38 protein-coding genes and 1 pseudogene (1 of these 39 running past the window's edge) are annotated in these 57671 nt (G+C 71.4%); 18 read left to right on the forward strand and 21 right to left on the reverse strand.

The features are described 5' to 3' along the window. Positions 1 to 147: 147 nt before the first annotated feature. From ACIP6U_RS15535 to ACIP6U_RS15545, 3 genes and pseudogenes are all read right to left on the reverse strand, one after another. Positions 148 to 500, reverse strand: a pseudogene (locus ACIP6U_RS15535) (PRC-barrel domain containing protein). Positions 501 to 617: 117 nt separating this feature from the next. Next, positions 618 to 788 (reverse strand): hydrophobic protein, encoded by a 171-nt coding sequence (locus ACIP6U_RS15540; RefSeq protein WP_401717047.1) that lies wholly within the window; start codon positions 786 to 788, stop codon positions 618 to 620. A gap of 491 nt (positions 789 to 1279) precedes the next feature. After that, complete coding sequence (locus ACIP6U_RS15545; protein WP_401717050.1) at positions 1280 to 3298, reverse strand: RICIN domain-containing protein; 2019 nt, start codon at positions 3296 to 3298, stop codon at positions 1280 to 1282. A 412-nt stretch (positions 3299 to 3710) separates the two neighbouring features. On the opposite strand from ACIP6U_RS15545, the gene ACIP6U_RS15550 reads away from it, so the two are divergent. The 4 genes from ACIP6U_RS15550 (at position 3711) to ACIP6U_RS15565 (ending at position 15981) form a co-directional block, all read left to right on the forward strand. Then, positions 3711 to 4364 (forward strand): SLATT domain-containing protein, encoded by a 654-nt coding sequence (locus tag ACIP6U_RS15550; protein WP_401717053.1) that lies wholly within the window; start codon positions 3711 to 3713, stop codon positions 4362 to 4364. An 89-nt stretch (positions 4365 to 4453) separates the two neighbouring features. Then, positions 4454 to 9619 carry an FtsK/SpoIIIE domain-containing protein gene (locus ACIP6U_RS15555; RefSeq protein ID WP_401717056.1) on the forward strand — a complete coding sequence of 1722 codons (5166 nt, stop codon included), beginning with the start codon at positions 4454 to 4456 and terminating at the stop codon, positions 9617 to 9619. After that, the gene (locus tag ACIP6U_RS15560; protein WP_401717059.1) at positions 9616 to 11613 is read left to right on the forward strand and encodes a metallophosphoesterase family protein; all 1998 of its coding nucleotides are present in this window, start codon (positions 9616 to 9618) and stop codon (positions 11611 to 11613) included. Before ACIP6U_RS15555 ends, ACIP6U_RS15560 begins: the two co-directional genes overlap by 4 nt. Positions 11614 to 11628: 15 nt before the next feature. Continuing rightward, positions 11629 to 15981 (forward strand): FtsK/SpoIIIE domain-containing protein, encoded by a 4353-nt coding sequence (locus ACIP6U_RS15565; protein WP_401717062.1) that lies wholly within the window; start codon positions 11629 to 11631, stop codon positions 15979 to 15981. A gap of 21 nt (positions 15982 to 16002) precedes the next feature. Here ACIP6U_RS15565 and ACIP6U_RS15570 read toward each other — a convergent pair whose 3' ends face one another. From ACIP6U_RS15570 to ACIP6U_RS15580, 3 genes are all read right to left on the reverse strand, one after another. Continuing rightward, positions 16003 to 17022, reverse strand: a complete 1020-nt coding sequence (locus tag ACIP6U_RS15570; RefSeq protein ID WP_401717064.1) for a VOC family protein — start codon at positions 17020 to 17022, stop codon at positions 16003 to 16005. Continuing rightward, on the reverse strand, positions 17019 to 17891 hold the full coding sequence (locus tag ACIP6U_RS15575) for an alpha/beta fold hydrolase (protein ID WP_401717067.1): 873 nt from the start codon (positions 17889 to 17891) through the stop codon (positions 17019 to 17021). Before ACIP6U_RS15575 ends, ACIP6U_RS15570 begins: the two co-directional genes overlap by 4 nt. 433 nt (positions 17892 to 18324) lie before the next feature. Beyond that, positions 18325 to 18954 carry a TetR/AcrR family transcriptional regulator gene (locus tag ACIP6U_RS15580; RefSeq protein WP_401717070.1) on the reverse strand — a complete coding sequence of 210 codons (630 nt, stop codon included), beginning with the start codon at positions 18952 to 18954 and terminating at the stop codon, positions 18325 to 18327. 285 nt (positions 18955 to 19239) lie between these two features. Here ACIP6U_RS15580 and ACIP6U_RS15585 point away from each other — a divergent pair, with 285 nt between their 5' ends. From ACIP6U_RS15585 to ACIP6U_RS15595, 3 genes are all read left to right on the forward strand, one after another. Beyond that, the gene (locus ACIP6U_RS15585; RefSeq protein ID WP_401717073.1) at positions 19240 to 21063 is read left to right on the forward strand and encodes an AMP-dependent synthetase/ligase; all 1824 of its coding nucleotides are present in this window, start codon (positions 19240 to 19242) and stop codon (positions 21061 to 21063) included. Positions 21064 to 21304: 241 nt separating this feature from the next. Continuing rightward, positions 21305 to 21595, forward strand: a complete 291-nt coding sequence (locus ACIP6U_RS15590; protein WP_401717076.1) for a sigma factor-like helix-turn-helix DNA-binding protein — start codon at positions 21305 to 21307, stop codon at positions 21593 to 21595. Then, complete coding sequence (locus ACIP6U_RS15595; protein ID WP_401717079.1) at positions 21592 to 22215, forward strand: hypothetical protein; 624 nt, start codon at positions 21592 to 21594, stop codon at positions 22213 to 22215. Before ACIP6U_RS15590 ends, ACIP6U_RS15595 begins: the two co-directional genes overlap by 4 nt. A 77-nt stretch (positions 22216 to 22292) precedes the next feature. Here ACIP6U_RS15595 and ACIP6U_RS15600 read toward each other — a convergent pair whose 3' ends face one another. Further along, on the reverse strand, positions 22293 to 22910 hold the full coding sequence (locus ACIP6U_RS15600; RefSeq protein WP_401717082.1) for a TetR/AcrR family transcriptional regulator: 618 nt from the start codon (positions 22908 to 22910) through the stop codon (positions 22293 to 22295). 99 nt (positions 22911 to 23009) lie between these two features. On the opposite strand from ACIP6U_RS15600, the gene ACIP6U_RS15605 reads away from it, so the two are divergent. Continuing rightward, positions 23010 to 24353: a carboxylesterase/lipase family protein gene (locus tag ACIP6U_RS15605; RefSeq protein ID WP_401717085.1), complete on the forward strand. Its 1344-nt coding sequence runs from the start codon at positions 23010 to 23012 to the stop codon at positions 24351 to 24353. 173 nt (positions 24354 to 24526) lie between these two features. Next, a complete protein-coding gene (locus ACIP6U_RS15610; RefSeq protein WP_401717087.1) occupies positions 24527 to 25516 on the forward strand; it encodes an Ig-like domain-containing protein in 990 nt (329 codons plus the stop codon). A gap of 22 nt (positions 25517 to 25538) precedes the next feature. Here ACIP6U_RS15610 and ACIP6U_RS15615 read toward each other — a convergent pair whose 3' ends face one another. Further along, complete coding sequence (locus tag ACIP6U_RS15615; RefSeq protein ID WP_401717090.1) at positions 25539 to 26567, reverse strand: thaumatin family protein; 1029 nt, start codon at positions 26565 to 26567, stop codon at positions 25539 to 25541. A 249-nt stretch (positions 26568 to 26816) separates the two neighbouring features. Between ACIP6U_RS15615 and ACIP6U_RS15620 the strand changes: the two genes are divergently transcribed. Further along, entirely contained in the window at positions 26817 to 28772 is a 1956-nt protein-coding gene (locus ACIP6U_RS15620; protein ID WP_401717093.1) for a sigma-70 family RNA polymerase sigma factor, read from the forward strand. A gap of 94 nt (positions 28773 to 28866) precedes the next feature. On the opposite strand, the gene ACIP6U_RS15625 is transcribed toward ACIP6U_RS15620, so the two are convergent. After that, entirely contained in the window at positions 28867 to 29952 is a 1086-nt protein-coding gene (locus tag ACIP6U_RS15625; RefSeq protein WP_401717094.1) for a thaumatin family protein, read from the reverse strand. 240 nt (positions 29953 to 30192) lie between these two features. Between ACIP6U_RS15625 and ACIP6U_RS15630 the strand changes: the two genes are divergently transcribed. The 4 genes from ACIP6U_RS15630 (at position 30193) to fxsT (ending at position 38494) form a co-directional block, all read left to right on the forward strand. After that, positions 30193 to 31221: a trypsin-like peptidase domain-containing protein gene (locus ACIP6U_RS15630; RefSeq protein WP_401717097.1), complete on the forward strand. Its 1029-nt coding sequence runs from the start codon at positions 30193 to 30195 to the stop codon at positions 31219 to 31221. A gap of 52 nt (positions 31222 to 31273) precedes the next feature. Next, positions 31274 to 32704, forward strand: a complete 1431-nt coding sequence (locus tag ACIP6U_RS15635) for a hypothetical protein (RefSeq protein WP_401717100.1) — start codon at positions 31274 to 31276, stop codon at positions 32702 to 32704. A gap of 166 nt (positions 32705 to 32870) precedes the next feature. Then, positions 32871 to 34019 carry an AAA family ATPase gene (locus tag ACIP6U_RS15640; protein ID WP_401717103.1) on the forward strand — a complete coding sequence of 383 codons (1149 nt, stop codon included), beginning with the start codon at positions 32871 to 32873 and terminating at the stop codon, positions 34017 to 34019. Further along, entirely contained in the window at positions 34016 to 38494 is a 4479-nt protein-coding gene (fxsT, locus tag ACIP6U_RS15645) for an FxSxx-COOH system tetratricopeptide repeat protein (protein WP_401717106.1), read from the forward strand. The genes ACIP6U_RS15640 and fxsT overlap by 4 nt, the downstream gene beginning before the upstream one ends. Positions 38495 to 38528: 34 nt before the next feature. Here the strand turns inward: fxsT and ACIP6U_RS15650 are convergent, their stop codons facing one another. Beyond that, a complete protein-coding gene (locus tag ACIP6U_RS15650) occupies positions 38529 to 40463 on the reverse strand; it encodes an aKG-HExxH-type peptide beta-hydroxylase (RefSeq protein ID WP_401717109.1) in 1935 nt (644 codons plus the stop codon). A 6-nt stretch (positions 40464 to 40469) separates the two neighbouring features. Next, the gene (locus ACIP6U_RS15655; protein WP_401717111.1) at positions 40470 to 40679 is read right to left on the reverse strand and encodes a hypothetical protein; all 210 of its coding nucleotides are present in this window, start codon (positions 40677 to 40679) and stop codon (positions 40470 to 40472) included. A gap of 250 nt (positions 40680 to 40929) precedes the next feature. On the opposite strand from ACIP6U_RS15655, the gene ACIP6U_RS15660 reads away from it, so the two are divergent. Next, entirely contained in the window at positions 40930 to 41268 is a 339-nt protein-coding gene (locus tag ACIP6U_RS15660) for a CU044_2847 family protein (RefSeq protein WP_401717114.1), read from the forward strand. 238 nt (positions 41269 to 41506) lie between these two features. On the opposite strand, the gene ACIP6U_RS15665 is transcribed toward ACIP6U_RS15660, so the two are convergent. The 3 genes from ACIP6U_RS15665 to ACIP6U_RS15675 form a co-directional block, all read right to left on the reverse strand. Beyond that, positions 41507 to 43417: a M64 family metallopeptidase gene (locus ACIP6U_RS15665; protein ID WP_401717117.1), complete on the reverse strand. Its 1911-nt coding sequence runs from the start codon at positions 43415 to 43417 to the stop codon at positions 41507 to 41509. 9 nt (positions 43418 to 43426) lie between these two features. Next, positions 43427 to 43864, reverse strand: coding sequence for a hypothetical protein (locus ACIP6U_RS15670; RefSeq protein ID WP_401717120.1), 438 nt, complete (start codon positions 43862 to 43864; stop codon positions 43427 to 43429). 195 nt (positions 43865 to 44059) lie between these two features. Then, positions 44060 to 45199, reverse strand: a complete 1140-nt coding sequence (locus ACIP6U_RS15675) for a YbhN family protein (protein WP_401717123.1) — start codon at positions 45197 to 45199, stop codon at positions 44060 to 44062. A 383-nt stretch (positions 45200 to 45582) separates the two neighbouring features. Between ACIP6U_RS15675 and nagZ the strand changes: the two genes are divergently transcribed. Further along, entirely contained in the window at positions 45583 to 47070 is a 1488-nt protein-coding gene (gene nagZ, locus ACIP6U_RS15680) for a beta-N-acetylhexosaminidase (RefSeq protein WP_401718504.1), read from the forward strand. Between the two features lie 76 nt (positions 47071 to 47146). Beyond that, entirely contained in the window at positions 47147 to 48301 is a 1155-nt protein-coding gene (locus ACIP6U_RS15685; RefSeq protein ID WP_401717125.1) for an N-acetylglucosamine kinase, read from the forward strand. A gap of 52 nt (positions 48302 to 48353) precedes the next feature. On the opposite strand, the gene ACIP6U_RS15690 is transcribed toward ACIP6U_RS15685, so the two are convergent. Together ACIP6U_RS15690 and ACIP6U_RS15695 are read right to left on the reverse strand one after the other, a co-directional pair. Continuing rightward, complete coding sequence (locus ACIP6U_RS15690) at positions 48354 to 49370, reverse strand: NEW3 domain-containing protein (protein ID WP_401717128.1); 1017 nt, start codon at positions 49368 to 49370, stop codon at positions 48354 to 48356. A gap of 110 nt (positions 49371 to 49480) precedes the next feature. After that, positions 49481 to 50365, reverse strand: coding sequence for a MurR/RpiR family transcriptional regulator (locus tag ACIP6U_RS15695; RefSeq protein WP_401717131.1), 885 nt, complete (start codon positions 50363 to 50365; stop codon positions 49481 to 49483). Between the two features lie 161 nt (positions 50366 to 50526). On the opposite strand from ACIP6U_RS15695, the gene ACIP6U_RS15700 reads away from it, so the two are divergent. Next, positions 50527 to 51291 carry a sugar isomerase domain-containing protein gene (locus ACIP6U_RS15700; protein ID WP_401717134.1) on the forward strand — a complete coding sequence of 255 codons (765 nt, stop codon included), beginning with the start codon at positions 50527 to 50529 and terminating at the stop codon, positions 51289 to 51291. Between the two features lie 22 nt (positions 51292 to 51313). Here the strand turns inward: ACIP6U_RS15700 and ACIP6U_RS15705 are convergent, their stop codons facing one another. The 5 genes in view from ACIP6U_RS15705 to ACIP6U_RS15725 are tightly spaced (at most 3 nt apart) and all read right to left on the reverse strand, a layout consistent with a single transcriptional unit that may run on beyond the window. Beyond that, complete coding sequence (locus ACIP6U_RS15705) at positions 51314 to 52411, reverse strand: class I SAM-dependent methyltransferase (protein ID WP_401717137.1); 1098 nt, start codon at positions 52409 to 52411, stop codon at positions 51314 to 51316. Further along, entirely contained in the window at positions 52408 to 53661 is a 1254-nt protein-coding gene (locus tag ACIP6U_RS15710; RefSeq protein WP_401717140.1) for a glycosyltransferase, read from the reverse strand. The genes ACIP6U_RS15705 and ACIP6U_RS15710 overlap by 4 nt, the downstream gene beginning before the upstream one ends. Beyond that, the gene (locus ACIP6U_RS15715; protein ID WP_401717143.1) at positions 53658 to 54485 is read right to left on the reverse strand and encodes an alpha/beta fold hydrolase; all 828 of its coding nucleotides are present in this window, start codon (positions 54483 to 54485) and stop codon (positions 53658 to 53660) included. Before ACIP6U_RS15715 ends, ACIP6U_RS15710 begins: the two co-directional genes overlap by 4 nt. Before the next feature lie 3 nt (positions 54486 to 54488). Beyond that, on the reverse strand, positions 54489 to 54830 hold the full coding sequence (locus ACIP6U_RS15720; protein WP_401717146.1) for an acyl carrier protein: 342 nt from the start codon (positions 54828 to 54830) through the stop codon (positions 54489 to 54491). Next, positions 54827 to 57671 carry the 3' portion of a beta-ketoacyl synthase N-terminal-like domain-containing protein gene (locus ACIP6U_RS15725; RefSeq protein WP_401717149.1) on the reverse strand. The gene runs 1724 nt beyond the window's last position, so 2845 of the gene's 4569 nt are visible here — the last part of the coding sequence; the start codon falls outside the window, past its right edge; it ends in the stop codon at positions 54827 to 54829. The genes ACIP6U_RS15720 and ACIP6U_RS15725 overlap by 4 nt, the downstream gene beginning before the upstream one ends.

Genomic DNA, 57671 nt, shown 5'->3' on the forward strand with positions numbered 1-57671 from the left:
GGGGGGGGGGGGGGGGGGGGGGGGGGGGGGGGGGGGGGGGGGGGGGGGGGGGGGGGGGGGGGGGGGGGGGGGGGGGGGGGGTTTACCCCGGGTGGGGGGGGGGGGGGGTGGGCCCCCCCCCCCCCCCACTTCCGGGCTGGTGCGAGGTCAGATGACTCGCTGGGTCTCGTAGTACTCGGCTACCTGCCGTGGTAGCCGGCGTCGCCGATGTGCTTGTCCTTGTCGAACTCGGGGGACTCCCGGATCTGGTCCTTCGTGAGGCCGACGTAGATCTTGCGCTCAGCCGGGTCGACCGACTTCACGGTTCCGGCGGGCAGCAGGACGTGCATGCCGAAGATCCACACGCCGGTGTCGACGACAAGGTAGGAGGAGGCGACGTCGTCCGAGTACTTGTCGACCTTGCCGATGCTGCCGTCGGTCGCCTCGACCGTGTATCCGATCAGGTCGGTGCCCGTGGTGTGGCCGGTGATCGGCTGGTAGCCCCAGATGTTGTCACTCATAAGGAACCGCTCCCTCATCGAGATTCTTTGTTGCTCCCGCACGTGAACTGTCAAGTCGGGCAGACACCTTCAAATTCGGTGACGCCACTTCAGACCTTCGGAATTCCGGGTGTTCGCCTACCAGCGGTACCAGCGGCCTCGCTTGCCACCGCTCGCCGCAGGGCGGATCACAAAGCCCAGGAGCCACACGACCAGCACGATGACGGCGATCCACCACAGGGCCTTGAGTGCGAAACCGGCACCGAAGAGGATCAGAGCAAGCAGAAGAACAAGAAGAATAGGAACCATTGTTATCAACCTCCGATCCTTCGGTTGCCCCGTCGATCGATCTTCACTCCTACGGGATTTCATGTGTTCCTTGGGTGGCCCGGAGCCGCCAAGGGTATGTGCGACAACTGTCCGATGTGGAGGTGGGGCATGCGGTGAGACGGGTGGCGAACCCATTTCGAGAGAGGCAGGGGTGAGTGGTTGTGGTTGTGGCTGCGGATGAGAAGGCGAAGGCCAAGGGTGCGCTCGCCCGATCGGCGGGCTGTTTGAGTTCGGCGCGGCCGAACAGCAGCGCGTATCCGGACGGGAGCTGGGCCAATACCAGGCAGGACAGGCGTACGCGTCCTTCGAGGGCACCTGGGACAAGCTGCCCGACAGCACCATCCCGATGCTGATCATCAACGGCTCCCTCGACGAGATCACCCCGCCCGGAAACGCGAGCATCGGACGACGACGGCCGCGGCTCGATCGTCGAGCCGCGGCCGTCATGTGTCGTCCGGATACGATCCGGCCTACTGAGGCGTGAGGGTGAAGGACTGGGCGGTACCGCCGGAGCAGGTCCACTGCTGGAGCCGGGCGCCGTCGGCGGTGGAGGCGTCGGTGACGTCCAGGCACTGGGCGGGATTGCTGCGTGGCGTCAGGGTGTACGTGCCGCCTGTTCCAGGAACCGGCTTCCACTGCTGATTGGTACCGCCGCCGTAGGCCCAGAGCTGGATCTTCGCTCCGCTGCCGACGCCCGTCCCGCCGGTGACGTCCCAGACTGCGTTGGCCGCGTTGCGGCTGACGACCTTGTAGTAGCCGCTGTCGGTGGGCTGGAACTGCCACTGCTGGTTGGTGCTGCCGGACACGCAGGCCCACTGCTGCACGGCGGCGCCGTTGGCGGTCGAACCGGCCGCGTCGTCAACGCACTTGCCGCTGCCGGAGTTGGTGACCGTGTACCACTTCGTCGAGTCCACAGGTCCGCTGGTGCCCCCGCCCACGTCGGGCCAGATGTACGTGCCGACCGTCTTGGCGGGCAGCGTGCTGCTGACCTGCTGGCCGGCGGCGCGCAGGGTGAAGGGCTGGTTGGAAGCAGTCTGGTTGACCACGACGGTCACCAGGCTGCCGTCGGGGTTGAGGAAGGCGACGTTGGTGACGTTGCCGCTGTTGCCGTTGTTCGTCTGGACCCGGGTGGCGCCGCGTGCGATGAACTTCGAGAACTGGCCGACGATGTAGTACTCGGGCAGTGCCCAGTACGTGTCCGGGTTGCTCGGCGACTGGATGAACATGGTCGGGTCGGGTGCGCCGGACCACTGCTCGGGGCTGCGGTTCTGGTCGAGCATGGTGACCCAGTCCTGGTACATGATCGACTGGTTGCGGAAGTACTGGACGATCCGGTCCGCGCCGGCGGTGCCCCACACCGCGCGCTCGGTCATGGCCACGTCCTTGGTCGGGTAGCTCGACTTGACCTGTCCCATGGAGGTCGGGTCCCCGCCGTAGTCGTGGAAGGCGACGCCGTCGACCGAGTTGAACGCGCTGCTGGGTGAGCCGGGGTTGCCGAGGACTCCGGCGGTGTAGGACGGGCCGTCGCCGAAGTTGTGGTCGAAGGCCCAGATCTTGGTCGCCGAGGCGCCGTTGCCGTTCAGTTCGGTGCGCAGCGCGGTGGCGACCCTGCGTTCCTGGTCGGCGGTGAGCGTCATGCCCGGGTAGTCCGGGGGCGAGAACAGCGGTTCGTTCTGCATCGTGACGGCGTACAACGGCAGTCCCTGGCCCGCGTAGGCGGTGACGGCCTTGCGCAGGTAGGTGGCGAGCACGGGGATGTTCGCGTCGGGAAGCGTGCCGCCGATCAGGCTGTTGTTGTTCTTCATCCAGGCCGGGGGGCTCCACACACTGCCGAACAACAGCAGGTTGGGGTTGATCGCCTTCGCTTCCTTGAGGACCGAGATGATCTTGTAGTCGATGTCCTTCTGGATGGAGAACCGCGACAGGCTCGGGTCGGCCGCGCCGTCGTCGTAGGTGTAGAACTGCCGCGAGGTGAAGTCGCTCGAACCCAGCGGGATCCGGGCGATGTTGAAGCCGGCGCCGTTGACCGGGTCGACGAGCTTGCGCAGCGCCGCGGTACGCGCGGAGGCACTCATCCGGGACAGGTTGTAGATCGTGGACTCCTCCAGCGAGGAGCCGACGCCCAGGACGGACTGGTAACGGGTGGCCGTGTCAGCGGTGATGGTGGCCGTGCCCGAGGCGGTGACCGCGGTGAGGTCGGACTGCCGCGACAACTGGTACGGGGTGGAGGCGAGTCCCGTCGCCGGGTTGGTGAACCAGTTCGCGTTGGCCGGGCCGAATCCCGAGGCCGTCGACTCCGAGCTGAAGTACACCTGAACGGGAGCGCCGGCCGCTTGGGCCGACGGTGCGTTCACTGTGGTCAGAGCGACGGGTGCGAGCAGCGCGCCGACCGCCGTCGCTGTCAGCGCGAGCGTGGCCCGACGGCTGCGCACGACGGGACCGGTGGTCCGGGAGCGCGGTCGCCACCAGTGGGGGTGTCTCAGAGGCACGGAAACTCCTGATCGGGTGGGGGATGTCGCCTGCCGCTCGGTGTGAGCCGGTGAGACTCGCTCGTCCGACGCCGGGAGGCTGAAGCGACTGGGCTGGGCGATCAGTTGGGGGGTGACACGGGGGTTCACGGCTTTTTACAAGTCGTGAACTTAGAGGGGGCGCTGAAGCACCGTCAACCCTCGCGTCGCAACGGGCGTATCAGGTGTGGTGCCTCGGTATCGCCCGGGTGTCCCCGCCCCGCGGTGAGTCACGCAGGCGCTGGGTCAGCAACCTCTTCGGATGCTCGGCTTCACCACCATCACCTCGGGCAACGAGGCGTACACCACTCAGTGGAGCGGGGTGAACCATCAGGTCGTGGTCGGGGGTCCTTCGGCTACCCTCCTACGCAAAGACCCTGCTGGGGAGGGTGAGTTGACGGGGAGTGCAGCGGCTGTCGAGAGCGGTGGTGGGCGGGCGCGCAGGAGAGATCTGCGGGGCCGGGCCTTTCCTACGCTGACCACGGGTACGTCGGCCGAGCGGATGAAGTCGGTCGAGTCCCTGCGGGCCTGGGTCGAGCAGGAGGCCGAGGACGCCATGGACTGGTACCTGGAGGACAAGCGGCTCAAGCGGCTCGGCTCCCGTGTCATCCGCGGCGTGATGATCGTGCTCGCGACGACCGGCACCGTGATCCCGCTGGTCGGCGCGGCCGCGGACGCGGACATCCAGAGCTGGGGCTATGTCTTTCTGGCCGCGGCGGCGGGGTGCAAGGGGTTCGACTACTTCTTCGGACTCTCCACGGCCTGGATGCGTGACATCACCGCCGCGCAGGCGCTGCGCGGCGAGTTGAACGAGTTCCGGCTGGCCTGGTCGGCCGAGTTGTTGAGGGACTCGACGGGCGAGCCGGAGCAAGCGGTGATCGAGCGCAGACTGATCCTGATCGGCGGGTTGGTCGGAAAGGTCCGTGGGCATCTCGAATCCGAGACCGCCGACTGGAGCACCGAGTTCCGGGCCGGACTCCAGCAGTTCCAGGACCAGTCCGCGGCATTGCCGGCGCCACGGGAGGCCGGTGCCCCGGCCGAACGCTGACCGGTCGACCCCGCCGTCCATTTCCCGGCCGACAGCGCACGGCCGAATCCATGTCGCGGATCCGTCGGCCCCCCGAGGATGTACAAGTCATGCCACGATCCACTCGTTCAGCAGTCCGGACACGCCACGTCTACGGCCCACGGCCCGGTACGAGCCCGGTCGAGGGGCTGTTGGTGCGCTCCGACCCGGTGGGAGCGCGGCTGCTGGGACGGGCCCTGCGCGCTCTCGCCGAGCCCGCGTCCCTGCTGCCGAGGATCAGCGCCGTCTGGCTCTGGGGCGACGAGATCGTCGTAGAAGTGGCCGATCCGCCGGACCGGTTGTTTCCCGAGCGGTGGCAGGCGCGGCGCGATGAGCGGCTGTGGTTCCTCAGTCGGGAGAGCGTCGGGGCGCACCAGGACGAGGGCCGGGACCGGGACTTGGCCCGGGACTTGGACGTGAGTACGGCGATGGGCGTCTCCGCGTTTCCTCACCTCGTGTCCGTCGGTCGCGGCGATGAGCTGCGGCTGCTGCTCAACCTCGACGCGGGGACCGGCTTGTGTGCCGTGACCGGACCAACGGCGCACCGGGCCGCGCTTCTTGAGGCGATCGCCGCCGAGCAGGCCACGGCACCGTGGTCGGGCGACGTCCGCGTCACCTGCGTCGGAGTGGCGCACGGTCTGGACGCCGAGTTCCCGGAGCGGGTGACCGTGCTGCCCGATGTCCCTTCCCTGATCGAGTCGTTGGCGGAACGGGCGGGGCAGTACGCGCACTCGGGGTCGAACTCCCGGCCCGTGCTGACCGGTTGGGCCGCCCGGCCCGCGCATCCCGCCACCGCGGGCGAGGTGGTGCTCATCGGGACCGAGCCGACCCCCGCCGAGGCACGGCAGCTCGCCCGGCTCGTCGCCCGGGACCGGACGACCGGGCCGCGCGTCCTCGTCGGCACGGCACACGCCGGTCTGCCCGGCGCGGGATACGGCATCGACATCGACCGCGACGGCCGGGTCACCGCTCCCCTGCTGGGGGTGGTCGCGGGACCGCGGTCGGCACCGGCACCGGCCGCCGAGATCCGCGTACGGCGCCCGGCCCGGGTGACACCGCCCCCCTCGTGGTCGGCCGCGCCCATCGGTCCGGGGCGGCGCACGGGGACGGCCGGCGCCCGCTGGAACATCACCGTCGTGCTGCCGGGTGGCGCCCAGCAGGACGTCGTACTCGAAGCCGACGAGTCGACCCCCGTCCGGGTCGTCGCGGAGCAACTCGTCCGGCTCGGTCCGGCTCGGACGGCTGCCGGCCCTCCCGAGCTGTTCACGAGCGAGGGGGAACGGCTGGCGCCGGAGGCCACTCTCGGGCAGACGGCTCTGTACGACGGCTGCCGGGTCTTCCTCGGGTCGCTGACGGAGCGTGCGGGTGCGGTCGGAGGCGGGGTTCCGGGGCTGGCGCCGGAGGGCTTCGCGCGATTCCGGGAGCTGTACGTGTCGTCGGCCGGGGGAGGGGCGCTGGCCTTCGACCGGCGGGCGGCGAGCGCGTCCGGAGCGGGCGGTCCGGTCGAGTCCGGGGCGGTTCTCGGGGATTCCCTCCGGCGGGGTCTCGTGCCTTGGCGCCGTCGGGCGTCCGACGGATCCGGTGGGAAGAGACCGCGCTTTCCCGATCCCCGTGAGCTCGCGTCGGAGATCTTCGGTTCGCCGTCGCGGTTGTGGGAACGGGGCTATGAGCACCGGGACGGCTTGGTCCTGCGCGTCGGCGCGACGAGGACGGATCCGCTGACCGTCGACCTTCAGGAAAGGGGTCCTCTGGGTATCGCGGCCGGCCGGGATCGCGGCCGCAGGTTGGCGGGCTGGCTCGTCGCGCAGACGGCCCTGTTCCATCCACCGTCCGCGCTTGCGGTACAGGTGCTCACCGACGAGTCCGGGCAGGACTTCTGGCGCTTCGCACGGTGGCTGCCGCCCGACGGGCTGATGTCCCGGGGTGCCCTGCCCGTGCGGGTCAGCCGCGATCCCGCCGCGCACGCCGGGCTTCTCGAAACGGTGGAACTGATCATCCGCGAACGCCTGCGCGGCGAGCCCGCGGCGGGATCGTTCTGGGGCCGCACCAACCTGGTGATCGTCCTCGACGACCTGACCGCTCTGCGCGCGACGCCGTCGGCCGAAGAGATGCTCCGCGTCGGATCGGACGTCGGCGTGCATGTGATCTGCCTCGCCGAGGACCGGGCGCGACTGCCCGACTGGTGTCAGACCGTGCTGCGAGCGGACGGCGACGTAGTGTCTCTCGCGGTCTCCGGACCGGCGCGTACCGTCCTGGAGCGTGAGTTCCGCCCCGACGACGTGTCACCGCACCAACTCGACTCCCTGGCCCGCCTCCTGGCCCCGCTGCGCGACAACTCCGCCGAGCCGACCGACAACCCGGCCGAACGCCTCCTGGACCTCCTCGACCTGGACCCCCCGACCTCCGAGAGGATCGCCGACCGCTGGGCAGGCACCCCGCGTTCGCCGGCGGCCGTGCTGGGCGGTTCGGTCGGTCGGCCCTTCGTCCTCGATCTGCCGGGCGACGGTCCGCACGCCCTGGTGACCGGGATGGCCGGCTCCGGGATGGAGGAACTGCTCTGCGCCTGGCTCGGCTCCCTCGCCGTGGCGAACCGCCCCGACGAGCTGAACCTGCTGTTCGTCCACCACGACGGCGGTGAGGCGTTCGCCGAGGCGGCCCGGCTGCCGCACACGGTGGGGGTGCACACCGCGCTCGACTCCTATGCCGCCGCCCGTGGACTGACCGCCCTCACCGCGGAACTGAGGCGGCGTCAGCAACTGATGAAGGAGGCCGGGGCCCGCGACTTCGAGCAGTACACGGTGATCCGGGCGTCCGAGGCCGCCGGGCTGCCCGTCCTGGCCCGTCTGGTGGTCGTGGTCTCGGATCTCGCCCGACTCCGGGAGGAGACACCGGAGTTCGTCACGGGGCTGATCGACGCCATGCGGCGGGGAGCGGAGTTGGGCGTCCACGTGATCCTCGCGACCCGTCGCCCGTCCGACGCCGTGACCGGCGAGGTACTGGAGTTCGCCCCGCTGAGAGTGGTCCTGCGGCTCGCCGATCCCGCCGACAGCGACCTGCTGATCGGTACCCCGGCCGCGGCCCGGCTGGACGCGGGGCGGCAGGGACTGGCGTATGTCCGCCGTTCCTCCGGGGAGTTGGAGCTGGTCCGTTGTGCGCGTCTGGGGCGCCGGCAGGAGGGGACGTCCGCCGCGAGCGACACCGTCCGGATCCGGGCGACGGACTGGACGGGCGCCCCGGAGCAGCCCGCACCCAGGATCGCGGCGGTCACGGGAGTGGGTGAGCTGGCCGACCTCGTCGACGCGACCGCGCAGGCCGCGGCCACCCTCGACGACCTGCCAGTGCCGCACATTCCGTGGCCGCCGACGCTGCCGCTGTCGGTCAGGCTGAAGGAGACCGCCGTCGGGCCGGACGCCCTGTGGCCCCTGCGGCCACGGCCCGGAACCCGGACACCGGTCGTCTTCGGGCTGCGCGACGCGCCCGACACCCAGGGATTCCAGCAGGCGACATGGGACCTCGACCTCGACGGCCCCCTGCTCGTCCTGGGCGACCCCGGCAGCGGGCGGACCCAGACGCTGCTCACCCTCGCCGTCGCCGTCGCCGAGCAGTACGGCGCGGACGACGTCCACCTCTACGTCGTCGACTGCGGCTCCGGAGCCCTCGGCGCCCTCACCGACCTGCCGCACTGCGGGGCCGTGGTGACCCCGGACGAGCCGGAGCGGATGCGGCGGCTCATCGACAAACTCGTAGACACCGTGCGCAGCCGTCAGGAACGCTTCACGCAGACGGGCCTCAGGAGCCTGCACGGGCAGCGGCAGGAGGGCCACGGCCGGGGGCGGCAGCCGTATCTCGTCCTCCTGCTCGACGGCTTCGAGGAGTTCCGCGGCTGGGCGCGCGGGACCTCCAACGAGGGATGCCTCACGGACCTGCTCGGCCTGCTCCGGGACACCCGGTCCGGGATCTGTCCCGTCGTCGCGGGCGGCCGGCAGGTACTGGGGCTCCGCGACGGCGCCAGGCGGAACACCACCTTGGTCCTCGGACAGGCCGGCGGCACCGGCTACGAACAGGCCGGGCTGGCGGGACACCTGCGGCCACCCGTCGTCGTGTCCGGTCGTGCCCTGTACGCGGGGACCGGCGCCGAAGTTCAGATCGCGCTGCCCGACCGGATCCAGGAGACGGTGATGGAGACGCGCCGGCGCGACGCCGAAGTGCCGTTGGAGAGCAGGCCGTTCCGGATCGGGAGCAGCGCGCTCGCGGCCGACCGCTTCTCGCTCGGACCGGCGGGCCGGCCGGTGGGCCGCGAGGACGTGTTCGCCTGGCTGAGCCGCACCTACCGGGACGGCGCGTCCGCCGCGCTGCTCGGGCCGCGCAGGGCCGGCAAGTCCTGGATCGTCAAGGAACTCCAGGAGCGCATGCGGTCCGATGGCCTGGGCGATGTGCAGAAGGTGGTGACCCTGTCCAACCGGGACCGGACCGGATCGCAGGACGACCTCGCCGTACGGCTCATGCCCGCGCTGGCCCGATCCGCCCGGCCCGCCGACGAGTTGATGGACCGGGCCGCCGAGGGCACCGGTTCGTCCCGGCTCGTGCTGCTGCTCGACGAGGTCGGCCGGCTCACCGGCTACCACCCGGCTGCCGTGTCCTGGCTGCGCGACCTCGGCCAGGCCGGCGCCTGGCTCGTCTACTGCGGCACCTACAAGGACTGGAACGACGCCCTGCGGCACGCACGCAAGGTGCCCGGGTCGAGCTACGGAAACGACGTCAGCCATTTCACCCTCGGGCCGCTGACCGAACAGGACGCCCGCGAGTTCCTGACGGGCACCGCCGAGAACGAGGGGCTGGAGATCCCCTCCGGCACCGCCGACCGCATCCTCAGGAACGTAGGACCCTGGCCCTTCTACCTCCAGGTGGTGGGCGACGCCCTGGTGCGGTCGGCACGCGCCGGGAGCACGCTGGCCGTCCACGACTCCGCCGAGCTCGAATCGCTCATCGAGCGGGAACTCCTTGTGAAGAAGGCCGATGTCTTCCGCTCCCGCTGGAGCGAGATCGGCCCCGCGGCCCGCGAGGCCCTGCTCCAGGCCAGGGGTGGACAGCCCAGGGACCTCAGCCGTGCGCAGGGGAAGGAACTGCGCGAGGTGGGCCTGCTGTTGTCCCAGAACGCATGGCTGTCCGACCGGCCCTTCTTCGACTGGATCCGGCACGCGTACGAGGAACTGCACGACGAGGAGCAGCACCGATGAACCACTACCGGCCGAGCCGGTCGTTCGACCCGAGCCTCGACATCAGGTTCCGCGGCACACGGATACCACCGTGGGCGGTACCGCTGGTGGAGAGGCACGAGCCCAACGACGCCTGCTGGCTGGTGGTCATGCCCCGGCGCTCCGGCAAGAGCTGGCTCGCCGGGGCGGTACGCCGCGCCCGCCCCGAAGGGCGTACCCGGCTGGTCGACGTACGCAGCGACACCGATGTGCGCAGGGCGGCGCTGACCTGTCTGACGAACGGCAAGGCCGCCCGCCCGCAGCTCGGCGACGTGGACATGGTGCTCGTCGACGAGCCGGCCATCGGCCCGTCGGGGAGACAGGCCCGGGATCCCGGGACGCTCGCCGCGGGACTCGGACGGTTGCGGGAGGAGGGCGTCGTACCGGTGGTCTTCGCCACGCCCGCCGAGTACGAGTTGCTCGCCCCGCACCTGGGGGCCGACGCCTCCAAGGACGTCCGCATGCCGCCGTCGGTCACCGACGAGGAGGCGGGGTGGATGGCGGACCGGGCCCCCGAGTGGGCGCACGACGTCGTGGCCCTGCTGCGGGCCGAGCAGCCCGGCTGGCTCCTCACCCCCTTCCTGCTGGAACTCGCCCTCCAGACCGCCGAGGCCGAGCCCGACCTGCGGACGGATCCCGCCGAGCTCTCCCGCCGGGCCGGCGAAGAGGCCGACCATCCGCAACACCGCTATGTCGACCAGTGGTTCCACAACGGCATGTCCGCGACACACCGTGCCGTCATACGGCGTGAGCGATGGCGCGACGCCGGGCTCGACTTCACCTCCGACGCCCGCGACGCGCAGACGATGCGGGAGGTGCTGCGCCCGGTGGCCGCCGACCCCGTGATCGCGCACCACCTGCCCGCCGTGCTGCGCGTGCACCATGTGTCCGACCTGCACTTCGGCGGCCGCCTGCGGTCCAACGTCGACCAGAAGGACCGGACCCAGGCGGGTGCCGCCCTCGCCCGGCTCACCGGCGAGGGCACCCCGCTGGAGAGCTATCTGGAGCACGTCCAGCACCTCGCCGGACAGGGCAGGGCCCCGCACCTGGTCATCGTCTCCGGCGACCTGGTCGACCGCCCGCTCGACGAGTACGGACGCGAGGCCCTCGACTGGCTGGACCGCCTGGGCCGGCTTCTCACCGATCACCCCGACCTGCGCCGGGACGACCCGCGGATCCTGCTCGTGGGCGGCAACCACGACGTGTCCTGGGACCGGTGCCTGGACCCGAGGCCCGGCGCCCGCCACGAGTGGTTCGCGCGGGCCTTCGACGCGTACCCGCACCCCGACCTGGACAAGGACAAGCACGAGGACCGCCGCCTCTACGTCCGCTACCCCGACGCCGGACTGCGGGTCGCGCTGCTCGGCTCGGCCGAGTCGGGCGGCGAGCCGGCGAGCAACGAGGACCGCGACCGCGTACGCCAACTCCTCGCCGAACTCGCCCAGTCGGAGGACGGCGTCCAGATCAGCGACCTCATGGGGCGACTCGAACGCCACGACCCCGGAGTCGTGGCCCATCCCGTGCTCAGACGTCTGAGCAGGGAGACGGGGTGCGTGAACCTGGCCGTCGTCCACCATCCGCTGTCCCCGGTGCCCGCCGTGGAGGTGGCGCCGTACGCCGGTGTCGTGAACGCAGGCCAGGCCAAGGCGTCCCTCGCCGAGGCCCACACCGCACTGGTGCTGCACGGACACACCCACCTCGGCTTCCTCGCCTCGGAACGGCTGATCGACCGCGACCGGCCCTGGACCACCCGCATCGCGGGCGCCCCGGCGCTGGCCAGCATCCACTCGAACGAGGAGAACGGCTACAACGAGGTCTTCATCGCCAGGGAGGGCGACGGCCACTCCCTGGCGGTACGCACCGTCCGCCTGCGCCAGGGCCAGTGGAGGGCGGACCTGGCCTTCGCCTTCCGCCCGGGAGATCCCGACGAGTGCGCCTTCGACGAGCTGGGCGCCGACCGCTCCCCGCGGAACTGACGAAGGAGGGCTGCTGTGCGTCTCACCCTCACGGTCGTCGACCCCCGCGACGGGAACTCCGCCGACGTCGTCCTGGACGCCGATCCCGACTCACCCATGGGGGAGGTCGCTCGCGCGCTGGAGCGCGTCCTGCTCCGCGGGGAGAGCGGTGACCGGACACCGCCCGTCGTCCACGTCGATGGACTCGTCGTCGACGCGGCGGCGACGTTGGCCCGGTCACCGTTGACGGAAGGGTGCGTCGTCAGTCTCTACACCCCCGCCGGCTGTCCGCCCCGCGAGGTGACCGGCATCGTCGAACTGCGCGTCATCGGCGGGCCGGACGCCGGGGCCGTGCACCGGCTGGGGCTCGGGCACACGGACATCGGTCGGGGAGCGGAGGCGCATGTGTGCGTCGACGATCCCGAACTGGCCGAGCTGGCGCTGACGTTGACGGTCGGGGTGGACGGTGGGTGCACGGTGCGGGGGCGTGACGCCGAGGCGTGGATCACGCTGGACGGGGTGCCGCTGCGCGAACCTGCCGTGTGGCCCCTCGACGGGCAACTCGCCGTGGGCGGAACGCTGCTCGAACTCGTCGCCTGCGCGCCGTCCGACGGTGCCCTGCGTCGGTCCGAGGACAAGAGGGGGTTCGTCTTCGAGCGGCCTCCGCGGATGAGCGCGCCTAAACGAGTGCGCAGTGGTCCGGCCGCCAGATGGATGCACAGTGCTCAGCGACGGGCCCTTCGCCGCAGGTGGATCCTCTTCCAGCTGCTCATGGGGCTGTTGCTCGTCGTCGCGGTGGTCTGCTGGCTGCTCCTCCGGGACTGGTACCTCCTGCTGCCCGGGCTGCTGAGTCCGCCGGCCGCGATGGCCGGCCACCGGTACTTCTCCCGTCAGGACAGGGTGCAGGAGGATTCGGAGGCACTCCGGGAGGAGCTGCGCGTCGGACTCGTCCGGCAGCGCCGCGCCGCCCCGTCCCCTGGAGCCGTACTCTCACTCGCCGCCGACCCCCGCGCCGGGTTGTGGGAACGCCGACCCGGTGATCACGACCATCTCCAACTGCGCGTGGGCACCGGCGCGATCAAGGGCACGCCGGACTCGCCCGTCACCCTCCCCCTGCGCAAGCTCGGCGTGATCGGCCTGGCCGGCCCCGGGGACTCCGCCCGCGCGCTGGGCCGTTGGGCCGTGGCCCAGATCGCCGCGCTGCACAGCCCCCTCGACGTCCGGGTCTGCGTACTGACGGAGCGGGACGCGCAGGACTCCTGGGACTGGCTGAGATGGCTGCCGCACGCCCGCCCCGTCGGCGGCGCCGACGCCAACACCGCCCTCGGCATGGACTCGGAGACCGTGGGGGTTCGTATCGCCGAACTCGTCAACCTCCTTCACGCCCGGAAGCAGGAGCGGGGGAGCGGCGGCACCGCGCATGCGCCGGCGCCGGACATCGTCGTGGTCTTCGACGGCGCCCGGCGGCTGCGGGCCATGCCCGGTACGACGTTGCTGATGAGCCAGGGGGCCGCCTTGGGCATCCACGTGCTGTGCCTGGAGGAGGACGAGCGGTTCCTGCCCGGCGAGTGCCAGGCCGCAGTCGTCGCCGAACACCACGAACACACCGGCCGGTCGGCACTTCGCCTCCGTGTCGATTCCGCGGACTCGCCTCGGGTGAACGACGTCCGGCCCGACTTCGTGTCCGCGGCCTGGTGCGCCCAACTGGCCCGCTCCCTGGCGCCCTTGCGGGCCGTCCGTGACGAGGCCGAACCCGCGGCCCTGCCCGACCGCTCGCGCCTGCTCGACGTACTCGACCTGGCGTCGCCCACCGGATCGGCCGTCGCCGAACGCTGGACCTCCCGCAGTCCGTCGACCGTCGCCGTCATCGGTGAGACCTACGACGGCCCGTTCGGCATCGATCTGCGCCGTGACGGTCCCCACGCGCTCATCGCGGGTACGACGGGCTCCGGGAAGTCGGAGCTGTTGCAGACGATCGTCGCCTCGCTCGCCCTCGCGAACTCTCCCGAGCACCTCACGTTCGTGCTCATCGACTACAAGGGCGGTTCGGCGTTCAAGAGTTGTGATCGGTTGCCGCACACGGTCGGCATGGTCGCCGACCTCGACCCGTACCTCGTTCATCGGGTCCTGGATTCCCTGGGCGCCGAACTGCGCCGCCGCGAGCACCTGTTGGTGAGCGCGGGCGCGAAGGACATCGAGGACTACCACGACCTGCTGCGGCGTGACCCGGGCGAACACGAACCCCTGCCACGGTTGGTCATCGTGGTCGACGAGATCGCCTCGATGGTGGGAGAACTGCCCGACTTCGTCACCGGCCTGGTCAACGTGGCGCAGCGGGGCCGCTCCCTCGGCGTCCACCTGGTGCTCGCCACACAGCGGCCCAGTGGTGTCATCTCCGCCGAGATCCGTGCCAACACCAATCTGCGCATCGCCCTGCGGGTCGCCGACCCCGGTGAGTCCCACGACATCGTCGGCTCGCCCGAAGCCGCGACGATCCCGAAGTCCACGCCCGGTCGCGCCTACGCCCGGCTCGGCCAGGCGTCACTCATCCCGTTCCAGTCGGCGCGTGTCGGCGAACGGCGCCGCCCCAGCGACCCGGAGTCGACTCGCCGCGCTCCGTGGGTCGGCGCACTGACCTGGCCCGACCTCGGCCGGCGGGAACTGGCGGCGCCGAAGGGCCAGTTGGAGCGGGGCGCCGCGACCGCCACCGACCTCGACGCGCTCGTCGCCGCCGTCCGTGAAGCCCACGCGGCGCTCGACATCCCGCCCCAGCGCACGCCCTGGCTCCCGCCGCTGCCCGAGATCCTGTCCCTCGACGAGGCGGGTTCCGCAGCGGCCGAGTCCGACGGGCCACGGCCCGGCCACCTGCCCCCGGTGGTGTTCGGAGTCGAAGACCTGCCCACCCAACAACTCCGGCGCCCGGTCCGCATCGACTTCGCGAACTTCAGCCACCTGCTGATCGGCGGCGCACCGCGCTCCGGCCGCTCCCAGGTCCTGCGGACGATCGCCGGGGCGTTGGCCCGCACCCATTCCTGCGGCGATGTGCACCTGTACGCCGTCGACTGCGGCAATCGAGGACTCGGCGCGCTGGCCGAACTGCCGCACTGCGGAGCCGTGGTCACCCGCCGCGAGCCCGAGCGCGTCGCCCGGCTCCTGTCCCGGCTCAATGGCGAACTCGCCCGCCGCCAGGACGAGTTCGGCGCGCTGGACGCCGTCGACAACGCCAGCCGTCGTGGTCAGGGCGAACCGGCGCGCCGACCGCCGTACCTGGTCGTCCTTCTCGACAGCTGGGAAGGCTGGGTTCCGACTCTGGGCGAGTTCGACTTCGGCCGGTTGACGGACGACTTGACGACGCTGATGCGGGAAGGCGCATCCGTCGGCATCCATGTCGTCATCACCGGCGACCGGCAGGTGCTCGCCGGCCGGATCGCCACCTTGACCGAGGACAAGTACGCGCTCCGAATGATGGACCCCGCCGACTACACCATGATCGGCGTACGGGCGCGCGCCGTCCCGGAGTCGATGCCCCCGGGCAGGGCCCTCCGTGCAGAGCACGGCACCGAGACCCAGTTCGCGCTGCTGACCGAGGACCCTACCGACCAGGCGCAGGCCGAGGCGCTCGCCGCGATCGGCCGGGCGGCCACCGCCCGGGACGCCGAAGTGCCGCGCGAGCGGCGCCCGTTCACCGTCGCCGCCCTGCCGGACCGGATCGGTTTCGACGAGGCGTGGCGGCTGCGCGACCGGGAGGGTTCGCGTTCGGGGCGCTGGACGCTGGCCGCCGTCGGCGGGGACGAACTCACGGGGTACGGTCCCGATCTCGCCGTCGGTGTCCCGGCGTTCGTCGTCGCGGGACCGCAGGGATCGGGCCGCTCCACCGCCCTGCTCACCATGGCCCGCGCTTGCCTCAAGCAGGGCGCCCGCCTGGTCGTGGCGGCGCCGCTGCCGTCACCGCTGCGCGAACTGGTGTTGCGGGAAGGTGTGTTGGCGTACTTCACGGGCGCCGAGCTCAGGGCGGGGGCGGTCGAGGAGGCGGTGGCGTCGGCCTCGCCCGAGCGGCCGATCGTGGTGATCGTCGACGACGCGGAGATCCTCGACGACTGCGACGCCGCCCCCTCCCTCAGGGATCTGGTCCGGCGCGGCACCGCCCGTGGGCTCGCTCTTGTCCTCGGCGGCGACGAGGACAAGGTCTGCGCGGGCTACTCCGGTTGGCAGGTCGAGGCGGCGAAGGCCCGGCGCGGACTGCTCATGTCGCCTCAGCAGCCCTCTTCGGGAGATCTCATCGGCCATCGGATCGGCCGCGGTTCGACGGGCCATCCGGTGCAGCCCGGCACGGGCCTCCTGCACCTCGGCGACGGCAAGCTCCTGTCGGTGCGGGTCCCGTCGCCGTGAGCCTCCGTCAGGTGCGGCCCGTCAGTCGTCCGCGATGCCGGCGCCGCTGAGGGCGGGCACGGTGTTCTCCTGGTGGGCCAGGGAGCGGGCGCCGACGCGGAACTGGGCGAGCTTGTCGAGGATGGTCTCACCGACCGGGAGGTGTCCCCAGATGCTGATGCCCTGGTGGGTGCTGGGTTCCCACGTCGCCTCGTCGACGACGATGGGGTTCCAGCCGACTTCCCAGTCGAAGCCGGAGGGGGTGCGGGCGTAGTAGGAGAGTTCACGGTCGTTGGTGTGCTGACCGACGGTCAGCGACCCGAAGCCGAGTTCGCGGACGCGCTGGTAGCTCAGGGCGACGTCGTCGAGGGTCTCGGCCTGGATGTTGAGGTGCTGCACGCGGGTACGGACCGGGTCGAGCGGCAGGCGGAGGGCGTTGCCCACCGCGATGGTGTGGTGGCGTTCGTTGACACGAAGGAAGCGGATCTTGACTTTGAGGCCGCTCATGGTCTCGTCGATGTAGTCGCTCAGGCGGGCGTCGAAGACGGTGTTGAAGTAGCCGCGGATCTGCGTCGGCCTGGTGGAGGTCAGGGCGATGTGTCCGATGCCGGCATCGCCGGTGACGAAGCCGGAGGCGAGCATGCGCAGGGGCTCGGCGGACTTCACCGGGGTGGTGTAGATCTCCTGGGTGATGCCTTTGGGACCGGGGAAGCGCAGCAGGCGTTCGACACCGCGCAGGGCGGCTTCCTCGTCGCTCCCGACGACGAGCGGCACACCGTGGGCGCGTATGCGGGCCTCGATCTGTTCGAAGGAGACGTGGTCGTCGATGTGCCAGCCGGTGGTGACGACGTCCTCGGCGGGGCCGCGCCGCAGCAGGAAGCGGCACTCCTGGTCGTCGAGGCGGAAGCGCATCAGGTCGCGGGAGAGCGTGTCGTGATGCATGCCGATGGCGTCGACGCCGAAGCGGCGCCAGTCGGAGAAGCGGTTGGTCTCGATGATCATGTAGCCGAGGTGGACGGCTCCGAAGACGGACGGGGTGTCGTGCCTCTCGTATGTGTTCATCGGTGGCCTGCCAGGAAGTCGGAGCACAGGCGGTTGAACAGGTCGGCCTGCTCGAACTGCACCCAGTGCCCGGTGTTGGCCGCCATGTACAGGTCGCAGTTGGGGATGCGGTCGGCCAGCATGCGGGCACCGGAGGGGCGGTTGACCTTGTCCTCGGCACCCCACAGCACGAGGGTGGGCACGGGCAGCCGGCTCAGGCGCGGGTCGCGGGTGAAGTCCATCTTCAGCAGGGCGCGCAGTGCTCCCCGCCCGGAGGGGAGCCTGGTGGGCGGAGAGGCGACGACCTCAGGGTCGATGCTGGCCTGGTAACGGTCTTCGATGGCGGATTCCGGGACGGCGACGGCGTTGAAGACGAGGTAGTCGCGGATGAACGTCTCCAGCTTCTGCCGGGTGGGTCCCTCGCCGGTGTAGTAGCCGAGCAGGCTCCTGGCGCCGCGGGTGGGCACGGTGCGGCTGGTGCCGATGCCGGCGGGGCCCATCAGCAGCATGCGGTCGACCCGGTGGGGAGTGTCCAGGGCCAGGCGCAGGGCGCAGGCGCCGCCGTAGGAGTTGCCGACCAGGTGGACCTTGTCCAGGCCGAGTTCGTCGATCAGACCGCGGATGTGGCGGGCGAGGTAGCCGACGGGGTCGGCGCTGTCGACGCCCTTGCTGCTGCGGCCGTAGCCGGGCATGTCGGGCACGATGACCCGGTACCGCTCGGCCAACGCGGCGATGTTGCGCGTGTAGTTGGAGACACCGGAGGCGCCGGGGCCGCCGCCGTGCAGCATCACCACCGGCGGGCCGTCGCCCGTCTCCGCAACGAAGATCTTCTTTCCGGCGACGTCGTACGTCGTCTCCTGCATGGTCGGCAGGTCGGTCGGCGTGGTCATCTCGTTCCTCGCTCTGCGGTGATGGTCGGTTCGGCGAAGGGCTGTTGGCGGGGGGCGACGGGGGTGAGTTCTGTCGGCGGCGTCGTACGAGGTGATCACGGCGACTGCGCGGCGGTGGGCTCGATCCCGACGCGGTCGAGGTCTCGTTGTGGGGCGGTCCCGATGTGGCGCCTCGATGCGCTCCAGAGCAACGGGGCGCGCATGTGTCCGCGACCGGTGCGCGGGCTCAGGTGCCGCCGCGGCGGGCGTGGGCGGGGGTGCTCGCGGTGCCGCCGGGGTCGTATTCGGGAACGTAACACGTTATTGGCGACCCGACAATAGGAGGCGTGAGGGGTCGGTGGGGGTGCCTGAGGGTGTGGGGTTCCGTGCGTCGGGAAGCGCTGTACGCAGGGGGTACGTCGAAATCCGCGGGGTTACTTCGGCCCGCGTACCGTCACTTCCGGCGGCTCTCCGGCCCGAACTCCGTGATGATCAGCAGGAGAGTGCGCTCCAGCAGGGCGAACGTCTGCTCCCGGCTCAGGGTGCCGCGGTTGAGCCACTCGTTGGTCGCGGACCGTGTCATCGCGGCGAAGGCCCGGCACATGCCGCGCAGCGGTTCGTCCGTCCCGGCGCCCGGGTCGATGCCGAGAGCGCGCAGGGTCTGGTCGACGGTCGTCTCCTCCGCCTCTCGTATGACGGCGTCGACGTCCGGGTCATGGCCGTGCGACAGTGCGTCGACAGTCGCCAGCCACATGCCGCGATTGCGGTCGACGACACTCAGGAAGCGTTCGACGACGCCGTTCACCCGCTCCTCGAGGGTGCCCTTGGGCAGCCGCTCCAGCACGTAGTCGGGCACGGCGACCATCTCGCGCAGCACTTCCAGGTACAGCTCTCGCTTGCCGCCGAAGTAGTGGTTGACCAGGCCCCGGGTGACACCGGCCTCGCGCGCGATGTCCGCCAGTGACACGGCGCCGTAGGGCTTCTCGCCGAAGGCGCGGCGTGCGCAGGTGATGATCTGGCCGCGGCGGGCTTCCGGCTCCATTCGGGTCCGTGCCCGGCCTTCGGCGGGGGAGGGGGCTGTCACCGCGTCATCCTTTCACGCCAGTAGTCGGCGAAGGTCGGTGGAGATCGGCGGGAGCCGTGGTGTGCCGGGGGTGCGGACTCGTCACTCTCGCCGTTTATTAGCGACCCGTCAAGAAAGGGAGGGTGGAATCGCCGGGCCGCTATTGACGTAGCGCCAATAGCGGGTCGACAGTGGTGCCACGCACATGCCCACACACACGCACGCTCGGTGCGTGACGGGCACCGAGGGACTCCGGCAGTCTCCGTCGAGTACGCCTGTTTCCCCCGACAGCGAAGGAGCTGCCCGGTGACGTCGACCTTGCCCCGGACGTTTTGTGAGGCGTTCCAGCAGACTGCCGCGCGTCAGGCCGGTCTGGTGGCCCTGCGTACCGTCGGTGGTACGAGGTCGCTGCTGTGGGCCGAGTACGCCGACCGGGTCCGGGCCCTGGCCCAGGGGCTGACGGCGCTGGGGGTGCGCCGCGGTGACACGGTCGCGCTCATGCTGCGCAACCGGCCCGAGTTCCACGTCGCCGACACGGCCGTCCTGCACCTGGGAGCGATCCCGTTCTCGCTCTACAACACCTCCTCCCCCCAGCAGGTCGCCCACCTGCTCACCGACTCACGAGCCCGCCTGGTGATCACCCAGGAGTGCTTCCTGCCCGTGCTCGACCATCCCGCCCGCGCGGTGGACGCCACCGTCGTCACCGTCGACGGCACCCACCCCGGGACTGTGTCGCTGGAGGACGTCTGCGCCCGCACGGTGCCTGGTTTCGACTTCGAGACGACCTGGCGGTCCGTGCGGCCCGACGGCGTCCTCACCCTGATCTACACCTCGGGTACCACCGGGCAGCCCAAGGGCGTCGAGATCACCCACCGGGCCGAACTCGCCCTGTGCACAGCCTCCAACCAACGGCTCGGCATCACCGCCGGCGACCGGATGATCTCCTTCCTGCCCTCCGCCCACATGGCCGACCGCTGGTCCTCGCACTACACCCAGATGACCGCCGGAACCGAACTGACCACCCTCGACCAGCCTCGCGACATCGCCGCCGCCCTCACCGACGTCCACCCCCAGATCTTCGGAGCGGTACCGCAGATCTGGCAGCGCCTCCACAACGGCCTGTCCGCCGCCCTGCGACAGGCCGCGGACAGCGAGCCCGACGCGGCGCGCCGCCAGGCCCTGGCCCAGGCCCCCGCACTCGGGCTGCGCTACGCCCAGGCCGCCGAGAACAGGCAGCTCACCACCGAACTCGCCGACCGCTGGGCCGCCCTGGACACCCAAGTGCTGGCACCCCTGCGGGCACGGTTCGGCCTGGACCGGCTGCGGGTGGCGGCCTCGGGGGCCGCACCCATCGACCCCGGCCTGCTGCTGAACCTGCGCGGCCTGGGCATCCCCGTCAGCAGCGGCCTGGGCATGTCCGAGCTGTCCGGGATGGTCACCTACTCGCCTCCCGGTGAGGCCCCGGTGACCTCGGTGGGCCACCTGCTGCCCGGCGTGGAAGCCTCCATCGCCGCGGACGGCGAGCTGCTGATCCGCGGCGAGATCGTCATGCGCGGCTACCGGGGCGCTCCCGAGAAGACCGCCGCCGCGTTCACCGCGGACGGCTGGCTGCGGACCGGCGATGTCGCCACCATCGACCCGACCGGCGCGATCACCCTGGTCGACCGTAAGAAGGACCTCATGATCAGCACGGGCGGCAAGAACCTGTCGCCCGCCGCCATCGAAGGAGCCATCCTCACCCACACCCACCTGCTCGCCCACGCAGTCGTCATCGGCGACAACCGCCCCTACGTGAGCGCCTTGCTGGTGCCCGACCCCGACGCACTCACCGCCTTCGCCGCACGCCACGGCCTGGACGGCAAACCTGCCGAACTGTGCCGGCATCCCGCGGTCCTGGCTGCGATCGAGACGGGGTTGACCGCAGCCAACTCGGTCCTGTCCCGGCCCGAACAGGTCCGCGCCCACACCGTGATCACCGACACCTGGCAACCCGGCAGCGACTACGTCACCCACACCCGCAAAACCCGCCGCGGGCCCATCCACGACCACTACGCCACCCAGATCGAAGCCATATACACCCACCACACCGAACACACCGCAGTCACCGGCATCGACATCGGCACTGGCTGATCCGGACAGGACGGCCCTTGCTGAAAGGAGCCGGCCTGTGTCGGACACGGACCGTTCGTGGAATCGATGACGGAACAGGAGACCCGTCGACTACGACGGGCACGCTTCGAAGAGCTGGCGCACGTGGTGACGCAACCCCTGCACCGGTATCTGTTGCGACGAAGTGCTCCCGTGGTGCTACGGGGTGGCGCGGGGCTGCCTGGCCAATGCCCGGCGGGCGGACGGACGCAGGGTCCGTCTGGTGGAGCGGCTGATGAGTGTTCAGCAGGCACCCGTGTCCGTGGTCACCGATCACAGCGACCTGCATGCCGCGCTGAGCGCACTCGGGGAGCTGGACCGCGAAGTGATACGGCTGTGGGCGTGGAGGGAGTTGGCGCCGCGGCAGATCGCGGAGGGGACGGAAATGACGTCCAACGCGGTGAGCATGCGGCTGCACCAGGCGAAGAAGAAAATCGCCGAACAACTCCAGTCGGGGCGAAAGAACGCCGAGCGCGCCGGACACAAGATGAGTGAAGGAAGGAGCGGTCAGTGAATGACAACGAGTTGCTGACCCTAATGAGGGATGCGGATCCCGCAGCGACCTCACGAGCTCCGCTGCCCGACATCAATCGTCTTGTGGAGGCTGCCATGAAGAACAACTCCGTAGCTACGCCGGAAAACACCGACATCGACGCCACGCATTCGATCGTGAAGATCTCCGCCGGAAGGGGCCGCCAGCGGTTCTTCGGGATCGCGGCGGCTGCCGCCCTGCTCCTCGGGGGTGGCATCACCGCGGGAATCACGGCGAATGCCGGAAACGGCCACACGACCGAAGCCGTCAAGCAGCTGAATCTCACCACCTCCGGGAACGGCAACGGAAAGTGCCAGGCGCCGGTTCCCGACCAGCTGGCGGGATACCCGACGCTTTTCTACGGGACGGTCGACTCGGTAAAGGGTCCGCTGATCACCCTGCACGTCGATCACTGGCTGCGCGGTGGTGGCCCGCGCACCATTCTGGTGAGCAATGACCCCGACTTCCCGGAGAACCTGACCTTCACGGTCGGCCAGCATTACCTCGTGGCCGCCGACAGCGACGGTGCCATTCCTTCGTGCGGTGCGAACTGGGTCTCGGAGGAGACCTGGGAGCAGTTCGTCGACCCGATCGTGAACTAGCGCCACGGCTCCCCCCGGTCCCGAGCACCACGGCGATCTCGTCGCGGCGCTCGGGACCGCCCTCATGCCCGTTCCGTTCAGTGGCGGGGTTCGACGGGGCTGTTGGGTGGGCGCGAGCCCACGCCGGTCAGGGCGAGGTCGACCAGGCGGCCGATGTAGTCGCGGTCCACGGGCAGGTCGCGTTGCAGGATGCGCAGGTGGAGTGTGCCGCCCAGCACTTCCAGAACGAACTCGGGAACGGTGCCCGGGTGGAGGTCGCCGCGATCGATCCCGCGCTGGACGATCACCGCGGCCTTGTCGAAGCGCGCGGTCCAGAACCTCGTCCGGAGCTCGTCGGCCTGGGCCGCGTCCTCGGTCGGGGTGAGGCCGAGCCGGGCCATGTCGCGGCCGGCGGGTGCGCTCAGGAACGCGGCGAGGGCGGTGACGAGGAGGGTCAGGTCCTCACGTGTGGAGCCGGTGTCGGGGAGGGGCACATCCGCGTCAAGGCGGCTCACGACGGCATCGAGGATCAGGTTGGTCCGGGTACCCCACCGCCGGTAGATGGACGTCTCGTGGACGCCGGCGCGGGCGGCGATGTCGACGACGCGCGTGCCCGACAGGCCCTCGGCGGCGAGCAGTTCGGCGGTGGCGCCGAGAACGGCCTGGCGCACGGCTGCGCCGCGGCGGTGGGAGGGCGTGGCACGGGGCGATGACATGCCCGCATTATCCCGACCGCCCTTGCGGAGCGGCCGGAGCAGCTGTTTGACTGCTTCTAACGCAAGTCGACTTGCGTTAGAGAGTCCAGGGAGGCTCCGGTGCTCACGACGGCGAAGACCAGCGGCGGTGTGCTGCGCGGCCGGATCGAGGACGGTCCGATCGTCTTCAGGGGCGTGCGGTACGCCGTGTCCGAGCGGTTCGGCCCGCCGCGCCCGGTGCCCTCGTGGAGCGGTGAACGGGATGCCACGACCGATGGGCCCATCGCCCCGCAGCGGCCCGCTCGACTCGCGCACGTGATCGGCGCGTCGGAGCGGGGCGAGCAGGGCGAGGACTGTCTCAGCCTGACCGTCACCACACCCGCGGTCGACGACCGGGCCCGCCCGGTTCTGGTGTGGATCCACGGAGGCGCCTATCTCTCGGGCGCCGGGTCCTTGAAGCTGAATGGCGCCCACCGGCTGGCCCACGAGGGTGATGTGGTCGTCGTCTCGATCAACTACCGGCTCGGCGCGCTCGGTTACCTGCGCTCGCCGGAGCTCTCCGACGGCAATCTCGGCCTGGCCGACCAACTGGCGGCCCTGCGGTGGGAGCGCGAGAACATCGCCGCGTTCGGCGGCGACCCCGACCGGGTCACCGTGGGCGGCCAGTCCGCGGGTGCGCACAGCGTGCGCTGCCTGCTGGGCATGCCCGACGCGGAGGGGTTGTTCCGCCGGGTCATCCTGATGAGCACACCTGCCCGCTGCCTCAACACCCCGAGCGGTGCCGAGGAGTCCGCCGAACTGTTCCTCGACCGGCTCGCCACCGACCCGCGCACCGCCTCCCTGCCCGAGATCCTCGACGCACAGGTCGCCGCCGCACGCGATTCCGCAAGCAGGCTCGGGTTCAACGCCGCACCCCTGTTCACTCCCGTCAGCGGAGTCGGACCGCTCCCTGACGAAGACCGTTGGGAGGCGTGTCTCGCCGGGCGGGCTCCGGGACTGGACGTCGTCATCGGCACCACACAGCGGGAGATGAGCGCCTTCTGCTCCGTGAACCCGGTACTGAACCGGGTGCGCCGGATCCCCTTCCTGGGTCCCGCGGCCGCCGACGCCGTCGAACGCGCCGTGACCAGGATCGCCTTCGGCCGTACCACCGAGGACCTGGCCACCCGGCTGAGCGAGGCCGGTGCCCGGGTGTGGAGCTACCGCTTCGACTACGCCGCCCCCGACTCGCCCTTCGGAGCCACCCACTGCATCGATCTCCCCTTCGTCTTCGGCACGTACGCCGACTGGGCCGCCGCGCCGATGCTCGCCGGCGCCGACCCGCACGCATTCGAGACCCTCGGCCGCCGTGTCCGTACCGCCTGGCTCGGTTTCATCCGCGACGGCGCTCCCGCCGCTGACGCGCCCTGGCCGCGGTACATGGCGGACCTGCCACACGTCGCATCCGTCCCGGGCCTGCCGTAGCGCTGCCCAGGCGGGGTGCCCCTCGCCCCAGGAGATCGCTCGCGGCAACAGTGACGCGTACCGAGTCTTGAGACACGTTTTACGTGGTACCTGCAACTGCGGGGTACGCCCCGACCGTCTGACAGGGAGCCGGGTCTGTCAGGGCCGAAGAGCGAGAGAGAGCGGGGCACGCCGTGGGACGGCGCAAGGGCAGCATAGGGATCGCACTCATCACGGGTGTGGTGCTGGTGGGCGCGAGTGCCTGCGGCGGGGGCGGCAGTGACAAGGCGAGCGGGGGCGGCGACGCCAAGGCGTCGGGCAAGCCGAGCGTGAGCGCCTCGCCCTCACCGACGAAGCCCGCCGGGCCGCCGATGCTGCTGGACACGATCACCCCGCAGACCGGGACCACCGTCGGCGTGGCCATGCCGATCTCGGTGATCTTCACCAACCCCGTCGCCGCCAAGGCCAAGGCCACGGTCGAGAAGCACATGAAGGTGAGCGCCTCGCAGCCGGTGGCCGGCGCCTGGCACTGGATGGGCGACCGGCGCGCCGACTGGCGCCCGAAGACGTACTGGCCCTCCGGTACGACGGTGAAGATCGACGCCGACATGAAGGGCGTCAGCAACGGCAACGGACGCTACGGCGTGCACGGCTACACGCACACCTTCAAGGTCGGTGACGACGTCCGCGCGGACGTCTCCGTGACCGGCCACACCATGAAGGTGACCCGCAACGGCAGCCTCGTGCGCACCCTGTCGATCAACGCGGGCAGCGCCGAGTACCCGACGTGGAACGGCACGATGGCCGTCATCGACAAGCAGAAGAAGGTCCACATGACCTCCTGCAGCGTCGGCATCAGCTGCGACAAGGGCAGCCCCAACTACTACGACCTGACGCTGCCCTGGGACGTCCACCTGACCCAGTCCGGCACGTACGTGCACTACTCGACCGGCGACCCGAACCCGGGCAGCGGCAGCGCCCGCGGCTCGCACGGCTGCGTCCACCTGTCCATGGCGGACGCCAAGTGGTTCTACGGCCAGGTCAAGCAGGGCGACCCCGTCACCATCACCGGCTCGCCGCGCGCCAAGGCCCCGGCCGACAACGGCTACGCCGACTTCAACCTGAGCTGGGACCAGTGGCTCGCGGGCAGCGCCTCCGGGGAGAGCACGACCGCCACCCTGTGACGCACGGCGGGCGGCCGGCTCCCTAGGACGAGCCGGTCGTCCCGAAGGTCACCTTGTAGTAGCAGGCCCCCTTGCAGGGCATCGTCGCCCCGTCGTCGAAGGCGTACGAATAGGCGTACGGGGCGGCCCGCTTGAAGACCTGGGTGTAGTCGACCGGCCACTTCGACGGGATGCAGTTCTCGCGGCCCGCCCAGGCGCCGCGGCAGCAGTACGTGTCGCCGCCGAACGCCGCGCACGGCGGTTTGCAGCCGACGACCTGGCCGCTGCGGACCTCCCGCATGGCGGTGGGGCAGTCGACGTCCGAGGTGCAGACGCCCTTGTAGCAGCCCGTGGAACTCACCGGGTCGGCGGTCGTGGTGTGGGAGATGTTGATGTACATGGGCAGGTTCGAGCCGTCGACCATGCTCACGTCGTAGAAGTCCATGCCCGCGAACGCGTCGAAGGTGAACTCACCCAGTGTGGTGGGCGGGTTGCCGCCGCTGCACACGCTGGTGCAGTCGCCGGTCGCGCAGTAGCCCGCGGCCGTACCGGTACAGCCCGTGCGGCCCCAGATGCGTCCGCCCCAGTTGTTCGCCACGGTCACCGACATGCTCTGGCCCGGCGCCAGTTCGCGGCCCTGCGGGTAGACGGCGGTGTTGGTGACGACCGCCCAGACCGTCTTCGGGGTCCGGTTGACGACCGTGATCAGCCGCTTGCCCGCCGGTGCCGTCGAGGGCTGCTGCGCCGAGCCGCCCGACCCGGCGGCCGGCTTCCGCGTGGCCTTCCCGGATGCGCCGGCCTCGACCGACGGCGAGGCGGAGGCGGACGGAGAAGGAGAGGCGGAGGCGGAGGGGCTGTGGCTCGGTGCGGAGGGCGAGGGGCTGCGCGGTCCGGACGGGAGCGCGGCGGCGTCCTGGCGGTCCGCCGTGGGGGAGTCGCCGTTCCCGGACGGCGCCCACGCGCCGTACGCGATCAGTACCGTGACAGTCGTCGCGAGGGCGGCCGCCCCGGCGTACCACCACCGGAGCCGGCGGGGTGATCGTGCGCCGTGCCGTCTGCGTCCTCGTGCCATTCCTGCGCCCTTCCTCGTGCTCTGCGGACGCTTCTTCGGACTCTTCGGATGCGTCCCTGCCTATCGGTGACCTGGTCCACGAAGGCCGGACAACATAAATTGCGAAGCCGATCGGCCGATTTTCTGTTGTACGCGGTTGCGTCGGCGGTCTCCGTTCCAGGGAGCGCGCTCCTCAGGTCCGAGCCGGAAGTCCGGTTCCGGGCCCGGGAAGCCGCCGCAGCCGGACCACACGCGGAGGAACAGAACCACATGCCCAAGTTCCACAGGAGTGGACCCGACTCCGCCGTGGTGACGGCCGCGGGCGCGGGCGACAGACAGGCCCTGGACGCCCTGGTCACGCAGTGCCTGCCGCTGGTCTACAACATCGTCGGCCGGGCCCTGAACGGTCACGCCGACGTCGATGACGTCGTACAGGAGACGCTGTTGCGCATGGTGCGGGGGCTGCCGAAACTGCGGGACCCGTCCGCGTTCCGGTCCTGGCTGGTGGCCATCACGATCAGACAGGTGCGGGACCGCGAACAGTCGCGGGCCACGGACCGCGACCGCAGGGCGCACCTGGAGGACGCGGAGGCGATCACCGACCCCGCCCTCGACTTCGCCGGACTGACCATCCTGCGGCTGGGACTGACCGAGCAGCGCCGCGAGGTCGCCGAGGCCACGCGCTGGCTGGACGCGGACGACCAGGAACTGCTGTCCCTGTGGTGGCTGGAGGAGACCGGCGAGCTGGAGCGGGCCGAACTCGCGGGCGCGCTGGGGCTGTCCGACCGGCACGCGGCCGTCCGCGTCCAGCGCATGAAGAAGCAGATGGAGATATCCCGGGTCGTGGTACGGGCGCTCGCGGCCGGCCCGCGCTGCGCCGAACTGGACGAGACCGCCGCCCTGTGGGACGGCACGCCGAGTGCCCTGTGGCGCAAGCGGTTCGCCCGGCACATCCGCGCCTGCGGGGTCTGCGAGGGCCTCGACGACGGGCTGCTCCCGATGGACCGCCTGCTCAGCGGCCTCCCGTTGCTGGCCGTGCCCGCCACCCTCGACCCGTCGCGCGTGCTGGTCACTGTCATCGGCGGCGGTCAGCCGGCCGACACGGGTGCCGGTTCCTCGTCCGGCTCCGGCACCCCGTCCACGCACTCCGCGCACAAGGCGGGAGCGGGTCGCGGCCATCGGGCGGCGCGCGGAAGCCACGGGCGCCGAGCGGCTCGTACGGGCCTGCGTGCCGCTCGTGGCCAGGTGATCGGCGGCTCGGCGGCGGTCGCGGTCCTCGCGGTGGCCGCGCTGGTCGCGGCCCGGCTGACCGGGGACACCGCCACCCCGGCCGCCGAGTCGGCACCGCCCAGTCCGGTGGCCGTCACCTCGCCCAGCCCCACCCCGTCCCCTTCGCTCTCCCCCTCCGCGAGCCCCAGCAAGTCCCCGACCCGGCAGCCCAAGCCGAGTCCCTCCAAGCACACCGCCGCCGCCCCCGTGCACATCGCCTCCGGCGCCAAGAAGGGCGTCGGGGTGTGGACCTTCAACGGGGTGAGCCAGGCGCTCGGCGCGAGCGGGGCCAGCTGGTACTACACCTGGAACACCCAGCACCAAGGGGTCACCACACCGTCGTCGGCCTCCTTCGTGCCCATGATCTGGGGAGCGGACTCGGTCACCGACAGCGCACTGGCCCAGGCCAAGGCGAACGGTCCCTATCTCCTGGCCTTCAACGAACCGGACATGGCCGAGCAGTCCAACATGTCGGTCGAGCAGGCGCTGGGTCTGTGGCCCAAGCTCATGGCCGCCGGCCAGACCCTGGGCAGCCCCGCGGTCGCGTACGGCGGGGACACGGCGGGCGGCTGGCTGGACCGGTTCATGTCCGGGGCGGCGGCGAAGGGGTACCGGGTCGACTTCATCACGCTGCACTGGTACGGCGGTGACTTCCGCACCCCACAGGCCGTGGACCAGCTGAAGTCGTACCTGGCGGCGGTGTACGCGCGCTACCACAAGCCGATCTGGCTCACCGAGTACGCGCTGATCGACTTCTCCCAGGGGACCCGCTTCCCCTCCCCGCAACAGCAGGCCGACTTCGTCACCGCGTCCACCAAGGCCCTCGATGGTCTGTCCTACGTGCAGCGTTACGCGTGGTTCGGGCTGGGCGCGGATCCGTCGAAGCCGAGCAGCGGGCTGTTCACGAACGGTACGACGGCGACGGTGGCGGGCCGCGCGTTCCAGGCCGCCGACTGATCTGCGACTGGCCCACAGAACAGGCGCCCGTCCCCGTCTCCCCGGGGGCGGGCGCCTGTTGTGCAGGTCATGGCTCAACGCCATGGGCTCGGCGTCATGGACTCACTCCCCAAGTGATGCGGTACCCGCACTCTCCCGAGCAGGTCAGCACGCTCGTCTCGTCGTCGTTGACGTAGGAGTACGCGAAGGGCTCGGCCTTCTTGAACACGGCCGCCGAGTTGATCGGCCACGACGAGGGCACGCACTGGGGCCGTGCCGCGTACGTGCCCTCGCAGCAGGTCTGGTCCGTCTTGAAGACCAGACAGGCGCTCAGACAGGCCACGACCTTGCCGCCCCTGATCCGCTGCAACTTGGCGGGACAGGTCGCGTTGGCGTCCTTGGTGCAGCCCGCGGCGGAGCAGCCGTTCGCGTCCATCTTGTCGCGGGACGAGCCGCCGTAACTGTTGATCCACATCGGCAGGTTGTTGCCCTCGACCAGGCTGACGTCGTAGAAGTCCATGCCGTTCCAGGCGTTGAGGTTGAACTCGGCCAGGGTGGAGGGGAATGCACCCCAGGTCGAGCCGCACTGGAAATGACCGCAGTCCCCGGTCACGCAGTGGCCGTTGCCGGCGGAGTCGAAGGAGCAACCGGTGCGCGCCCACACCCGGACGTCCCAGTGGTCGGGGACGGCGAAACTCAGGCTGGCCCCCGGCTTGAGCACCCAACCCGTCGCCCCCACCGGGTGGTTGGGGTCGGCGGCGATCGCGGGCCAGATCGTCTGGTCGAGGCGGTTGACCAGGGTGACGGTGCGCTTGCCGGGGCTGACCCCGGTGTGCTGCTCGACCGAACGCGACGGCGAGGCACCGGCGGACGGCTTGCGCGCGTCGGACGACTTCGAGGGAGAGGGTGAGGTCGAGGTGCGCGGCGAGGGCGATGTCGTGGACGAAAGGCCAGGGAGAGACGCGGAGTTGGTGGCCGCCGTACTGTGCGCGGCCTTCGGGTCCGCGAGGTCCGTACGCCCTCCCGACGGGGTTCCGGTCTGGCCCCGGGCCAGCAGCACGCCGGTCACCACGGCGAGGCAGGTGAAGAGCACCGCGGCGACCATGCCGACCCGGCCGCGTCTCGGGCCGCGGGCGTTGGGCGGGGACGCGCGGTGGCGGCTCGCCGGGGAGCGTTCGCGCCCGCGTCGGGGGATGGGCAACCGGCGACGATGCATGTCCACAACACTCCTGTCCGCTCCACGACCCGCCGCACCGCGCTCCGGCGGACGGGGTCTTCCGTAGAGGAGACCGGGGGCTTTCGGGGTGGATAACGGAAACGGGGATCGAAGGCGTGGAGCATTCGATGACGTGACCGCACAATCCGGCCAGGCTTCCCCCGTACACAAGCGCTTCGCTTCGGCTTACCCTGTTTTTCCCGCACGGGCACACGAGGGGGACACGTGGGGTTACGGGACGTCGGTGCCTCCGCATCGCCGGGCATTGGCGCGTGGCGGGTCCGCGTACGGGACCAGGAGCGCGCGGGAGTTGTCGGTGCCGGAGTGCTCGTGGCGAGTCGAACCGTCCTCACCTGCGCGCATGTCGTCGAGGCGGCACTGCGTCTGCCGCGGCCCCAGACCGGCGCGGCGCCGAAGGGGAGGATCCTGCTGGACTTCCCCACCACCGCACAGGGCACCCCCGAGCCGATCCACGCACAAGTGGCCGAGGACGGCTGGTTGCGCTCGCCTCCGGCGGGCGATGTGGCGGTGCTGCAACTGGAGAGTGAGCCCCCGGCGGGCGCCGTTCCCGCGCCGCTGGGAAGTTGCGGCACCGGAACCGGTGAATCGGTCACGGTGTACGGGTATCCAAGCGGGGTGCCGGACGGAATCTGGGCCCGCGGGCAGATAGTGGGAGCGGGCGGAGTCCACCCCGCCTGGCGGCAGATCGACGGTCTCGACCCGGTGGGCGCCCCTGTCACGCGGGGCTTCAGCGGCGCGGGCGTGTGGGACCTCGAGCGCGGTCTGGTCGTGGGCGTGCTCGCGGCCGTGCTCGCGGCGCGCACGACGGAGGCCGCTCCGGCGACCCGGGTCGCGTGGATGATTCCGCTGGACGTCCTGGACGGGACCCGCTTCGCGATCACGGCGGCCGCCCCGGCCCGCGAAGCCGCCCAACCGGCCCGCGTCGACGAGCCGTTGCCCGCCCGTGCCCTGTGGGCCCTGGTGGACCGGCTGCTGGCGGTCGAGTCGTTCCGGATCGACTCGGGACACCAACTGCTGCTCCAACTGCCGTCCGAGATCGTCTCCGGGATCGCGCGGCAGAACAGCCCACGCATTCAGCTCTACCAGATCGTCCGTAGGTGCGGAGAGTTCGAACAGGGCCCTGTCGCCTTGGTATCGGCCGTGCAGTGGATCGAGGGGGACACCACCGCGGTGAAGAATTTCGTGGAAGAGGCGAGGAAGATCTGGCCCGGCCGGTTGGGCAGCGATGACTGACTCGGCGGTGCCTCCGGATTCGCAGTCCGCAGCCCAACTGGCGGACGCTCTCATGAAGGTGTCGGTGCTCGACGACCTGGAAGTGCGCCGCATCTGCGTGGTCGACGCCATGGAACGTCTACGACTGCGCCTGTCCGTGGCCGAGTTCGACGACAAGAAGATCCATATCGTGGTGATGGTGCGTGCCTTCGGAGCCGTGCCCGACGGCTGGCGCCATCTCACCGAGGCGGTACAGCACTTGGCGGACTACGACCTGCCCTCCCGGCATGCCGCCTCGCTGGCCCACCCGGTCGTCGCCCCGCTCCTCGGTGAAACCGACCAGCACGACCTGAGCGCTCTGCTGGCCGGTCTCGACCGGACCGCCGTGCCGGAGCTCGCCGCCGTCTACCACTCGGCCGCCGGTGACCACTTCGGCCCGTTGCCCGACAGCGTCCACACCGCGTGGGACGCCTACCAACTGCTCGCGCACACCAACCGCCCGGCCGACGGAGCTCCACGCACCCTGCGGTTCCTCCAGGAACTGGCGGTCGTGCTCACCCCGGAACGCGGCGACGCGATCCGGTCCTGGACGAGCCGCCATGTCCGCACCACCGTCCAGGACAACCAGGTGGCCCAGTGGATCCTCGACGATTCCCGTACGCACACGGGCGGATGGCGTACCGAGCCCGAGCATCCGGCCCATCTGCTCATCCGGCTCGCCCCGTCCACCGGTTCGCCCGGTCGGGTAGACATCGCCTGCTGGACGAACAGCGGTTCCGCCTGGGCGCCCCGTCGGCGCGACGAGCGTCCCGTGCCACTGTCCGAGATGCGACGCCATGTGGCGATGCTGCTCGACCGCGAGGAGATACGGCTCCGCACCCACCGGGGCGGTCTCGTACTCGAGTTCATACTCCCCTTCTCCTTGGTGAACGAGCCGGTGGAGCAGTGGTCCACGCACGGCGCCTTCGGTGAGGAGAAGGTGTGGGACAGCGAGTTCGGCGGACCGTCCATCGGAGACGGCCACAAGGTCGTCGTACGGAGCCTGGAGCGCATCGAAGCACTGCAGTTGCACAGAGTGTGGAACGAGCGGTGGGACGTACTGACCGACGCCGCGGGGGGCGCACGGATGCATCGCTGCGAGGAAGGTGACGGAGCGGAGCACGAGCGGCTCTACGCGCGTCTCTTGGACGATCCCGCCGTAGTCCTCATGACCTTGGGTTCTCCGCCCGACGATCAACACGGCAGGAGTGAGTTGCTGGTCGGCCTGCAGGCAGGTCTGCCGCTGGTCGTGTGGAGCCGATCGGGGTCGCTGCCCGAACACGCGCACGCCTTGGCCGAGAGCGCGCTGGAGGGCCGACTGGCAGAGTCGCTGGGCGTGTTGACGCGCTTGCGCTCCGCTCCCCGTACGGGGGACCATGGCGGCGAGGGCTTCACCGGCCCTCGTATTGCCGTGCTATGGGACGACCCGAACAGGCTCCCGGAAGTACCGGAGCCAATTAACTGAGAACGACCGAGGCGCTGCACGACCCACTAGGGTGTGACCGACCTGATCGTCGGTCACAACGCTATTCGTGACTGGCCAGCACGACAATCGATCGAAACCGGGCATCGCTGGATCCGGGGCCGGTCGCCCAGTGGACCCCGTCCGGGTCCCGGGAGAGGGGGTGGCTATGGGCGACGACGTCCCGCGGGAGCCGCGTGTGCCTGGCGGCGCATCGGCGCCCTCAGGTGATGCCAATGACTGGTGGATCTACGACGGCACGGGTGAAGTGTCCTCCGAGCCGCTGGCCGACCGGCTGCCCCCGCCGCCCCCGTGGCGCGACTTCGACGGCGGACCCGTCGTCCCCGGCCCCGCTCCCTGCGACGACGCCGAGATCCGCCGTCGCCTGGGCGCGCCCGAGGCGACGGCCCGTACATCCTCGGACGAGGCCGACATGGTCAACGCGGCGCTGTTCTTACGCCGGCCGCTGATCGTCACCGGCCCGCCCGGCATCGGCAAGTCCAGCCTCGCGCACCGGGTCAGCCGCGAACTCGGCCTCGGTCGCGTGCTGCGCTGGACGATCACCAGCAGGTCCACGGTCAAAGAGGGTCTGTACGCCTACGACGCGATCGGGCGCGTACAGGACGCCGCCGCACGCGGTGCGTTGCACGACTCCGCCGCGACGGCGGGCCGGTTGTCGCAGGACGGGTCTGAGGCCGGCGCTCCGCCGCCCGGCGGTCCCGACGGTCTCCACGGGCTGGGCGACTTCGTCCAACTGGGCCCGCTCGGCACGGCGTTGGTCCCCCGGGACACTCCGCGGGTGCTGCTGATCGACGAGTTCGACAAGGCCGACACCGATTTGGCAAACGATCTGCTCGGGGCGTTCGAGGACGGCGAGTTCCAGATCCCCGAGCTCTCCAGGGTGCGTTCGCGGATGCCCGAGGTCGAGGTGCACACGGACGACCCCGACGACACCTTCGTGGTGCACCGGGGACGGATCCGGTGCCGGGCCTTTCCCTTCGTGGTGATCACCAGCAACGGCGAGCGGTCCCTGCCGCCCGCCTTCCTGCGCCGTTGTCTCAGCCTGGAGATGCCGCCGCCCGACGCCGACCGGCTCGCGGCGATGCTGGCGGCGCAGTTCACCGGCGGCGAGGGAACCGAACGCGCGGCGATGATCCGCGACTTCCTCTCCCGTGCCCTGGCGGGCGGCACCCTGGCCGCCGACCAGCTGATGAACGCGGAATTCCTGCGCGTCTCGCCCTCGGGTCCGGGCGAAGCCTCCTGGAACCGGCTGCTGCACTCGCTGTGGCGGAGGCTTGACGAAGTTGGTTCTGCATGACCCTGCCGCCCTCCCACCACGGTAGGGCGAGTGACGGTACTGCTCCGGGTATCGCCTCGCGCGAGGAGACGTGCCCCGATCTGACGCTGCACGAGGCCGGTGAGGTCGCCTGGCTGGCCGTTCAACTCGACCTGCGTGTCCGAGCCGTACGCGAGGCCCGGGCCGCGGCGGCACGGAACGCCGCCGCAGAGCCGACCCCGGACGCCGGCGGCGCCGACGACACTCCGCCCCGCCCTGTCGACCCTGACAAGACCGACGTACCGCCGCAGGAGGAACCGGAAACCGTCCACAAAGGGCGTCCCGAGGAGCCGAGTCGGCCGGGGGCGGGGGACGAGATCCCCGCGTCACCGCCGTGGCCGGCGCACGTCGGCCTGCCCGTCTCCCTGGCCCGCGCGGCGGAGTCGGAGCCGGCGGGCGGCGCGACGGCGTTCACGCACGTCCAGGACGGTCCCGGACTCGACCGGGCCCGGCAGATCGAGAAGGCGTTTCTGCCGCTGCGCAGGCGTCTTCACTCGCGCACGGTGCGGGTGCTGGACGAGGAGGCCACGGCCGAGTCCCGGGCCGAGCGGGGTGTATGGGTGCCCCGGTTCCGGCCCGCCAGGGAGCGCTGGCTGACCATGACCCTGGTGGTCGACTCCGGCGACTCCATGGGCCTCTGGCAGCGAACCGCCGCGCAGTTCGCGGCCGCTCTGAGGGGCTCGGGTGTGTTCCGCGACGTACGGGTGTGCACCTGGCGGTCGGTGGACGGCGGCGACCCGGACGGTGGTGCGCCCGTCCTGTCCGATGCTCGCGGCCGGCAGACGGCCCTGGTGCTGACCGACCTGTACGCGAATCGCTGGCGGGACGGGAACGGGCAGCGCGTGCTGGCTCGCTGGGCGGACCGGATGCCCGTCGCCGTGGTGAGCGTCCTGCCGGAGTACCTGTGGTCACGCATGGCCGTGGTGCCGCACCGGACCCTGCTGAGCAGCCCCGGTCCCGCCGCGGCCAACAACCTGTGGACGCATCGCCCCGACGGCTTCGACTTCGGGAGAACCGATACGGACGCGAATGACGCGATGGCCCCGGCCCTGCCGGTACCGGTGCTGGAGTTGACCCCGGAGGCCCTGGACACCTGGGCGGGGTTCGTCCGCCATGAGCGACCGGCCGAGTACATGATGCGGGCCATGACGGTGTCCGCGAGGACGCGGGCCACCGCACCCGCGTGGTTCCCGACCTCGCTGGTCTCGCCGACCGACCGGGTGCGCCAGCTGCGGGCACAACTCAGCCCCACGGCTTATCACTTGGCTCTGCTCGGCGCGGCGATCCCGGTCAACCTGGCGATGCTGGAAGTGCTGCGCAAGAGGCTGTTGCCCGAGGCCCGGCCTTGGCATCTGACCGAGCTGCTGCTGAGCGGGTTGCTGCAGCCCGCCCAGGCCGATCCCGACGTCCCGGCACCGGCGCGGGTCGAGCTGGAGTTCGCCTCCGGGGTGCGCCAGGAGCTGCTGGCCGAGGGCACCCGCAGGGAAACCGCACTGGCGATGAAACTGGTGTTCGACCATCTTGCGACAGTCCTGCCCGGTTCTGCCAGTAGTGCCTTGCGCCAAATGCGCGATCTTGTGGCGGACCCGAGCCGAGCCGCCCTGGTGCCCCTGGAGGGGGTACGGACATGGCTCACCCCCGCACTGCCCGCGCTGAAGGCCCTCGACGGGCAGCACACGGCGGCAGCGGCGGTTCTCCATGACCGGCTGCGGGCCGAGGAGGAATCGGCCTCCGCACGGGCCGGACAGCGGGACCCTTCCGCCCACGAGACCACGGCCAGCATCCCGCGTGATGGCCGTGATACACAGAGTAGTGAGTATGCCGGTTCGGACATCGCCCTCCCCGGCGGTGGGAGCGATCACGTTTCCGCCGGAGTGGGTCAACCCGGGCCATCCGAAGACGCTGGAGGGAACGTGTCCGTGAGTGGCGTGCAGCCTGTCCCCGCAAGGACGAGGGGAGATGGGGCGCAGAAACCGCCGCCCGTCTGGGGCAACGTCCCTCCACGGAACCGCGCATTTACCGGGCGTGGCCAACTGCTGGAGGACTTGCACCGTCGACTGCAGGAGGGCACCACCGCCGTCCTGCCGGAAGCCCTTCAGGGCATGGGCGGTGTCGGGAAATCTCAGCTCGCCGTCGAATACGTGTATCGCCACATCAACGAATACCAGGTGGTCTGGTGGATCCCCTCCGAGCAGTCCCAGCAGATCCGGCAGGTGCTGGTCGAGCTGGCGAGGCGACTCGGACTTGAGGTCGGTTCCGGCGAGGCCAACACGGCCGTGCCCGCGGTCATAGAGGCCTTGCGGGTAGGCGAGCCGTACAAGAATTGGCTGCTCGTTTTCGACAACGCGGAGGACCCCGAAGCCGTCCGCGAATTCTTTCCCACCAACGGCCCAGGACGCATTCTCGTGACCTCTCGCAACGCTCAATGGGCGACCGCGGCACGACCATTGGAAGTCGATGTGTTCGCGCGTGAAGAAAGCCGCCAGTTGCTGCAGCTGCGCGCGCCGAATCTCGACGACCCCACCGCCGACCGGCTCGCCGAGACCCTCGGCGATCTGCCCCTCGGTATCGAGCAGGCCGCCGTCTGGCTTTCCGAGACCGGAATGCCCGCGGACGAATACCTACGACTTTTCGAGCAACAGGCCGCCGAGTTGATGGTCAGCGACCCTCCCCGGGACTATCCGCTGTCCGTCGCCGCGGCCTGGAACGTCTCGCTGGAGCGACTGCAGAAGAACCACCCGGCGGCCCTGCAACTGCTCCAGGTCTCCGCGTTCTTCGCCCCCGAACCGATCTCACGGCGACTGTTGACCGGTGTCCGCGACGCTCCCGTTCCCCCGGAACTCGCCGCCGCACTGAGCGATCCGATCCGCCTGGGCCGGGCCATCCGGGAGATCAACCGGTACGCGCTGGCCAGAATCAACCACAGCACCAACACCATCCAGCTGCACCGACTGGTCCAGCGCGTGCTCATCAACCAGATGCCGGACGCACTCAAAGAGCAGATGCGCAACGGCGCGCACCGCCTGCTCGCCAAGGGCGACCCCGGTGCACCGAGCGACCCGCGTCAGTGGCAGCAGTACGGCGAACTGCTCCCGCACGTGCTCAGCAGCCACGCCGTCGAGTCCGCCGACCCCTGGGTGCGGCAACTGATCCTCAACGAGATCCAGTACATGTTCTCGTGGGGCGACCACGAGGGTTCTCGTGACCTTGCGCAGCAGGCCTACGACACCTGGAAACGCCTCGACGGCGAGAACCACGAGCACGTGCTGCTGGCGGCCAAGCTCTACGGCGACGCGCTGCGCATCCTGGGCCACTACCAGGCGGCGTACGAGCTCGACCAGCGAACCCGGCAGGCGATGACCGAGACGCTGGGACCCGAGCACGAGATGACGCTGGAGATCACCAGCATGCTCGCGTGGGATCTCCGGATGCGGGGTGACTTCACCGGTGCCTCCGAGCTGGACCGGGAGACCTTCGAAGCCAGCAGGCGCCTGTTCGGGCCGAACGACGTGTCCACCCTCATCGTCGCCCACCGCATCGCGCTGAATCTCCGCCTCACCGGCGACTTCCGTGAGGCGCTGGAGCTGGACCAGGACACCCACCGCCGCAAGGTCGAGGAACTGGGCGAGGACTCGCTGTCCACGCTGGCCACCCTGGCGGGTGTGGTCGTCGACCGGCAGGAGGCCGGCGAATACGTAGAAGCCCGCGACCAGCAGCAGGAAGTGTCCGGACGCTACGAGTACAACTTCGGGCCGACGAACCCCAACACCATCGACAGCTATCGCGGTCTGGCGGTCGCCGAACGCCGAGCGGGCCGCCACGAACAGGCCCTGGAACTCTCCGCCAGGGCGCTGGCCCTGTTCCGCAACCGCTACGGCGACAACTACCCCAGCACCCTGGCCGCGTTGCTCGCCCACGCCGTCGATGTCCGGCACAGCGGCGACCTCCAGTCGGCGCTCGACCTGAGCGACGAGGGCTGTAAGGGTTATGAGCGTCTGTTCGGACCGAGCCATCCGCACGCGCTCGGCGCGCAGGTCAACCACGCCGTCTGCCTCAGGCTGCTGGGACGCACCGAGGAAGCCCGCCGACTGAACGAGCAGATCGTCGCGGACCTCGGTGAGCGGCTGGGCTCCGATCACCCGAACGTGCTGGCCTGTTCCACCAACCTCGCCGCCGACCTGTACGAACTGGGTGAGGTCCAGGCGTCCGTGGACCTCAGCACCCGTGCCCTGGAGCAGAGCCGGCGGCGGCTCGGAGAGGACCACCCGGCGACCCTCGCCACGGGCGTCAACCTCGCCCTGGGCCTGCGGCTGCTGGGCCGCGTCGACGAGGCCGACGCGCTGCGCGCGGACACCCTGGCGCGCTACGAGCGGGTGCTGGGCGCCGACCACCCGGCCACCGCCGCGGCGGCCGACAGCAAGCTGGCCAACTGCGACATCGACCCGATGCCGCTGTAGTGACACGGACCGGTCGGGCCGGCCGCGTTCCCGGTCAGGACGCGTCGCACACCGAGCGGTTCCGCCCGACCCAGTCGGCCATGTCGACCGGGTCGGGCGACCGGCCGTAGCGCTCGGCCGCCTGCCGGTGGACCGCCCGGACCACCTCCGGGCGGCGCAACAAGGCGTGCGCGGCGCCGGGTTCGTCGGCGTCGGACAGTGCCAGCCCCAACCCGGCCCAGGCCGACGGCAGTTCGGGGTGTGTGGCCAGCACTTCCAGGTAGCCCCGCACGGCGCGGTCCGCCTCGCCTCGAAGCAGGGCGACATCGGCGGCCACCAGGTCGGAAGGCCGACCCGTGGCCTCGCCCATGGCGCGTGCCCGGGTGGCCAGCGCATCCGGCTCGGCCAGTTGTACGCGCCGCAGCTCACCCCGCGCGTCGGGTGAGCCGGCCTGTGGGTCGGGGCGCAGGCGGGAGTGGACACCGGGCGCCGTGCGCGGATCCGCACCGCTGCGCCAGGCCTCGGTGAGCGCCCGCACCTGACCGGGGTCCGGCCGGGTGTGCCGGGCCCGCCAAACGGCCCGGAGATCGGCCCCCTCGGCACGGGCCAGCTTTCCCGGCCACCCGGGTACCGGTTCGTAGGGCCAGTCGTCGGCCGCTTCGGCCATCCGCTCGACGAACTGCCGGCCCGCCTCGGTCAGTCCGGCCGCCGCATGCAGCGTCGCCAGCGCCTCCCCGACCGCCGAGTGCCACACGGCGTACTCGAAGTGGGCGAGATCGGCGGCCGGACCGCTCAGCGCCCGGCGCTCGACGCGCCAGAACTCCGTCACGCCCGCGAAGGCGTAGGCACCGTGCAGCACGCCGGAAAGCGGACGCGGATCGCCCCGCCACGGCGCGTAGAACAGCGGAACCTCTGCACCCGGTAAGTCCTCATCGCACAGCGGGAGTTGATGCAGCAGGCCGTTGAGGACGGAGTGTCGGGCCTCGTGCACCATCGTCACGGCCAGTTCGACCGGATCCGGGGGCAGCGAGATCAACGCGCTGCCGAAGGCCTCGCTGTAGGAGGCGCTGGCGGTACGGAAGCGGGGCGTGGGCGGCAGGGGGACGACGACCCGCAGCGCCGTGGCCAGCAACTCGACCGCCTGCGGGTGCCGCGCGGACAGCAACTGCCCTGCCTTGCCCAGCAGTTGCTGCCAGCGTCGGGCGTGATCGCGGTTCAGTGAGACCCTGGCCGAGGGCAGTGTGCGGGTGCGGAAGTCCCGGTACGGATCGCAGTCCTCCAGCACCACGGAGAGGGCGTTCCGCTCGGGATCCCAGGCGGCCCGGTGCACCGGCTGCCAGTTGCCCGAGGCCCGGCCCGGGTCGGCGGGCAGACTCAACCGGCGTTCACCCGCGGCCAGTACGGCCGGACCCGAGCCCGCGCGGGGGATGCGGAGGGTGGCGACGGTGGGTGTCCGGGCGCCTTCGTCGCAGTCCGTCGTCGCCGGCAGGCGGATCCGGCCCAGGGTCGGCAGCGCCACGCAGTCCTCGCGGACCGGTAAGCGAATCGTTCCCTCAGTTCCCGAGCGCAGTGCCGCGGCGGCCGCCAGGCAGTGCAGGTAGCCGAGTTCCGCCCACAGGGGGAGCTCGCTGTCCCCCTCGTCCGGACTCCTGTCGCCCTCCCGCAGCCGCTCCAGGACGCGCACCGCCCAGATGCCGGTGCCGGGATGCTCCAGCAGGTCGACGACCACGTCGGGGCGGTGTCGCTCCACCCGGAGCAGGAGATCCAGGGCAGTGCGCAACGGCGGCAGCGCGGGACCGGCGTCCATGCCTCGCTCACGCGCGGTCTCCGTCACCGCGCGGACCATGAGCATGCGGCGACCGCGCTCCACGGCGCGGATCCGGTGCGCGGTACCGGGTGTGAGGCGTCCCGCGGCCAGTGCGTCGACGTCGGACGCCGGCGTGCGATGTCTGCCGAGTGTCGTCCTGGTGCCGGAAGGCAGCTCTGACATCCGGCTCTACTGGTCGCCGGTGTCGCAGTCGGCGGCGAAGTACGGGCTGCCGCCACCTCCGCTGGCGCTCTGGGCGGTGGACCTCTCGCCCAGGTGCCGCACCAGGGTGTGCAACGCATCCACGACCAGTGGGTCATGGAAGGTCATCACTTCCTGGAGCCCGCACTGGCTGAGATCGACAAGATCGGTCTCGAACTCGGTCGCAGAAGTCGTCACGTCCCGTTGCCCCCTGTCGGTGTGGCCAGGTCGGTTGCATCGCATCCACAGGTCCCCTCTCATAGTGGACCGTTGATTGCGGCACCGGAAGGGTGCCCAGAAGCCACATCGTCCGGAACTAGGTACTCCACTTCGGGATTTCGGACATCGTGTCCCGCCGTGGCAGCCACTTCGCTACCGTCTGCCGGGGGGTACGCGAGTGCGTCAGGAGGCGCGCGACGCACGTCGAAACGGCCGGGGGGCGTGAGCAGTGGGCGAGTTGCTGCGGTTCGAGCTGGAGGACGGCGGGTCCGTCGTCGCGCAGATGGACGACCTCGATGGCGGTGTAATCCCGGCGACCGGTGCCTCGGACGTCGTGGCCCGCGCCACTGGCTCGTTCGAGTCCGCGCTGGAAGGGGTGCGCAGAGCGGCCGCCTCGACGCTGAACCGGATGAGCAGTCTGCCCCAGCGCCCGGACGAGATCACCGTCGAGTTCGGCATCCAACTCGACGCCGAGGTCGGCGCCGTCCTGGCTCGCACCGGGGCACAGGGGCACATCCAGGTACAGGTGACGTGGCGTCGGAAGGAAGAGGACGGCCAAGGCGATTGAGCCGCAGCGGTCGAGGTCGGCCGATCCGCCGTCCTGCGTTCCCCGGTCGCTGGGCAAATTGGCCGAAGGCAGCGGTCGTTCAGGCCGTTCGGTGTGTGCACGGGTCGGCCCACGGCGACGAGCCGTTGCCCGCACGACCCGGGCTCCCGGCCCCTCACCATCGCCGTGCCCACCACCCGGCCGAGGTGTCCCCACTCCCCACCCCCGGTGCGGGAGTGGGGAGTGGGGACGGTCCGGCCTAGGTGATCGCCAGCCGGAACCAGCCCGCCCAGCCGCCCGTGGCGTCCCACCACGTGCTCTGGATCAGGCCGTCCGTGCCGACCGCGAACACGTCGAGGTGTTCGGTGACCCGGCTCAGCGCCGCGATCTGGCTGCCGGGCTTGGCGAAGCCGCCGGAGACGTTGAACCACGCGGCCCAGCCCGTGGTGTCGTGCCACCACGTGGAGTAGACCCGGCTGTCGGTGCCGACGACGAACAGGTCCATGTGGTTGGTGTAGCGGACCACGGCCGTCACCGGGGAGCCCGTCGAGGCGACCCCGCCGGCGATCTGGAACCAGCTCGCCCAGCCGCCCCGGGCGTCCCACCACGTCGACATGATCTTTCCGTCGGACGCGGTGGTGAACAGGTCCAGGTGGTCCCGGTGACGGGCGACCGCGGTGACCGTGGAGTCGGGACGGCAGGTCACGCCCGGCAGCGGGAACCAGTTCGACCAGCCGGTGCGGTCGTCCCACCAGGCGCTGTAGACGCGGTTGTCCGTTCCCACCGTGAACACGTCCAGGTGGAAGGGGTACCGGGCGACCGCGGTGACGGTGGCGCCGTTCGCCGCGACCCCGCCGCCGATCTGGAACCAGTCGGCGGCCCAGCCGGTACGGGCGTCCCACCACGTCGACATGGTGCGGCCGTCGGACGCGGTGGTGAACAGGTCCAGGTGGTCGGCGTAGCGGCTGACCACGTTGACCGTCGAGCCGGGGCGGGCGACGAGGCTGCCGACCCGGAACCAGGGCGCCCAGCCGCTCGACCGGTCCCACCACGTGGAGTAGACGCGGTTGTCGGTGCCGACGACGAACAGGTCGAGGTGGCCGGAGTAGCGGGCGATCGAGGTGATCGGCGCGCCCGTGCCGCCGGGTGAGGCGAAGCCGCCGGACAGCTGGAACCAGCCCGCCCAACCGCTCGACCGGTCCCACCAGTCGGACATCGTGCGCCCGTCCGAGGCGACCGCGAACACGTCGAGGTGCTCGGGGTAGCGCGCGACGACACTGATCGGTGTCCGGTCGCGGGCCGGCAGGGTGGCCAGCGGGCCGATCCGGTTCCAGATCACCTGACGGCAGACCCGGCAGAACGGGACGCTCAACTCCCGCATCTTGCAGTTGTGTTCGGGACGGAAGGCGCCGCAGTGGTAGTAGTGCGCGCCCTCGAAGCAGCCGACCGTGCCGGCCGGGACGGTGCTGGCCCGGTTGTCCACCGTCGCGCAGTCGGGGTTGCTCATCGTGGGCAGCGCCGTGGCCGCAGCGACCGCCCAACCCCACTTCAGCGTCGTGCGGTTGGTGTTGAGCGTGACGTTCGGCTCGCCCGGCTCGCCGGCCGGATGGTGGTCGTGGCCGGTCTCGTTGCCGCCCGCGTAGTAGGCGTACTCGTCCGCGAGACCGTAGGCCGTGTGCCCGATCTCGTGGAGGGCGATCTCGGTGGCGCCGGCGGCCAGGGAGTACGTGCCGACCGAGCCGCCGCTGCCGCCGTAGACCGTGGAGTTGACGACGACGATCGCCACGGAGAACTCCGGCACCTGGGCCGCGGCGGTCTGTAAGACGGTCGAGTTGTTGCAGACCAGCAGCCGGCGGATGCCGTTGGCGCCGAAGGTGGAGTCGAAGTAGGTGCGGGCCGTCGCGCCGGTGCCGCCGGCCGCGACCGGGTCGTCGGCTCCGGAGTCGGTGGAGGCGACGTTGACGCGCCAGATGTTGATCGCCGGCGCGAGTTCGTCGTAGGGAGGCGTGGCGACCAGGGCGTCCACGAACTCCTTGCAGACGGTCTCGAAGTCGGCCTGCTGCGCGGCGGTGAAGCCGTCGCCGAGCAGCACGACGGTGAAGGCGCGGTTGCGCGGCGCGGAGCCGAATATCTGCGTGCGGCCCTGGACGGTGCCGTCGGACGTGGTCATCGCCGCCCCCTACCGCTCTAGCCGGAAGGTGGCGAGATCGACGTCGACTCCCGTGCCGGGCGGGGGACTTGTCGTGCCGCCGAAGGCCTGGGACCCGGGCCGGTCCACGCGCAGGACGGCGACCTCGGTGGCCTCGGGCGGGGCCGGGAGCAGCACGGTGAACGCGCCGCGCGCCGCCACGTCGACGCGGGTGATGGGCTCCGAGTGGTTCTCGGGGAAGACCTCGGCGCTCTGCTGGAAGGCCCCGCGCGCGGCGACCCGGGCCAGACCGTGTCCGTCCTCGTCCCGCGCCTCCACGAAGTGGCCGGGGCGTACGTCCGGGTGGGCGTCGAAGCCGCTGACGACGGTGTCGACGGGCTGCTGTGCGACAAGCGTGACGGACTCGCCCTCGTACTCGAAGATCAGGCGGACCGCCTGGCCGGTCGGTGTCTGTTCTGGGCTGGTCATGCTGAATCATCCCCCGGAGAGTCGGTTGTCCGGAGATGCTCCTCGGTGACCATGTGCCCGGCAAGCCCTGGGAGTTGGCGGGTACGGGAAGTCGCACCGTCCTGCGCCGTGCCGTCTAGCGACGGCTCGGGCAAAGGGGCGAGGGCTGAGGGAGGTAGCGCTCCGTCCGCTCGGAGCGCCTCTCGTCCGACGGGTTCAGAGCACCTTTCGCTGGACGAGCGCCGACAGCACCAACGCGCCCGGCAGCAGCGGCAGCCACACCGTCAGGACCCGGTAGCCGATGAGGCTCGCCGCGGCGAGGTCCACGGGGGCGCCGAGCACGGACAGGGTGAAGACCATCGCCGCGTCGATCGGACCGATGCCGCCCGGCGCGGGCACGGCACCGACCGCGGTGCTCGCGACCAGGAACGCGAAGGTGACCTGCGCCCAGGTCAGGGTGAGGCCCAGCGAGGAGCCCACGCACATGATCACGGTTGCCTGGAGCACCGGCGCGGCGGCCGCCCCGCCCCACAGGGCGATGATGCGGGAGGGGCGGGTGTGCAGCGTGCGTACGTCGGTCAGGGCGGTGCGCACGCCGTCCAGGAGCGGGCGGCGCAGCGGCCGTACGGTCGTCACCAGGACGACCGCGGTGCCGAGACCGAGCGTCGCGCTGCCCGTGACCAGGAACAACGTCCGTTTGTCCGGGACGAGTTCGCCCAGGCCCAGCAGATCGGGGTAGACCACCAGGAAGCCGAGCAGCACCATCGTCTTCGCGATCGGCCGGACCAGGGAGTACAGGGCGAGGGAGGCGGTGGCCCTGGCGAAGGGAATGCCGCGGCCCAGGAGGAAGCGCAGGGTGACCGCGTGGGCGCCGAGGCTCGCCGGCAGTACGTGGTTGGCGGCGCCCGCGGCGAACTGCGACGCGATCAGCAGACCGGTCGGGAGCTTCTCCGGCAGCGCGCCCTGCCGTACGCAGGAGGCGGACAGCCAGCCCAGGCAGGTGAAGAAGAACGCGGCCAGCAGCCACCAGGGGTCGGCGGAGCCCAGCCGGGCGGTGCCGTCGTACAGCGTCCGCCAGTCCGCCACCACCCACGCGGCTATCAGGAGGACGGGGAGCAGCACGAGGGTGCGGCGCGCCGCGCGGGCCCAGGAGCGGGGCAGGCGCGGGAGCGACAGGAACGAGGGGAGCGGCGGGAGGGGGACGGGAGTCAGCGCGGGGGGCGCGGTGCCGGTGGGGGCGCCGGCGACCGCGGGGACGAGGGTTGCGGCGGGGCAGGCGGCCGGGGCGGGGAGTGGCCCGGCGGTGAGCGGATCGGAGGGGGCGGTGGGCGTGGCGTCGAGCGGCAGCAGGGTCACGGCGCACGTCGTCCTTCCACGTCACTCCCGCGCGCCGCGGGGGCGGCGTGCGAGCGGGACGGATACGGGGCGAGGCAGGAGGGGACGGCCGAACCGTTCCCGTCCGGCGTGACGCCATGGTGTCCGGAAACCGACGCGCCGCGGGCGCGTACACGTACGAGTCTTCCCACACCGCCCGGGTCCCACCCGCCCACGGGCCTGTCACCGGTCCCACCTCTCGTCCCGTCGGTGGTCGGGCCCTCCCGCCACCAGGGCACGCCTCGGTGACGCGGCCACCGCCGGGTACGAAACGCAGGCCGTCGCGTCGGTGAATCAAACAATCCAAGGCTATGTTGACTTTCGGCTGATTGAGCCAGAAGAATTCCGGGGTGACCTCCGAGCGCGTGTCCGTCGGCCAGGCCTCCGACCCGGCCCTCTCGTCCGTCTCCTCCGACCTGGACGAGGCGGTCCACCGCTGTCTGGTCGCCGGCTTCGAGGGCACCACCACCTTCCCGGACACCCTGAAGCGGCTCATCGACCGCGGCCTGGGCGGCGTCATCCTGTTCACCCGGAACATCCGCGACGCCCAGCAGGTCCGCGAGCTCACCGACTCGCTGCGCGCCCTGCGCCCGGACCTGATGATCGCCATCGACAACGAGGGCGGCGGCATCGGCCACCTGAAGAAGGCCGGCGCCCCCGAGGTCCCCGGCTCCTACGCCCTCGGCGTCGCCGACGACCCGGACCTCACCGCCCGCTGCGCCGACGCGCTCGCCGGCCACCTGGCCACCCTCGGCATCACCGCCTCCTACGCCCCGGTCGCCGACCTCCAGTTCCGCCCGGACAACCCGATCGTGCGCACCCGCTCCTTCGGCGCCGACCCCGAGCTCGCCGCCCGCCATCTGCGCGCCTGGATCACCGCCACCGAGGCCCGCGGGATCGCCTCCTGCGCCAAGCACTTCCCCGGCCACGGCGGCACCGCGACCGACAGCCACCACGCCCTCGCCGTCGACCCGCGGTCGTACGACGAACTGTGGGCCGATCTCGCGCCGTTCCGCGCGGCGGTCGCCGCCGGGGTGCCGATGCTGATGACCGCGCACGTCGTCTTCCCGGCCCTCGACGCCAACCGCCCCGCCACCCTCAGCCGCCGGATCCTGCGCGACCTGCTCCGGCACGACATCGGCTTCGACGGAGTCCTGGTCAGCGACGCCCTGGAGATGAAGGCAATCGCGGAGCGCTACGGCGAGGCGGCCGGCGCGCGCATAGCCCTCGCCGTGGGCGCCGACCAGGTCGTCGTGGCCGTGCCCGACCTGGAGGTCACCCTGGCCTGCCGGGACGCGGTGCTGGACGCCCTGCACTCCCGGCGGCTGACCGAGGAGCGGGTGTACGAGGCCGCGGGCCGGGTCCGCAAGCTCGCCGACCGGTATGCGGCACCGGCCGCCGTCGCGGTCGCCGGCTGGGACTCCGGCGCCGGCCTCACCGCGGCCCGCAAGGCCGTACGCGGCCGCGCGCTTCCCGCACCCGTACGCGGCGCCCATGTCGTCGACCTCTTCCCGACCCCGCACCCCGCGCTCAACTGGGGCGGCGAGGACCTCCTCACCGAACTCCGCCCGCTCGACCCCTCGGCCACCGGCACGGCGGTCACCGGCGAACCGTGCGACCCCGCCGACCTCGTCGACGGCATCCTGCGCGTGGTCGGCGACTCGCCCCTGGTCCTGGCCACGTGCGACGCCGGCCTGCACCCCTGGCAGACCCACCTGCGCGACGCCCTCCTGTCCCGCCGCCCGGACGCCCTCCGCGTCGACACCGGCCTTCCCGAGGGCGGCGCCCTCTGCTCCTACGGACGCGGCCGGGTCAACCTGCGGGCGACGGCCGAGGTGTTGGCGGGGAAGTAGGCCGGGATCCTCGCGGTGTCCGCAGCGACGGGCGGGTACTTGTCCTGGCCGAATGTCTGAACCACCATGGCCCGCGATGAACAACGATTTCAACCGGAGCGAACCGGCGCTCGTCGTCGGCCTGGACGCCGGCGGCACCCGCACCCGTGCCGTCCTCGCCACGGCGGCCGACGGCCGTCCCCTCGGCGAGGGCGCCGGCGGTCCCGGCAACGCCCTGACGGTCCCGCTGCCCGAGCTCACGGACCATCTCGTCGAGGCCGTGGCCCAGGCGGTGCCGGAGGCCGCGCGGGGCCGGGTGGTCGCCGTGGCCGGCGGTTTCGCGGGCGCGACCGGCGCCTCGGCGGACGACCTGGGCCACCGCAACGCCCAGACCGCCCTCACCGTCGCCCTCCGGGGGCTGGGCATCTTCGCCGGCCCACCCCACATCTGCAGCGACATCGAGGCCGCCTTCGCCTCCGCCCCCGGAGCCCCGGCCGACGGACTCGCCCTGGTCGCGGGCACCGGAGCGGTCGCCATGCGCATCACCGACCGCCACTGCACAGCCACGGTGGACGGCGACGGCTGGCTCCTCGGCGACGACGGCAGCGCCTTCTGGATCGGCCGCGCGGCGGTACGGGCCGCGTTGCGGATGGCCGACGGGAGGGGACGGGGGACGGCGCTGGCGGGGTTGGTGGGACGGGCGTTGGGGTTGCCGGGGGAGGCGCTGCCGGACGGGGGCCGGTGGGCCGGGGGCTCGCGGGGTGGAGGCTCGCGGCAGGAGAGCCCGTGGTACGAGGACGCCGGCACTGCTGCCGTCTCAGCGCTCGGCGCCGCCGGCACCTCTGAGTCCTCAGGCGTCCCGGCCGCTCCTCTTGTCCCCGCCGCCGCCCCCTGGTCCCGCCCCGGCCGAGAGGCCTACCGCATGCACCTGCTCCCCGTCGTCATGTCAGAGGCGCCGATCCGGCTCGCCCGTCTCGCGCCGCTGGTCGTCGAGGCGGCCCGGGACGAGGACGCCGTGGCGCTGGCGATCCTCGACGAGGCCGCCGATCAACTGACCGCCACCGTGCGGGCGTTGGAGCCGAGGTCCGGCGAACGGGTCGTGGCGACCGGTGGCCTTCTCGGTCCCGACGGCCCCCTCACCGACCTCCTCTCCGCCCGGCTCCACCCGCTCGGCCTGACCCTGGACCGGGTCGCCGACGGCTGCCTGGGTGCCGTGGCTCTGGCCCGGCTGGAGCACGGACGCCGGTCATGACACGGGCATCAGCCGGTCGCTCGGTGGCGCACCGCCGCCGCGTGCTCCGCGGTCACGGCGTCACCTCCAGGTCGACGGCCTCCGTGCAGGCGACCCGTCCGTGCCAGGCGGCCTTCGCCGACAACCAGTAGGAGCCCGGTGCGACGGCCCCGCCGTCCACGTCGACGAAGACCTCCAGTCGCTCTCCGCCGCCCACGGTGAAGCCCTGTTGGCCCGGTCCGCCGCCGGGCCAGGTGCCCCACGCGGACACCGCCCACAGGGTGCCCTCGACCGGGCCGCGGGTGGTGTTGCGCAGGATCACCGGAACGCGGACCCGCTCGCCCGCGCGCACGCTGACCCGGTCGACTCCCAGGTACACCAGCAGAGTTGGCGCGGCGTGGCGCTCGCCCGGAACGTCGAGCGCCACGACATCCTCGTAGTCCTGTCCCTGGTGCGACAGGTGTGCGGTGAGCCAGTGCCGACCAGGTGCGGGGGACGGCGGCGGCGTCACCTTGACCTCGGCGAGCGTGCGGCCGCCGGGGTCGAGTGCGTACGGCAGTCGGGCGGGCTCGGCGTGCCAGCCGGGCGGGACGCCGACCGTGACGATGCCCGAGACCGGCGCGCCGGTGAGCTCCGAGGAGACCCGGACCGTCGCGGTGACCGGGCCGCCGGACGTGGTGAGCGCCCCCGGCGAGAGGCTGAGGGCCGGCGGCGGGTTGCCGCGGGGTGCCAAAGGCGGGTCGAAGGTGCGGTGCGGCAGCTCGGTCGGGGCGGGTTCGTCGGCGACGTTCCAGGTCTCCGCGGCCGTGAACTCGACCGCGTGCCGGGCCACTTGGTCCCCGCTGACGACGGTGAGCGTGACATCGCCGCGGTCGCCCGGCGCGAGGCCGTCGACGCTCACGGGTATCTCGACGCGGACTCTGCCGCCCTCGCCCGTGGCGGCGACGCCGTCCCCGGTGACCCCCGGGCCCTCGACCGTGCACAGGACCGTCCGGCCCGGGACGTCCTCGATCTCGGCGACCACCACCTGGTGCGGGTGCTCGGCGGTCCCGACGAAGAGCTCGGTCGACTCGGCGGCCGTGACACGCATGGGTCTCCTACGAGAAAGCTCGGCGGAGCCCCATCCTGGCACCGCCGGGATGGTTCAAACAACCATCTTCACGTTTCCTCGGTGGTTCATCCACGCACCCTCGGCCGCGCTCACCTCGTCCGGCGGGACTTCACCTCGTGCTGCGGCGTGATGTGGTCGGTCAGCGCCAGGGAGGCGCTCGCGCGCTGGTAGGAGAGCTGTGCGACCCGGACGTAGAGGCAGTCGATGAGCATCAGGACGGAGTGCCTGCCGCCGATGCTGCCGGTGCGGAAGCTGGTCTCCGAGGTGGCCGAGACGAGCCGGATGTCGGCGGCCCGGGCGAGCGGCGAGCGCGGGTCCGTGGTCAGCGCGACGGTGGTGGCGCCCCGCTCCCTGGCCATCTCGAACGGTTCCAGCGTCTCGCGGGTCGCCCCCGAGTGGGAGATGCCGATGGCCACGTCCGCCGGGGTGAGCAGGGCCGCTGAGGTGGCCGCCGCGTGCACCTCGGTCCAGCCGCGCACCGCGCAGCCGATCCGGAACAGCCGGGTCTCCGTCTCCTGCGCCACCGCGCCGCTGCCGCCCACGCCGTACACGTCGATCCGGCGCGCGCGGGCCAGGGCCTGGGCCGCGCGCTCGATCGAGTCGAGGTCGATCCGGTCGATCGTCTGCTGGATGGCGCGCAGGTCCGCGGTGCCGACCACCTGGACCACCCGCTCCAGACCGTCGTCCGGCGAGATGTCGGGACCGATCTCCGCGGAACCCCAGTCGGAGACCTTGCCCCGGCCGCGCTCCTGGGCCAGCTCGATCAGCAGATGCTGGTAGGAGTCGAGCCCGATGGCCCGGCAGAAACGCGTCACCGTCGCCTGCGAGGTCCCGGTCCGGCGGCCCAGCTCGGCGGCCGAACAGTGGGTCACGGCGGCCGGGTCCTCGAGGATCAGCTCGCCGACCTTCCGGAGCGATCCGGCCAGTCGCGGCAGCTCGGTGCGGATCAGTGTGGTGACGTCCGTCGAGGGCATGAAGGGAAGGTATCAGCCACCGATGAGAAGGCTCTTTGAATACCAGGACCCGATCGTGCCGCCGACGTGGGTTCATTGCCCGGATCCCGCACGTGTGATTTATTGATTCACTAGTTGTGTCATACACAAGGTGGTTCAATCCACCAGTGGGGAGTGCTCGCGTGTCCGTCGAGTCTGTGAGCGCCGAGGGCTTCGCGCGGGAAGGCCTGGCTGTCCTCCAGGACCTCACGCGGTCCGCACGCGACGAAGTGACACGCGCCGCCGGACTGATCGCCGACTGCGTGCGCGGCGACGGTGTGATCCAGGCCTTCGGCACCGGCCACTCCCAGGCGATGGTCCTCGAACTCGCGGGCCGCGCGGGCGGGTTGGTGCCCACCAACCGGCTGAGCATCGCCGACCTCGTCCTCTACGGCGGCGAGGACCCCGGCGTCCTCGACGACCCGCTCCTGGAGCGCCGCGCCGGTGTCGCCGAGCGGATCTACCGGCTCGCCGATCCGCGCCCCCAGGACCTCTTCGTCGTCATCTCCAACTCCGGCGTGAACAACGTCGTCGTCGAGACCGCCCTGCGGGCCAAGGAACAGGGCCACCGCCTGCTGGCCATCACCTCCCTCGCCCACACCCGCGCCGTCCCGGCCGGCCACTCCAGCGGCAAGAAGCTCGCCGACCTCGCCGACGTCGTCCTCGACAACCGGGCCCCGCGCGGCGACGCCCTCCTCGACCTCCCCGGCGGCGGCGCCGTCTGCGCCCTGTCCACCCTCACCGGCGTGATGCTGATCCAGATGACGGTCGCCGAGGCGTCCCGCCAACTCCTGGCCACCGGCGACCGCCCGCCCGTCTACGTCTCGGCCAACGTGCCCGGCGGCTTCGAGGGCAACCTGGAGCTGGAGAAGCGGTACGCCGGCCGCATCCGACGCACCGCGAGCTGACAGCGGGAAACGGCTCCCGGGCTCAGTCCCGGCGGGCCACCAGCCGGTAGGCGTTCGCCAGCCGCAGCCTGCCCGAGAGCGGCTTCACGGCGAACCGGTCCAGGAGCGTGCCCAGCAGGAAGGCCGGGATACCGGCGATCAGCACGGCGGTCCGCAGACAGCGCCGGAACGCGGACGGCGGCTTCGCGTGCCAGGGCACGTCGTCGGGCACCGCCGCGTCCAGGGCCAGCCATACGGCGGCCAGCAGATCGACCGGATCGTGGGGCTCGGCATGCTGCTCCGCGACCACCGTGTAGCCCAGCTCGGTCAGCCGGCCGCGCAGGTTCGCCACCGGGACGAAGTGCAGGTGCTGCGGCTGGAGCCAGGGCAGCCACCAGCGGCCGAGCAACCGGGCGAACCGGCTCTCCGGGTCCGGGACTTCGATCAACAGGTGACCGCCGGGACGGATCACCCGGTGCGCGGCCCTGAGTTCCAGGTCCGGCTGTGTGCTGTGCTCCAGGTAGTGGAACATGCTCACGACGTCGTAGTGGCCCGAGAACTCAGGGGCCAGTTCGGGGAAGCTGCCGCGGTAGCCGCGCTCCACCCGCCCTTCCCGCTCGGCGAGTTCGGCGCCGTCGGTGAAGTCGAGACCGTCGAAGGCGGTGTCCGGGTAGACCGTGCGGGCCGCCTCGCAGAAGTGCCCGTGCCCCGTCCCGACGTCCAGCCAGCTCTTGGGGGTCGGGGAGTGCGCGAGGAGCGACCGCGCGCGCTCCTCGTACATCTTCGTCCGGCCCCCGAACATGGTGCCGGCCTGCTTCTCGCCGAGGCCGTCGTAGAAGTCCCGGTAGTAGAACTCCAGCCCCGCCTCGCTCAGTCGGGGGTTCTGGAAGGTGTGCCGGCAGCTCCGGCAGCGGTCGAGGACGAAGGCGCCGGGTTTGTGCTGGAGCAGGTCCGTGGTACGCAGCCGGGTCTTCAGCTCCGCCGAACCGCACCAGGGGCAGGTGGTGCGGCGGGGTTCGAAGAAGCGGGCGGTGCCTTCGGCGAGGTCGGCCTGGTAGACCGGGCGCAGGGCGGCGACCTGTTCGGTGCGGGAGGGTGCGGGTGGCTCGGTCGGCTCGGTCGGCTCGGGGGTGCTGCTCACTGGTCCTCCTTCGAGGGACGTGCCAGTCGTTGCAGCGAAGGGCACGCCAGTCGTTCCAGGTGGGTCGCGGCCGCCCCGCTGCCTCCGGCCGCGCGGAAGGCCGTACCGATCCGGCCGGCGGCCGCGCGGTGCTCCGGCTCGTGCAGTACGGCGTCGATCGCCGCGCCCAGCTTCGCCGCGGTCACCCGGCCGAAGCGGACCCGGACACCGGCTCCCGCGGCGGTGACCTGGCCCGCGATGACCGGCTGATCGTCACGGATGGGGGCCACGACCAGCGGGACCCCGTGCCACAGGGCTTCGCAGACCGTGTTGTGGCCGGCGTGACTGACGACCGCGTCGACCCTTTCGAGGAGCGGGAGTTGGGGGACGGAGGGGACGATCAGTACGTCCTTGTCGTCGGTGGGGTTGCCGGGGTCGGGGCTGCCGTGTCCGGTGCCGTCGGACCCGGCGAGCGTGCCGCCCGGATCCACGATCACCGACTGCACCCGGTCCGCCCGCGCCCGCAGCGCGGTCAGGCACTCGGCGAGGAAACGGCCGCCGACGTCGGTGTTGGCGGTGCCCAGGGTGACCAGGACCCGGTCCCGGGACGGGTCGAGCCACTCCCAGGGGAAGCCGGGTGCCGCCGGGCGGGGCGCGATCGACGGGCCGACCCAGTGGACGCTCTCGCCCTCCAAGGCCTCGGGACCAGCCAACTCTCTTGTGCTGAAGGCGAGTACGAGGTGCGGGGAGAACCGGGGATCGGCGCTTCCCGCCGGGTCGCCGACGCGCACGCGCAGGGCGTGGAGTTCGTCTTCCAGCCAGCGCCTGACCTTGGGCAGACCCGCCAGCGCGTCGGTGAGTTCGGCCGAGGTGGTCGCCGAGGTGGCCCACGGGACGCCGAGCCGCTCGGCCACCAGGCCGCCCGCCAGGGTCTGTTGGTCGGCGACGACGGTGTCCGGCGCGAACTCCGCGACAGCGGCCTCCACTCCGGGCGCCATCTCGACTGCCAGCGGCACCAGGAACCGTTCCCACAGGAACTTCAGCGCCTCCGGGCCGCGCAGGTCCGGCGGCCGTGAATCGTCACCCGAACCCAGCATCGGTCCCGCGCACGGGTACACGCGGACGCCGTCGCCCGCCAGGCGCCGGACCAGGGCGGGATCGGCGCACGCCCACGCCGACTCGTGGCCCCGGGCGGCGAGTTCGGCGGCCACACCCACGGTCGGGTTGATGTGCCCCACCAGGGGCGGCACGACGAACAGGAATCTGCTCACCGCACGGCCGCCGGGCTGCTCGCGCGGGTCCGCTCGGTGGCGTCCCGGATGTGCTCCAGCACATGGCCGCCCACCGCACCCGCCGCCTCCACGAGCACCGAGTGCTCGTGCCCCGGCAGGACGACCGTCCGGCAGTCGGGCAGCAGCCCCTCCAGCCACGGGGTCAGCAGCGCGAGCCCCGAGTCGGCGCCGTACACCCCGAGCACCGGACAGGACACCGCTCGGATCTGATCGTCCGTCAACACCCGGCTGGCGGCGATGTCCTGGGCGAGGCTGGTCTCACGGGCCAGCCGGGCCGCGCTCTTGGCCAGCCGCGCGGTGTTGTGGCTGCGGTTGACGGCGATCCAGGCGAGCGCGTCCGCCTCGTTGAACGCCAGCTCGTGCAGCACCTGTTGGAGGACGGCGTCCATCTTCTCCGACCAGGTCGCGGTCGCCGGCTGCGACTCGACGAGGGAGACGCTCGCCGCCCGCTCCGGGTGCCGGGCCGCGTAGCCGAAGGCGATGGTGCCGCCGTAGGAGTTGCCGACCAGGTGCACCGGGCCGGTCACCTCCAGGGTGTCGAGCAGAGCTTCCAGGTCGTCGAGGTTGTCGTCGAGCGTGTAGCCGCTCGTGGGACGCTCGCTGCGGCCGTGGCCGCGCAGGTCGTACATCACGACGTCGAGACCGGCCGCCGCGAACGGCGGTCCGATCGTGAAGTAGTAACTGGCCAGGCTGTCGGTGAGCAGACCGTGGACCAGCACCACGGTGGCGGTGGGGGCGCTGCCGTCGCGAGGCCCCATTCTCTGTACGTGCGTGCGGAGTTGACCGGTGTCGACCAGTGCCATGACTCAGCCCGCCTCCGCCGACTTCAGGCTCTGCACCACGTACTCGACCAGCCGGCCGACGGTGAGTTCGATGATCTCGTCGAACTCCATGTCGGCCAGGAACTCCGCGAAGTTGACCCGCCTGCCGTACTTCTCCTGCAACAGCCCGGCCAGCGTCACCAGGTCGATGCTCTCCAGCTCCAGATCGCGGTTGAACGTGGTCGTCATGCCGATCTCGACGTCGTCGAGGCCGTACTCGTCCTCCAGCAGGCGCGCCAGCATGCCGGTGATGTCGGCGAGAACCGCGTCCTCGGTGGTAGCGGTGGACTCTTCCGTGGCAGTGGAAGGGGCGATGGGATCGGTCATCGGTCGTACGACTCCTCTGCGTGCTGCGGGCCGGTGGTCCAGGCCACGACGTAGTCCCGGTCGGGCAGTGCGGGGGGATTGGCGGTGCGTTCGAGGTGCACGGTGTACGCGCGTTCCAGGCGCCCCGAGACCAACAGCCGGTCCGCGCCGGTGACTTCGAGCACCTCGAAGTCCCGGGGGCGTCCGCCGAAGCCGGTTCCCTCGGCCTTGGCGACCGCCTCCTTGGCGGCCCAGAAGCGGGTGAACCACAGCGCCTCGGACTCGCCGGTGCCTGTGCTCGCGCGGACGGCGTGCAGGAGCCGGAGTTCGGCCGGGCCGAGTGCGGTGGCGAAGGTCGACGGATCGCGCTCGACGATCTCTTCGAGGTCGATGCCGGGGCCGGGACCTGGCGTGTGCGGTCGGACGATCGCGACCGCCGACTCGGCGCGGTGCGCCAACGAGACGTCCAGTGCGGGCAGTTCACGTCCGTGCAGACCGGTGACGTACGGGCGGCCCAGGTCGTCGTTGTGCACCCGGATCTCCGCCGGGAAGACGGGCCCCTCACCGTGGTCCCACAGCCACTGCCGTACCGCGTCCTTGAGCGCGATCCGGCCGAGCAGCCACTGCCTGCGCCCGCGCGGCGCGTGCTCGGCGTACTGCGAACGCTCCGCGCCGCTCAGTGAGTTGCGCATGATCAGGTCGCGCGAGGCGAGGTCGGGCCAGCGCTCGTGCAGCAGACTCCAGCCGCCGGGGCGCATCTCGGAGAGGGTGTTGCGGTCCGGGAAGCGCTCCACGGGACGGGTCTTGGGGTCGTTGTCGAAGCGCCGGTCCTGCCAGCCGGTCACCTCCGCCCAGACCTGGCCGCCGACGCTCAGCCGGACGTCGGCTTCGAGGACGGCGTCGGTCAGGGAGGTGATCCGGACCACGCACTCCACGTCCGTACCGGGACGCGGGTGAGGACCGTAGAAGCGCGTCTCGCGCAGCTGGACGGGGAAGACGACCGTCCGCTCCGTGCGGGTCGCCATGATCCAGTAGCCGAGGATCTGGCCGACGTTGTCGAGGAGCGCGCCGGGGGCCGGCGGGGTCGTGATCACCCCTCGGACGTGGTGCTCGCCGATGCCGGTGAGCTCGGTGACGCCCTGGAACGCCGGGCCGTGGAACATCCAGCGCTCGCTGTAGAGCTGGGCCGCGGTGTGCTCGGGGGTGCGGTCCCCGCCGGGGTGAGGGTGGTGCACGGGGGCGGCCGGGTAGGCGGGGGCCAGCTCCACGACGGCTCGGGCGCCGGGGCCGAAGGTGACGGCGAGCCGGTTCGGGCCGTCGGGGGCGACGGTCACCGGCACGTCGACGGGGGGTGTCGCCGTCAGCCACTGGTCGAAGCGCGCGCCATGGACCGCGACCGCCCGCATGCCGGGAGCGTTCGCCTCGGCCGTCTCCATGATGTGCTGCACGATCGTCGTCGCGGGCACGACCGGCCACCGGTCGGCGACGTCGGGCCAGCCGGGGCGCTGCGGGAAGAAGCAGTGGTCGAGGAGGTAGGGCATGGTGTCGGGGGAGACATGGAGGGTGGTGCGGCGGCTGGTGGTCGGGGGCGCCTGGACGGCACTCGCGGTGATCAGCGCGGCGGCGGTGTCGGCGGTGTCGCGCAGCAGGGCGGACAGTTCGGCCGCGACGGGGGAGCCGGCGACGAGGGCTTCGAGGGCGGGGGAGGCGCCGACTGACGCCAGGGGAAGGGGAGTTGCGGCGGCAGGTGTGCGCGCGGTGGTCATCGGCCGTAGCTCTGCGCGGAGTTCCCTGAGGGCCCCGGCCCCCAGCGACACCAGCGCCCCGCCCAGATCGAGGCGGATCGGCGGTCGGTCGACTCGTGCACGTCCTTGAGGTGTTTGTACTTGAGGTGTACGTCCCTGGGGTGGCAGGTCGGGTGCGATGCCCGCCCCCGCCGTCCACAACGCCGTTGCCACTCGGCGGAGTTGGGCGAGGCCCGTGCGGTGGGGCGAGTTGGCGGCGACGACCAGATGCTCACGGGCGCCGAGGGTGTCGCCGACCAGGGAACCGAGCTGGCCCGTGCCGACCTGGACGAAGACACGGTGGCCGGCGGCGTACAGACCCTCGACGAGCTGCCGGAACCGGACCGGCTCCAGCAGGTGCCGGACGAACAGCGCACGCACGGCCGCCTCGTCCTCGGGGAACGGTGACGCGGTCGTCCCCGACCACAGAGGAACCTTCGGTGGGTGGAGCCGGAAGCGGTTGGTCGCCTCCTCGATGGGACCGAGGTAGGGCTCCAGCATCGGGGTGTGGAAGCCGGACTGGAACGGCAGCACCTGACTCAGCACACCCTCCGCCCGGAAGGCCCGGACGAACTCCGTCACGGCTTCGACCGGGCCGCACACCATCGACTGGCCCGGCGCGTTGTCGTGCGAGAGGACCACACCCTCCGCCGCCCACTTCTCGTCCAGCGCGGCGACAACCCGTTCGGCGGACGTGCCGATCGCGCCGAACGCCAGCCCGGGGACGGTCAGTTGATCGGGGTCGAACGCGTCCATGAAGGCGCCGACCTCGTCCCCCGCGTACACCCCGGCCGTCACCATCGCCGTCCACTCGCCCACGCTGTGCCCGGCGACCGCGTCCGGCACCACGCCCATACGGCGCAGAGCGGCGTCGAGCAGCCGGCCGACGGAGACGACACCCAGGCCGTGCCGGCCCACGTCCCCGACCCGCGCCGGACCCGCCGAACGCACCGATGGCAGACCGAAGTGGTGGGCCACATCGTCGACTTGGGGGTCGAAGTCGCCCTCCAGGCCGGGGAAGAGAAAGGCCGTCCCGCCGGTGAGCGGGCGCGGTGTGAACCACACATCGCTGCGCCCT

The sequence above is a fragment of the Streptomyces sp. NPDC088794 genome, assembly GCF_044750545.1.
Classification (GTDB): domain Bacteria; phylum Actinomycetota; class Actinomycetes; order Streptomycetales; family Streptomycetaceae; genus Streptomyces.

What these genes read in the sequence shown, in the direction of transcription:
- ACIP6U_RS15555 (WP_401717056.1), top strand. Translation starts at nt 4,454, where the DNA reads ATGCCACGATCCACTCGTTCAGCAGTCCGGACACGCCACGTCTACGGC.
- ACIP6U_RS15560 (WP_401717059.1), top strand. Translation starts at nt 9,616, where the DNA reads ATGAACCACTACCGGCCGAGCCGGTCGTTCGACCCGAGCCTCGACATC.
- ACIP6U_RS15540 (WP_401717047.1), bottom strand. Translation starts at nt 788, where the DNA reads ATGGTTCCTATTCTTCTTGTTCTTCTGCTTGCTCTGATCCTCTTCGGT.
- ACIP6U_RS15635 (WP_401717100.1), top strand. Translation starts at nt 31,274, where the DNA reads ATGAAGGTGTCGGTGCTCGACGACCTGGAAGTGCGCCGCATCTGCGTG.
- ACIP6U_RS15665 (WP_401717117.1), bottom strand. Translation starts at nt 43,417, where the DNA reads ATGACCACGTCCGACGGCACCGTCCAGGGCCGCACGCAGATATTCGGC.
- ACIP6U_RS15695 (WP_401717131.1), bottom strand. Translation starts at nt 50,365, where the DNA reads ATGCCCTCGACGGACGTCACCACACTGATCCGCACCGAGCTGCCGCGA.
- ACIP6U_RS15615 (WP_401717090.1), bottom strand. Translation starts at nt 26,567, where the DNA reads ATGGCACGAGGACGCAGACGGCACGGCGCACGATCACCCCGCCGGCTC.
- ACIP6U_RS15685 (WP_401717125.1), top strand. Translation starts at nt 47,147, where the DNA reads ATGAACAACGATTTCAACCGGAGCGAACCGGCGCTCGTCGTCGGCCTG.
- ACIP6U_RS15570 (WP_401717064.1), bottom strand. Translation starts at nt 17,022, where the DNA reads ATGAACACATACGAGAGGCACGACACCCCGTCCGTCTTCGGAGCCGTC.
- ACIP6U_RS15600 (WP_401717082.1), bottom strand. Translation starts at nt 22,910, where the DNA reads ATGTCATCGCCCCGTGCCACGCCCTCCCACCGCCGCGGCGCAGCCGTG.
- ACIP6U_RS15575 (WP_401717067.1), bottom strand. Translation starts at nt 17,891, where the DNA reads ATGACCACGCCGACCGACCTGCCGACCATGCAGGAGACGACGTACGAC.
- ACIP6U_RS15720 (WP_401717146.1), bottom strand. Translation starts at nt 54,830, where the DNA reads ATGACCGATCCCATCGCCCCTTCCACTGCCACGGAAGAGTCCACCGCT.
- ACIP6U_RS15670 (WP_401717120.1), bottom strand. Translation starts at nt 43,864, where the DNA reads ATGACCAGCCCAGAACAGACACCGACCGGCCAGGCGGTCCGCCTGATC.
- fxsT (WP_401717106.1), top strand. Translation starts at nt 34,016, where the DNA reads ATGACCCTGCCGCCCTCCCACCACGGTAGGGCGAGTGACGGTACTGCT.
- ACIP6U_RS15715 (WP_401717143.1), bottom strand. Translation starts at nt 54,485, where the DNA reads ATGGCACTGGTCGACACCGGTCAACTCCGCACGCACGTACAGAGAATG.
- ACIP6U_RS15620 (WP_401717093.1), top strand. Translation starts at nt 26,817, where the DNA reads ATGCCCAAGTTCCACAGGAGTGGACCCGACTCCGCCGTGGTGACGGCC.
- ACIP6U_RS15690 (WP_401717128.1), bottom strand. Translation starts at nt 49,370, where the DNA reads ATGCGTGTCACGGCCGCCGAGTCGACCGAGCTCTTCGTCGGGACCGCC.
- ACIP6U_RS15640 (WP_401717103.1), top strand. Translation starts at nt 32,871, where the DNA reads ATGGGCGACGACGTCCCGCGGGAGCCGCGTGTGCCTGGCGGCGCATCG.
- ACIP6U_RS15650 (WP_401717109.1), bottom strand. Translation starts at nt 40,463, where the DNA reads ATGTCAGAGCTGCCTTCCGGCACCAGGACGACACTCGGCAGACATCGC.